Annotated in this window: 37 protein-coding genes and 1 tRNA gene; 13 read left to right on the forward strand and 25 right to left on the reverse strand. The window is 74.8% G+C overall.

The window, feature by feature from the left end; all coding sequences use genetic code 11:
- Positions 1–16: 16 nt before the first annotated feature.
- The 4 genes from J1M41_RS09000 to J1M41_RS09015 are packed head-to-tail and all read right to left on the reverse strand — an operon-like array spanning position 17 to position 3,173.
- Complete coding sequence (locus tag J1M41_RS09000) at positions 17–412, reverse strand: FKBP-type peptidyl-prolyl cis-trans isomerase (protein ID WP_010078659.1); 396 nt, start codon at positions 410–412, stop codon at positions 17–19.
- 49 nt (positions 413–461) lie between these two features.
- Complete coding sequence (locus tag J1M41_RS09005; RefSeq protein WP_134377180.1) at positions 462–1,553, reverse strand: FKBP-type peptidyl-prolyl cis-trans isomerase; 1,092 nt, start codon at positions 1,551–1,553, stop codon at positions 462–464.
- 37 nt (positions 1,554–1,590) lie between these two features.
- Positions 1,591–2,985: a Pup--protein ligase gene (pafA, locus tag J1M41_RS09010; RefSeq protein ID WP_206451606.1), complete on the reverse strand. Its 1,395-nt coding sequence runs from the start codon at positions 2,983–2,985 to the stop codon at positions 1,591–1,593.
- Entirely contained in the window at positions 2,982–3,173 is a 192-nt protein-coding gene (locus J1M41_RS09015) for a ubiquitin-like protein Pup (protein ID WP_017488237.1), read from the reverse strand. The genes pafA and J1M41_RS09015 overlap by 4 nt, the downstream gene beginning before the upstream one ends.
- 124 nt (positions 3,174–3,297) lie before the next feature.
- Between J1M41_RS09015 and J1M41_RS09020 the strand changes: the two genes are divergently transcribed.
- Positions 3,298–3,762: a pyrimidine dimer DNA glycosylase/endonuclease V gene (locus J1M41_RS09020; protein ID WP_036384792.1), complete on the forward strand. Its 465-nt coding sequence runs from the start codon at positions 3,298–3,300 to the stop codon at positions 3,760–3,762.
- A gap of 40 nt (positions 3,763–3,802) precedes the next feature.
- The gene (locus J1M41_RS09025) at positions 3,803–4,396 is read left to right on the forward strand and encodes a cyclodeaminase/cyclohydrolase family protein (protein ID WP_036384793.1); all 594 of its coding nucleotides are present in this window, start codon (positions 3,803–3,805) and stop codon (positions 4,394–4,396) included.
- Between the two features lie 15 nt (positions 4,397–4,411).
- On the opposite strand, the gene dop is transcribed toward J1M41_RS09025, so the two are convergent.
- From dop to J1M41_RS09050, 5 genes are read right to left on the reverse strand one after another with little or no spacing between them, the layout of a single operon-like run.
- Positions 4,412–6,133: a depupylase/deamidase Dop gene (gene dop / locus J1M41_RS09030; RefSeq protein ID WP_041103801.1), complete on the reverse strand. Its 1,722-nt coding sequence runs from the start codon at positions 6,131–6,133 to the stop codon at positions 4,412–4,414.
- Complete coding sequence (gene arc / locus J1M41_RS09035) at positions 6,130–7,884, reverse strand: proteasome ATPase (protein ID WP_098092775.1); 1,755 nt, start codon at positions 7,882–7,884, stop codon at positions 6,130–6,132. The genes dop and arc overlap by 4 nt, the downstream gene beginning before the upstream one ends.
- Entirely contained in the window at positions 7,885–8,949 is a 1,065-nt protein-coding gene (locus J1M41_RS09040) for a tRNA (adenine-N1)-methyltransferase (protein WP_020627227.1), read from the reverse strand.
- A gap of 16 nt (positions 8,950–8,965) precedes the next feature.
- A complete protein-coding gene (locus J1M41_RS09045; protein ID WP_206451607.1) occupies positions 8,966–10,093 on the reverse strand; it encodes a site-2 protease family protein in 1,128 nt (375 codons plus the stop codon).
- Positions 10,090–10,827, reverse strand: coding sequence for an HAD family phosphatase (locus J1M41_RS09050; RefSeq protein WP_206451608.1), 738 nt, complete (start codon positions 10,825–10,827; stop codon positions 10,090–10,092). Before J1M41_RS09050 ends, J1M41_RS09045 begins: the two co-directional genes overlap by 4 nt.
- Before the next feature lie 91 nt (positions 10,828–10,918).
- Here J1M41_RS09050 and J1M41_RS09055 point away from each other — a divergent pair, with 91 nt between their 5' ends.
- Positions 10,919–11,869, forward strand: a complete 951-nt coding sequence (locus tag J1M41_RS09055) for a proteasome assembly chaperone family protein (RefSeq protein ID WP_036315178.1) — start codon at positions 10,919–10,921, stop codon at positions 11,867–11,869.
- A gap of 22 nt (positions 11,870–11,891) precedes the next feature.
- Here J1M41_RS09055 and mshC read toward each other — a convergent pair whose 3' ends face one another.
- The 3 genes from mshC to J1M41_RS09070 form a co-directional block, all read right to left on the reverse strand.
- Entirely contained in the window at positions 11,892–13,160 is a 1,269-nt protein-coding gene (gene mshC / locus J1M41_RS09060) for a cysteine--1-D-myo-inosityl 2-amino-2-deoxy-alpha-D-glucopyranoside ligase (RefSeq protein WP_036315180.1), read from the reverse strand.
- 64 nt (positions 13,161–13,224) lie between these two features.
- Positions 13,225–14,058, reverse strand: a complete 834-nt coding sequence (locus J1M41_RS09065) for an undecaprenyl-diphosphate phosphatase (RefSeq protein ID WP_206451609.1) — start codon at positions 14,056–14,058, stop codon at positions 13,225–13,227.
- Positions 14,059–14,127: 69 nt separating this feature from the next.
- A complete protein-coding gene (locus tag J1M41_RS09070) occupies positions 14,128–14,346 on the reverse strand; it encodes a hypothetical protein (RefSeq protein ID WP_036315190.1) in 219 nt (72 codons plus the stop codon).
- Between the two features lie 93 nt (positions 14,347–14,439).
- On the opposite strand from J1M41_RS09070, the gene J1M41_RS09075 reads away from it, so the two are divergent.
- On the forward strand, positions 14,440–14,679 hold the full coding sequence (locus tag J1M41_RS09075; protein WP_036384809.1) for a DUF5703 family protein: 240 nt from the start codon (positions 14,440–14,442) through the stop codon (positions 14,677–14,679).
- A gap of 51 nt (positions 14,680–14,730) precedes the next feature.
- Here the strand turns inward: J1M41_RS09075 and J1M41_RS09080 are convergent, their stop codons facing one another.
- Positions 14,731–16,056 (reverse strand): M20/M25/M40 family metallo-hydrolase, encoded by a 1,326-nt coding sequence (locus tag J1M41_RS09080; RefSeq protein ID WP_206451610.1) that lies wholly within the window; start codon positions 16,054–16,056, stop codon positions 14,731–14,733.
- 116 nt (positions 16,057–16,172) lie between these two features.
- Between J1M41_RS09080 and J1M41_RS09085 the strand changes: the two genes are divergently transcribed.
- Positions 16,173–16,256 (forward strand) — tRNA-Leu (locus J1M41_RS09085).
- Between the two features lie 124 nt (positions 16,257–16,380).
- Positions 16,381–19,851 (forward strand): 4-alpha-glucanotransferase, encoded by a 3,471-nt coding sequence (gene malQ, locus J1M41_RS09090; RefSeq protein ID WP_208011444.1) that lies wholly within the window; start codon positions 16,381–16,383, stop codon positions 19,849–19,851.
- Positions 19,852–19,915: 64 nt separating this feature from the next.
- Here malQ and J1M41_RS09095 read toward each other — a convergent pair whose 3' ends face one another.
- Genes J1M41_RS09095 through J1M41_RS09105 form a run of 3 tightly spaced genes read right to left on the reverse strand, consistent with a single transcriptional unit; the run spans position 19,916 to position 23,537 of the window.
- A complete protein-coding gene (locus J1M41_RS09095; RefSeq protein ID WP_036336859.1) occupies positions 19,916–20,809 on the reverse strand; it encodes a MaoC/PaaZ C-terminal domain-containing protein in 894 nt (297 codons plus the stop codon).
- Between the two features lie 2 nt (positions 20,810–20,811).
- Positions 20,812–22,161 (reverse strand): 3-oxoacyl-ACP reductase, encoded by a 1,350-nt coding sequence (locus tag J1M41_RS09100; protein ID WP_036336858.1) that lies wholly within the window; start codon positions 22,159–22,161, stop codon positions 20,812–20,814.
- A 32-nt stretch (positions 22,162–22,193) separates the two neighbouring features.
- Entirely contained in the window at positions 22,194–23,537 is a 1,344-nt protein-coding gene (locus J1M41_RS09105) for an acetyl-CoA C-acetyltransferase (protein ID WP_036336857.1), read from the reverse strand.
- A gap of 118 nt (positions 23,538–23,655) precedes the next feature.
- Between J1M41_RS09105 and J1M41_RS09110 the strand changes: the two genes are divergently transcribed.
- Both J1M41_RS09110 and J1M41_RS09115 read left to right on the forward strand, forming a co-directional pair.
- Positions 23,656–24,369, forward strand: a complete 714-nt coding sequence (locus J1M41_RS09110) for a TetR/AcrR family transcriptional regulator (RefSeq protein WP_206451611.1) — start codon at positions 23,656–23,658, stop codon at positions 24,367–24,369.
- Positions 24,366–26,489, forward strand: coding sequence for an acyl-CoA dehydrogenase (locus tag J1M41_RS09115; RefSeq protein WP_206451612.1), 2,124 nt, complete (start codon positions 24,366–24,368; stop codon positions 26,487–26,489). The genes J1M41_RS09110 and J1M41_RS09115 overlap by 4 nt, the downstream gene beginning before the upstream one ends.
- Positions 26,490–26,570: 81 nt before the next feature.
- Here J1M41_RS09115 and glgA read toward each other — a convergent pair whose 3' ends face one another.
- Positions 26,571–27,767, reverse strand: a complete 1,197-nt coding sequence (gene glgA, locus J1M41_RS09120) for a glycogen synthase (RefSeq protein ID WP_206451613.1) — start codon at positions 27,765–27,767, stop codon at positions 26,571–26,573.
- Positions 27,768–27,880: 113 nt separating this feature from the next.
- On the opposite strand from glgA, the gene glgC reads away from it, so the two are divergent.
- Both glgC and pepN read left to right on the forward strand, forming a co-directional pair.
- On the forward strand, positions 27,881–29,125 hold the full coding sequence (gene glgC, locus J1M41_RS09125) for a glucose-1-phosphate adenylyltransferase (RefSeq protein ID WP_060974149.1): 1,245 nt from the start codon (positions 27,881–27,883) through the stop codon (positions 29,123–29,125).
- Between the two features lie 103 nt (positions 29,126–29,228).
- Positions 29,229–31,877 carry an aminopeptidase N gene (pepN, locus tag J1M41_RS09130; RefSeq protein ID WP_206451614.1) on the forward strand — a complete coding sequence of 883 codons (2,649 nt, stop codon included), beginning with the start codon at positions 29,229–29,231 and terminating at the stop codon, positions 31,875–31,877.
- A 79-nt stretch (positions 31,878–31,956) separates the two neighbouring features.
- Here pepN and J1M41_RS09135 read toward each other — a convergent pair whose 3' ends face one another.
- The 6 genes from J1M41_RS09135 to J1M41_RS09160 form a co-directional block, all read right to left on the reverse strand.
- Entirely contained in the window at positions 31,957–32,910 is a 954-nt protein-coding gene (locus J1M41_RS09135; protein ID WP_036383372.1) for a hypothetical protein, read from the reverse strand.
- A 137-nt stretch (positions 32,911–33,047) separates the two neighbouring features.
- Positions 33,048–34,106, reverse strand: a complete 1,059-nt coding sequence (locus tag J1M41_RS09140; RefSeq protein WP_206451615.1) for a biotin/lipoate A/B protein ligase family protein — start codon at positions 34,104–34,106, stop codon at positions 33,048–33,050.
- 103 nt (positions 34,107–34,209) lie between these two features.
- On the reverse strand, positions 34,210–34,467 hold the full coding sequence (locus J1M41_RS09145) for a type B 50S ribosomal protein L31 (RefSeq protein WP_002855042.1): 258 nt from the start codon (positions 34,465–34,467) through the stop codon (positions 34,210–34,212).
- Positions 34,468–34,576: 109 nt separating this feature from the next.
- Positions 34,577–35,419 carry an RNA methyltransferase gene (locus tag J1M41_RS09150; protein WP_206451616.1) on the reverse strand — a complete coding sequence of 281 codons (843 nt, stop codon included), beginning with the start codon at positions 35,417–35,419 and terminating at the stop codon, positions 34,577–34,579.
- On the reverse strand, positions 35,412–36,257 hold the full coding sequence (locus tag J1M41_RS09155; protein WP_036315227.1) for a sulfite exporter TauE/SafE family protein: 846 nt from the start codon (positions 36,255–36,257) through the stop codon (positions 35,412–35,414). Before J1M41_RS09155 ends, J1M41_RS09150 begins: the two co-directional genes overlap by 8 nt.
- Positions 36,254–37,078 (reverse strand): ABC transporter ATP-binding protein, encoded by an 825-nt coding sequence (locus J1M41_RS09160; RefSeq protein WP_052520061.1) that lies wholly within the window; start codon positions 37,076–37,078, stop codon positions 36,254–36,256. The genes J1M41_RS09155 and J1M41_RS09160 overlap by 4 nt, the downstream gene beginning before the upstream one ends.
- Positions 37,079–37,164: 86 nt before the next feature.
- On the opposite strand from J1M41_RS09160, the gene serB reads away from it, so the two are divergent.
- A complete protein-coding gene (serB, locus tag J1M41_RS09165) occupies positions 37,165–38,001 on the forward strand; it encodes a phosphoserine phosphatase SerB (RefSeq protein WP_098092821.1) in 837 nt (278 codons plus the stop codon).
- 73 nt (positions 38,002–38,074) lie between these two features.
- On the opposite strand, the gene J1M41_RS09170 is transcribed toward serB, so the two are convergent.
- A complete protein-coding gene (locus J1M41_RS09170) occupies positions 38,075–38,833 on the reverse strand; it encodes an SDR family oxidoreductase (RefSeq protein ID WP_060974144.1) in 759 nt (252 codons plus the stop codon).
- Positions 38,834–38,870: 37 nt separating this feature from the next.
- Entirely contained in the window at positions 38,871–39,617 is a 747-nt protein-coding gene (locus tag J1M41_RS09175; RefSeq protein WP_002855336.1) for a beta-ketoacyl-ACP reductase, read from the reverse strand.
- Between the two features lie 171 nt (positions 39,618–39,788).
- Between J1M41_RS09175 and J1M41_RS09180 the strand changes: the two genes are divergently transcribed.
- Together J1M41_RS09180 and J1M41_RS09185 are read left to right on the forward strand one after the other, a co-directional pair.
- Entirely contained in the window at positions 39,789–40,256 is a 468-nt protein-coding gene (locus tag J1M41_RS09180; RefSeq protein ID WP_036383362.1) for a DUF3099 domain-containing protein, read from the forward strand.
- Positions 40,253–40,607: hypothetical protein (locus tag J1M41_RS09185; protein ID WP_206451617.1), on the forward strand; the 355-nt coding region annotated here is incomplete at its 3' end. The genes J1M41_RS09180 and J1M41_RS09185, both read left to right, overlap by 4 nt.

A 40,607-nucleotide genomic window follows, 5' to 3' on the forward strand; every position in this document is an offset into this window, starting at 1 on the left:
GTCACGGGGCCCGGGGTCAGTCGACCGAGACGAGGTCGCAGACGAAGATGAGCGTCTCGTTCGGCCCGATCGCGGAGCCGGCGCCGCGGGCGCCGTAGCCCAGGTGCGGCGGGATCTCGAGGCGGCGGCGGCCGCCGACCTTCATGCCGAGCAGGCCCTGGTCCCAGCCGGCGATGACCTGGCCGACGCCGACGGTCAGGGGCAGCGGGGTGCCGCGGTTCCACGAGGCGTCGAACTCCTCGCCGGTGGACCAGGCCACGCCCACGTAGTGGACCTGCACGCGGGAGCCGGCCTCGACGGCCGGGCCGGAGCCCTCGATCAGGTCCTCCACCACGAGCTCGGTGGGCGGGGTCTCGCCCGGGAAGTCGATCTCGGGCTTGGTGCGGTCGTAGTCGCGCTGTCCGAAGGACACGGTGCTCTCCTCTTGGGTTCTCGTGGACGGGGTCAGTTCGCCGACGGGGTCAGTTCGCCGACGGGGTGGCGGACGCCTGGGCGTCCAGGATGTCCACCACGAACAGCAGGGGCTCGTTCTCGCCGATGGCCGGCGGGCTGCCCTGCTCACCGTAGGCCTTCTCGGCCGGGATCGACAGGAGGACGCGCGAGCCCACCTTCTGGCCGGCCAGACCCTCCTTCCAGCCCTCGATGACCCGGTTGAGGGAGAACGTGATGGCCTGGCCCGTCTCCCAGGACGAGTCGAAGACCTCGCCGTCGGACCACGTCACGCCCTCGTACTGCACGGTCACGGTGTCGTCCGCGCCGACCTCGCGGCCCTCGCCCTCGATCAGGGGCTGGACCACCAGCTCCTGGGGCGCCTCGCCGTCGGGCTTCGCGATGCTCGGCCGGCCGCTCTGCTCGTCCACGGTGACGTCGGGCAGGCGCTCGTCCCGCTCGGTCACCTCCTCGCCCTCGGCCTGCTTCGGCAGGATGGCGTCGATCTTGTAGACGAACAGCTGGGCGGGCTGCGTCTGGGTGGAGGGGGAGGCGCTCGGCGACGCGCTCTCGGTCTGCGGGACGGGGACGTCGTACTCGGGGCTGTACGCGGCGACGATCGTGCCGGCACCGCTGCCCACCAGCATCTCGTGGATCTCCGGGTTCATGGACTTGAGCTGGTCGTCCACGGGCACGGCCTCCGGTTCGCCGCTGAAGTTCTCGGCGACCACCTCGCCGCTGGCCGGATCGACGACGGCGATCGACATCTTCAGGACGTCGCCCTCCTGCACCTGATCCCCCTCGCCGGCGGTCAGCACCCGCGTGGTGGGCTGGTCGGTGTCGATCTCCCCGTCGATCTCGACCGTCGGCGCCCCGCCGTCGCCCTCCGTGAAGGTGACACCCGTCAGGGCGTCCGGCTCCCCCTGGCCCTCGCCGACGGCCGCCCGCTCGGGGGCGGCCGACGTGGAGGCCGACGCGGTGTCGCTGTGGGGCTGGTCCGCGCCGTCGTCGCCGGTGGCGCAGGCGGTGGCCAGCACCAGGCCCGCGGCGCCGAGGGACAGCAGCGGCAGCAGGCGGCGACGGCGGCGGGCCGCCGGGGGCTGGGGGGTCTCGAACGAACTCATGCGTGTCACCCTAATGGCGCGTCCTGGACGTCCGCTGTCAGGCGATCCGCCCGAAAAGCCGGTCGACGGCGGCCGACGACGTGTCGAACGGGTCCTTCGTCACGATCGCGTGCAGCGGATGGTCGGTGAGCTTCAGGGTCGTCCAGTCGACGGCGTAGTCCAGGCCGCGCTCCCGGGCACGGGCCACGAAGTCCGCGCGCACACGGGCCCGGGTGGTGGGCGGGGCGGTCTCCACGGCGGACCGGGCGGCGTCCTCGGGCAGCAGGCGCGCGACGGCGCCGCGCCGCAGCAGCAGGCGGAACAGCCCCCGGTCGGGGTCGATGTCGTGGAAGGCCAGGTCCAGCTGGGCGAGACGGGGTGAGCCCCAGTCCAGGTCGTGGCGGGCCCGGTAGTCCTCCAGCAGGCGCAGCTTGATCGCCCAGTCGATGCGGTCCTCGATGCGGGACCGGTCACCGGTGCGGACGGCGTCGAGCACCTCGCCCCACAGGGTGAGGACCTCCCCCACCCGGTCGTGGTGGGCACCCTCCGCGGCGACGAAGGCGCGGGCCCGCTCGAGGTAGTGCTCCTGCAGCTCGAGCGCGGAGGCCTCCCCCTCGCGGAGCGCGATGCGGGCCGTGCCGGTGAGGTCGTGGGAGATCTGCCGCACCGCGCGGGTGGGGTGGGCGACGACGCGGTCCCCGAGCGGGAAGCCCGCCTCGATCATCCGCAGCAGCAGGTCGGTGGCGCCGAAGCGCAGCAGGTGGGTGTGCTCGGAGAGGTTCGTGTCCCCCACGATCACGTGGAGGCGTCGGTACTCGGAGGCGTCCGCGTGCGGCTCGTCCCGCGTGTTGATGATCGGCCGGGACCGCGTGGTGGAGGAGGACACGCCGTCCTGCACGAAGTCGGCGCGCTGGGAGAACGCGAAGTGGGCCGGGCCCTCGCCCTCGGGCCACGTGCCGGCGGGCACGACGCGGCCCGCGCCCACGAGGATCTGCCGGGAGACGAGGAACGGGACGAGCGCCTCGGTGAGCCGCCGGTACTCGGTGCGCCGGCGCAGCAGGTAGTTCTCGTGGGAGCCGTAGGAACTGCCCGAGGAGTCGGCGTTGTTGCGGTAGAGGTGGATCCGGCCGCCGACCCCGTCCGCGGCCATGCGCTCCTCGGCCTGGACCACGAGGTCGTGCAGCAGCAGGTCCCCCGCCCCGTCCGAGGCGATGAGCTCGTCGAGCGTCGAGCACTCGGCGGTCGCGTACTCGGGGTGGGACCCGACGTCGAGATAGAGCCGGGAGCCGTTGGCCACGAACACGTTCGAGGACCTCCCCCACTCGACGACGGGCCGGAAGAGATAGCGGACGACCTCTTCGGGGCTCAGCGGGCGCCCCTGCGGGTTCCAGTGCTGGACGCCGTACTCCGTCTCCAGCCCGAAGATCCGGCGGGCGCGGTCCGCGTCGGTCACTGGCCGCCCTTCTGGACGAAGCCCTTGACGAACTCCTCGGCGTTGGACTCCAGCACCGAGTCGATCTCGTCCAGCAGGCTGTCCAGGCCCTGGTCCTGGGCCGCGGGCTTCACGTGCGCCTGGCCCGCCGCGGCGCCGGTCTCGTCGTCGCCGCCGGACGGGCGTGGGCGGATCTGCTCCTGGGACATGGTGGCCTCCTCGTGCGTCGACGCGGGTCGGTGTGCTCCGTCCGCGTCCACCCATCCTGCCCCACGCGCGGGCCACGTTTCAGCCCCACGTCCCCGGGTTGCCCCACGCTGGCAGGATGGGGGCATGCGCCTGTGGACCCTTCATCCCCGCCACCTCGACCGCCAGGGCCTGACGGGCGCCTGGCGCGAGGCCCTGCTCGCGCAGGCCGTCCTGGCCGGCCGCACGCGCGGATATCGGGACCACCCGCAGCTGCTGAGGTTCCGGGAGCACCCGGACCCGTCCGGCGCCGTCGGTGCGTTCCTCTCCGGCCTCGAGGCCGAGGCCACGGCGCGCGGCTATCGCTTCGACCACTCCCGGATCGACCGGCCGTGCCCCGCCCCCGACGGCGCCGTGCGCATCCCGCCCGCCGGTCTCGCACCGATCCCGGCCACCACGGGCCAGCGCGACCTGGAGTGGCGTCACCTGTGCGCCAAGCTGGCCGCGCGCAGCCCCGCCTGGCTCGAACAGTGGTCGGACACGCCCGTCCCCGACGTGCACCCGCTGTTCACGATCGTCCCGGGGCCGGTCGCGTCCTGGGAGCGCGCCTGAGGGCGGGCCGCGGTCGGGCCCGGTCTGGCACCGTGGGGGCATGATCCGCGACGAGAGCATCGAGAGCTATCTGGGCCGCCTCGCCTCCGGCGAGCCCACCCCCGGTGGCGGCGCGACGGGCGCGCTCGCGGTCGCCGAGGGCGCCGGACTGCTGGCCATGGCGGCCCGGTTCAGCGCAGCCGAGGAGGACGCCCGGGCATCGGAGGGCCTGATCGCGGCGTGCCTCGGCCTCGCCGACGGCGACGAGCGGGGCTTCGGCGCCGTGGCCGAGGCGTTCGGGCTGCCCCGCGACACCCCGGAGGACCGGGCCCGGCGCTCGGCCGCGATCCAGGCCGCCCTGGCCGAGGCCGTCCGGCCACCCCGCGGGATCGTCGATGCCGCCGCGCGTGCACTGGACCTGGCCGAGCGTGTGCTGGACGCGGCGAACCCGAACGTGCTCTCCGACGTCGGTGCGGCGCTCGGCTGCGTCCGGGGCGGCCTCACCGCCGCCGCGGTGACCCTCGAGACCAACCTGGGCCCCCTCCGCGACGAGGGCCTGGAGGGCATCGTGCGCACCGACGTCGACCGGGCGGACCGTCTCGTCGCGCGGGCGGACGCCCTGCTGGGCCGCGTGCGCGCGGCCGTCACGGGCTGAGCGCCCGCCCCCGCCTCAGGCCCGTGCGCCGAACAGCGGCGCCAGCGTGGCCACGAGCGCCTCGTCGTCGGGCCGGGGCGCGGCGGCGTCCTCCCACCAGCCGGGCAGGTCCACGGCGGCGCCGACCAGCGGCTCGGCCAGGTGCAGCCGGTGCACCCGCTCCCCCGCCCCGCGCAGCAGCAGCGTCTCCCACGCGGCGCCGGCCACGCGGTCACCGTGGCGGCCCACGAGGTTGCCGCGGGTCCACGCGCGGGTGGCCCGCGGCGGCGTGGCGACGGCGGCACGGATCTCCGCCTCATCGGCGAGCGTCCGGAGGGCGCCGGCGGCCACGAGGCGGCGGTGCAGGGAGCGGGCCGGGCGGAGGTCGGCGTACTGCAGGTCCACCATCGCGAGGCGGGGGTCGGTCCAGTCCGCGCCCGTGCGGGCCCGCAGGCCCTCGAGGACGCGCAGCTTGGCCGCCCAGTCGGCGCGGTCGCTCAGGGACAGCGGATCCGCGGTGGCGTCGTCGAGGTCGACGGCCCAGGCGTCCAGCACTTCGCGCGTCTGCGGATCCGCCGCCCCGAAGGCGGCGCAGTGGGCGCGGGCCGCGTCCAGGTAGGACCGCAGGATCTGCAGCCCGGTCCAGTGCCGGCGCACGGGGCCGTCCGCGGTGCGTTCGAGCAGGGGCACCGTGGCCCGCAGGCCCGGGTCGTGGCTGATCGTCTGCAACGCGGCCACCGGGTCGTCCAGGGTGAGCCGGGGCGCCGTCCCGGCCTCGGCCATCGCGAGGACGAGCGCGGTCATGCCCATCCGCAGCCACGTGGCGTGCTGGCTCAGCGTCGCGTCGCCGATGATCACGTGGAGTCGGCGGTAGGCCTCGGGGCGGGCGTGCGGCTCGTCCCGCGTGTTGACGATCGGCCGGTGGATCGTGGTCTCCAGGCCCACGGGCTCCTCGAAGTAGTCGGCCCGCTGGGACAGCTGGAAGCCCGGCCGCTCCCCCGCCGGGCCGAGTCCCACGCGGCCCGCGCCCACGAGCACCTGCCGCGCCGCGAAGAACGGCAGCAGGACGGCGGTGAGCTCCTCGAAGTCGAGGGACCGGGCCACGAGGTAGTTCTCGTGCGCGCCGTAGGACTGGCCCTTGCCGTCCACGTTGTTCTTGTAGACCAGCACCTCCGGGGCGCCCTCGGCCTGGCCGATGTGCTCGGCCGCCGCCTGGGCGACCAGGTCCCCGGCGGCGTCCCACACCATGGCGTCCCGCGGGGTGGTCGTCTCCGGCGACGAGTACTCTGGGTGGGCGTGGTCCACGTACCAGCGCGCGCCGTTGGCCAGCACGGTGGACAGCAGCAGGTGCACGGGCTCCCCGTCCGGGCCCACGAGCGCCTCGTCGGTCAGCTGCGAGGGGTGCGCCGCCGAACGCGGCAGCCGCCAGCCGCGGGCGTCCACGAGCGGCGACTCCCCCGTGTAGTCCCACTCCGTGCCGGCCACCGCCGAGCCGGACCGGGTCGCCAGGTCCGCGTACGCGTTCACGAGCTCGACCGAGAGCACGCTGTGGTGCGCCCCCGGGTTGGCCGGCGCGTGGATGCCGAACTCGGTCTCCGTGCCCATCACCCGGTGCACGCCCCAGCCGGCGGCGTCCCGCCCGTTCGGGGGAACGGCCGCGCCGTGGAAAAGCCGGCGCTGGCCCTCGAAGGCGGGGGTCGGGCCGACGTCGACGGCCCGGGCGAAGCCGTCCGCGGCCCCGCGGCCGAACGCGCTCATGCCTCGACCCCCCGGACCATGCGCAGCGAGCGCAGCCGAGGACCGCGCCAGCCGGAGGTGCGCGCCCACTCGGCGGGCGCGACCGTGGCCAGGAGATCCGTCTGGTCCTCCAGCACCGCGGCCACGGCCTCGCGCAGGTGGCCCTCGCGGACGCCGAGCGCGGCCGGGGCCTGGCCGGCGGCCAGGTAGTCGCGCACCGCGTGCCGCTTGGCGCGGTCCACGACGTCGGCCACCACGGCGCCCGAGACGAGGTCGGCCAGGTGCAGGGCGTGGGTCGTGCCGGACACGTCCGTCAGCTCCGCCAGCGCGGTGTCCGCGCCGCGGTCGTAGAGGGCGGCGACCGTCCGGGCGATGAGCGTCGCGCGGGCCGCGTCCGCGGAGCCGGCCGCGACGACGTCGTCGGCGTGCAGGGGCACGTCTACGGTGAGGTGCTTGGCCATGATCTCCGCGGCGCCGTCGGCGTCGGGACGGTCCACGCGGATCTTCACGTCCAGTCGGCCGGGGCGGAGCACGGCCGGGTCGATCATGTCCTCGCGGTTGGAGGCGCCGATGACGATCACGTTCTCGAGGGCCTCGACGCCGTCGATCTCGGTGAGCAGCTGCGGGACGATCGTGGTCTCCACGTCCGAGGAGACGCCGGAGCCGCGCGTGCGGAACAGCGACTCCATCTCGTCGAAGAAGATGACCACGGGGAAGCCGGCGTCGGCCTTCTCGCGGGCCCGGTCGAAGATGACGCGGATCTGCCGCTCGGTCTCGCCCACGTACTTGTTCAGCAGCTCGGGTCCCTTGACGTTGAGGAAGAACGAGCGCTCGCCGTCCGCGCTGCGGGCCGAGAGGGCGTTGGCCACGGCCTTGGCGAGCATGGTCTTGCCGGTGCCGGGCGGGCCGTACAGCATGATCCCCTTGGGGGCGCGCAGGCCGTGCTCGCGGTAGACCTCGGGGTGCAGGAACGGGATCTCGACGGCCTCGCGGATCCGGTCGATCTGCGGGCCGAGGCCGCCGATGTCCTCGAATGTGACGTCCGGGACCTCTTCCAGCAGCACCTCGTCCACCTCGGACAGCTCGACCCGCCGCAGCGCCCATTCGACGCGGGCGTCCACGGTGACGGCGTCCCCGTGGCGCAGGTCGACGCCCTCCAGCGCGGGCGCGCGCCGCACCACGCGCTCCTCGTCCGCCGTGCCGGCCAGGACGAGGCCGCCGTCGGGCAGCGCCTCCTTGACGCGCAGCAGCTGACCCGACCCCGTGCCCGGGGCGACGCCGACGATCGAGCTGGACTCGTCCAGCAGCACCTGGGCGCCGGGGGTGAGGCGGGCGGCGTCGAGCAGCGGGGAGACCGTCACGCGCAGCCGCCGGCCGTTCTGCACGACGTCCGCTCCCCCGCGCACCACGGCGCCGGTCTCCACGCCCTCCTCGGGCTCGCGCGGGGCGTGGACGGCCTCGAGGGTGGCGAAGGTGAACGGCGGATGCGTGACGGCGTCCAGGTTCTCCTTGAGCGTCGTGATCTCGGCGCGCGTGGCCTCGAGCAGCTCGACCATGCGCCGGTTGTTGCGGGCGGCCGTCTGCGTCTGGGCCTCGGCGGCCCGACGGCGTTCGCTCAGGCCGGCGGCGTGCCGCTGGGCGGACTGCAGCTGGTGCCGCAGCCGTTCGGCCTCGGCCTGGGATTGCCGCAGCAGCTCCCGTGCCTCGGCGAGGCGCTGCTCGGCGTGCTCCGTGCCTGATTGCGCGTGGTGGTCCACCGGTGCTCCGTCCACTCAGTCCTGCTCCCCGGTCGGGGTCCTCCCACCGTACGCGTCCACGCCCTGCTCGGCGGCGCGTGACCGCGCGGCCATGAGGCGGGCCTCCTTCGCCGCCTTGCGCGCCTTCTTGTCTGTGATCGGCCGTTCGCCGAGGGCCTCGGGCGTCCACCGGGCCTCGTCGGCCGGCTGCCAGGCCTCGACGTCCTCGGCTCTGAACTCGGAGACCTTGGAGCGCTTCTTCAGGCGCAGCGCCTCCTCGCCCGAGGCCAGGCGGCGGGCCGTGAGGAGGAAGCCGGTGTGCGCGACCATGCGGTGGTCGGGGCGCACGGCGAGCCCGTCCAGGTGCCAGCCGCGCACGAGGGTCTCGTTGGCCTCGACCTGCGTGAAGCGGCCCGAGTCCCGGATGGCCTCGGCCACGCGGGAGAGCTGGGTGGCGGTGGCCACGTAGTTCAGCCACACACCGCCGGGGGCCAGGACCTCGGCGACGGCGTCGAGGCATTCCCAGGGGGCCAGCATGTCCAGGACCACCCGGTCCACGGAGCCCGGCTCGTGGACCTTGGGCATCTCCTCCTGCGCGTCGCCGAGGTGCACCGACCAGGCGGGGTGCTCGGCGCCGAAGAAGGCCTCCACATTGGCCCGGGCGACGTCCGCGAACTCCGGGCGGCGCTCGTAGGAGTGCAGGCGCCCGTGGTCGCCCACGGCGCGCAGCAGGGACATGGACAGGGCGCCGGAGCCCACGCCGGCCTCGACCACGACGGCGCCCGGGAAGATGTCCGCCTGCTGCACGATCTGCGCCGCGTCCTTCGGGTAGACCACCGTGGCGCCGCGGGGCATGGACAGGACGAAGTCGTTCAGCAGGGGGCGCAGCACCTGGTACGGCTGGCCGGCCGAGTTCTCGACCACGACGCCCTCGAAGCCGCCGATCAGGTCGTCGTGCCGCAGCACGCCCTGGTAGCTGTGGAACTCCCCGCCGGGCAGCAGGGTGATCGTGTTGAGGCGGCCCTTCGCGTCCTTGATCTGCACGCGCTGGCCGGCCCGCAGGGGGCCGCGGCGCGCGCTCACGCCGGTGGGTTCGGTCATGGGGGGCTCCTTCGGTTCAGGGACGCCGCGTCGCGTCGACGGCGGCGAGGATCGTCTCGCGGGGCACCACGGAGCGCACGAGGCCGTGCGCGTCGGTCAGCACCCACACGGGGGTCTGGGGGTCGGCCAGGCGGGCGGCCAGGTCGGGACCGGCGGCGGGGACGTCATCGCGGACGAGGACGGCCTCCGGGGCCAGCGCGACGGCGACCGCGGCCAGGGCGGTGGTCGTGCGGCGCGCCGGGGTGAGGCCCGCCGCGGCCGTGTGGTCCAGCACGCCGCGGGGCCGACCGGCCCCGTCCACGGCCACGACGGCGCGGCGGCCGCCGTCCGCCTGGGCCAGGGCCTCGGCGACGCTGAGGTGCTCGGGCAGGGCGATGGCGGGCGCCTCGACCTGCTCGAGCCGCAGGGCCTCCAGCCGGCGGCTCCAGCGCCCGTGGCGCACGGCGTCGTCCGCGCCCCGCCACAGGGTGAGGGCGACCCAGGCCACCAGGAGGACGACGAACAGGTCCGGCGCGCGGCCCGCGAGGGTCGGGGGGCCGAGCACCGCCGCGAGGACGCCCACCGCGACGACGCGCCCGGCCCAGCCGGCCGCCTCGACGCCACGGGCCCGGGAGCCGGTGGCGGCCCAGACGGCGGACTCGACCATGCGGCCGCCGTCGAGCGGGGTGCCCGGCAGCGCGTTGAACGCGGCCAGGAGGAGGTTGGCCCACACCGTGACCTCGAGCAGCAGGGCGGGAACGGACGGGCCGGGCACGGCGCGGGCCGCCAGATGGGCGAGGCCCGCGAGCACGAGGTTCGCGGCGGGGCCGGCCATCGCGGTGAGGACCGTGTCCAGCGGTCGAGCGGACGGGCTGCGGAACTGGGTGTGCCCGCCCCACAGGGTGAGCGCGATCTCCTCGGTGCGCTGGCCGAAGGCGCGGCCGGTGAGGGCGTGGGCGGCCTCGTGGACCAGGACGGAGAGGGCCAGGAGCACGGCGTACCCCAGGGCGACCCCGTAGGCGACGCTGCCGATCGCGGGCAGCGCGCGCTGGATCTGCGGGCCGAACGCGAGGGTGATGACCGCGGCGATCAGGAGCCAGGACCAGGACAGGCGCACCGGCGCGCCGGCGATCGTGCCCAGCCGGACGGAGGCGAGCCCGCTCATCCGGCCCCGTCCGCCCCGGGCCCGCGCGCGGCGGCGATCCGGCGGACCGCGGCGAGGTCGGCCGGCGTGCGGCCGGCGAGCGTCGTCCACTCGACGGTCGCGAGCCCTGCCGGCAGCGGCAGCACGCTGGGCACGCCGACCGTCGGCAGGCCCGCGGCCACGGCCGCGCCGACGCCCACCGGGGAGTCCTCGACCGCCACACAGTCGGCGGCCGTCAGCCCCGGTGTCCGCTCGGCCAGCAGCTGCAGGCCCAGCCGGTACGCCTCCGGGTCGGGCTTGCCCCGGGAGACCATGTCCCCCGAGACGACGACGTCCAGCGTGCCCGCCGGCGCCCGCTCGGCCAGCGCGCGGGCCAGCGGGGCATGGGACATCGTCACGAGGGCGCCCGGCACGCCGGCCTCGGCGAGCGCGACGAGCAGCTCCCGGGCGCCCGGCCGCCACGGCACCCCGCTGACGACCCCCTGGACGACCTCGTCCATCGTCAGGTCGATGATCCGCTGCACGGGCAGGTCCAGCCCGGCCTCCTGCAGACGGCGCGCTCCCTCGTCGAGGGGGCGTCCCACGAGGGAGGCGGCCAGGTCCTCCGACCAGGTGCCGCCGTGCTCGACCACCAGCCGACGCTGGACGGCGTTCCACAGGGGCTCGGTGTCCACGAGGGTGCCGTCCATGTCCCACAGGACGGCGCGCGGCAGGCGGCGGGCACGGTCGTCCGGAAGAGCAAGGTGGAGTGGCATGGAGTGCATCCTATCGAGCGCCGCCGCCGGGGTGTGCGGGGCGGGTCGCGGGCCGTGGCCCCGTCGTCGGGCCGTGTCTAGGCTGGCCGCCATGACCGACGCTACCTCCGAGGACCAGCCGGACGACGTCCTGGGCCCGCTGCGGACCCACCTGACGGCGACCGTGGACGAGCTCGAGGCCGGGCGGCGGGCCCCCACGGTCCTGTTGCTGGCCTTCGAGGGGTGGAACGACGCCGGGGAGGCCGCGACCGGGGCCCTGGGCGCGCTGCGGGAGCAGTGGGACGCGGCGGACGCGGGACGGGTGTGCGACGGCGAGTTCTACGACTACCAGGTCACTCGACCCCTGGTCCGGCGCGACGCCGACGGGCTGGGGACGCTGGACTGGCCGGCGGTCACCCTGCACGAGGCGCTCCTGGACCGTGAGGGTCGGCCCGTCGCGGGCGAGGCTGCCCCGCCGGACGGGGTGCGTGTGCTCCTCGCCGTCGGCGTGGAGCCGAACGTGCGGTGGCGCGCGTTCCTCGAGGAGCTGTTCACGGCGGCCGACGCGCGTGACGTGGACGCCGTCGTGACGCTGGGCGCGCTGCTGGCGGACGTGCCCCACACCCGGCCCCTGCGCGCCCGCCCGACCTCGCCGCTCGTGGACGTGCGGGTGGCCGTCGGCGCGGACCGTCCGGTCTACGAGGGGCCCACCGGGATCATCGGCGTCATCGCGGACGAGGCCGCGCGCCGCGGCCTGCCGAGCCTCTCGCTGTGGGGGACGGTGCCCCACTACGTGGCCCAGGCGCCCTCCCCCAAGACGCTGCTCGGGCTGGTCGAGGCGGTCGAGGACCTGCTGCACGTGAGCGTGTCCACGCGCGGGCTCGAGGACGACGCGAGGGCCTGGCAGCGCGGCGTGGACGAGCTGGCCGCCGAGGACCCCGACGTCGCCGCCTACGTCCGGCAGCTCGAGGAGGCCCAGGACACCCAGCAGCTGCCGGAGGCCTCGGGCGAGTCGATCGCGCGGGAGTTCGAGCGCTATCTGCGCGGGCGCGGCGGACGCTGACGCCCGGCCGCGCCCGGCGGGGTCAGCGCAGGCGCAGACCCAGCAGCGCCGCCACGACGTCGACCACCGGCAGCGGGTCGGCGGCGGCCTCGGCCAGGCCCGGCAGGGTGCCGGCCGCCCATGCGTCGAGGGCCTCCAGCGCGCGGGGGGCGTCGAGGTCGTCCGAGAGCGCCGCGTGCACCGCGTCCAGCACGGCGACGCCGGCGGCGGCATGCGGTCCGTCCAGGGCGGCGCGCCAACGGGCCACCCGCGCCTGGGCGTCGGCCAGCACCTGCTCGGACCACTCCCAGTCCGACCGGTAGTGGTGCGCGAGGATCGCCGCGCGGACGGCCACCGGCTCGACGCCCCGCGCCCGCAGGCGGGAGACGAGTTCGAGGTTGCCGAGGGACTTGGACATCTTCTCGCCGTCCAGGGCCACCATGCCGGTGTGCGCGTAGGTGTGCGCGAGCGGCAGGCCGTCGACGGCGGTGGCGTGCGCGGCGGAGAACTCGTGGTGCGGGAACCGCAGGTCGGAGCCGCCGCCCTGCACCGTGAACGGCGCCGGCAGGTGGGCCCGGGAGATCACGGAGCACTCGATGTGCCAGCCGGGCCGGCCGGAGCCGAGCGACCGCCCGTCCCAGGCAGGCTCGCCCTCGCGGTGCACGCGCCACAGCAGCGGGTCCAGCGGGTCGCGCTTGCCGGGGCGGTCGGGATCGCCTCCCCGCTCCGGGAACACCGCGGCCATCTCGTCCAGGCCCATCGCGGAGACCTGTCCGAGGCGCCAGTCGGTCGCGGACTGGGCCGCGCGGACGTCGAAGTAGACGTCCCCGTCGGGCTCGCCGTCGCCGCCCGGCACGCGGTAGGCCCGGCCCGCCGCCAGCATCGTCTCGACGGCGTCCACCACCAGGCCCACCGCCTCGGTCGCGCCGACGTAGTGGTCCGGGGCGAGCACCTCGAGGGCGGCCATGTCCGCACGGAACAGGTCGGTCTGCTCCTCGGCGAGCGCGCGCCAGTCGACGCCGGTCGCCTCGGCCCGCTCGAGCAGGGGGTCGTCCACGTCGGTCACGTTCTGGACGTAGGCGACCTCGAGACCGGCCGCGCGCCAGTAGCGGTGCAGCAGGTCGAAGGCCACATAGGTGCTCGCGTGGCCGAGATGCGTCGCGTCGTACGGGGTGATCCCGCAGACGTACAGCGAGGCGCGCTGCGCGTCGTTGCCCGGATGCCGAGTCCGTCCCGTGGCGGTGTCGTGCAGCCGCAGCCGGTCGGGGCGGCTCGGCACGGCGGGCGGGGCGGGGGTGCTCCAGGACTTCACGGGACTCCTCAGATCGGGGTGGTTCGGCGGTGCCGGGCCGCCATGCCCGGCGGCGGGAGCGGGCTCAGGCGCTGATGACGCCCGCGCCCAGCAGGGCGAACAGGACGCCGCCCAGGAGGATGCGGTACCAGACGAACGGCAGGTACGAGTTGGTGCTGATGAAGCGCATGAGCCAGGCGACGACCGCGTAGGCCACCACGAAGGCGATCGCGGTCGCGACCAGCGTCTCCCCCATGCCGTACGGGCCCTGCGTGCCGGGATCGGTGAGCGAGGTGTACAGCTTGTACAGGCCGGAGGCGAACACGGCGGGCACCGCCAGCAGGAACGCGTAGCGGGTGGCGGCGGGCCGGGTGTAGCCCATGGCCAGGCCGGCCGCGATGGTGCCGCCGGAGCGCGAGACGCCCGGGATCAGCGCGAGGGCCTGGGCCAGGCCGTAGAGGACGCCGTCCCGCACGGTGAGCTTCTCGAGCGGCTTGGTCTGACGGCCGAGCCGGTCCGCCAGGGCGAGCAGGACGCCGAACACGATGAGCATGGTCGCCGTGATCCACAGCGACCGGAACTCCGTGTCGATCCAGTCCTCCAGCAGCAGGCCCAGGACCGCGATCGGGATCGAGCCCACGATGATCAGCCAGCCCATGCGCGCATCGGGGTCCGAGTGCGGGATCCGCCCCGTGACCGCGGCGCACCACCGGCCGATGATGCGGGTGATGTCGCGCCAGAAGTAGATGAGGACCGCCAGCTCCGTGCCGAGCTGCGTGATGGCCGTGAAGGCCGCCCCCGGGTCGGTCGCGGAGGGCAGGAACTCGCCCACGATGCGGATGTGGGCGGAGGAGGAAATGGGCAGGAACTCCGTGAGGCCCTGCACCAGGCCCAGGATGATGGCTTCGATCCACGTCACGGAGGGTCACTGTACGCCACGGCCCCGGGTGGGAACCCGGGGCCGTGCGATCCGTCACGAGCAGGACGGTCAGTCGTCGTCGTCCTCGTCGTCGAAGAGGTCGAGCGGGGTGACCTCCTCGGTGTCCGCGTACAGGGCGTCCTCGTAGGCCTCGAAGGCGTCGGCCACGGCGAAGAAGGCGGCTTCGACGGCGGGGTCGTCCTCGCCCCGCTTGTTCTGCGCGGCCACGAGGTGTTCGTTCAGGGCGGTGGTGAGGGCCTCGAGGGCCATGCGGGCGTCAGAGCTCATGGGTGAACGGTAACCCGGTGGCCGGTGACGCGGCCAGGGGTGGGCCGTGCGGGACCGGCCGCCGGACCCGACGCCGTCTGCCAGGATGGGCGGGTGCGTGAACAGCTGATGTCCTCGACCCTCGACGCGATCTCCCGCGGACAGAAGTGGGAGTACCTGGTGATGACGGTCGCCGCCCACGAGTCCCTCGCCGACGCCCGGCGGCGCCTCGTGGAGCACGCGGAGTACGGCCAATGGGAGCTGCAGCGCTCCGTGCACTACCGTGACGGGGCGCGCCGCTACTGGATGCGCCGCCGGGTGATGCGCGTGGCCTCGACCCTGCAGACGGTCTGAGGCGCGGGCGCGACGACGGCGCCCCGGCCGTCGTCGCGCCCGCGGCCCGGATCAGCGCGGCTCCAGCATCCGCTCGAGCACCCGGCAGCCGAACTCGAGCGCGTCCACGGGCACCCGCTCGTCGATGCCGTGGAACAGGGACGTGAAGGCCAGGTCGGCGGGCAGGCGCATGGGCGCGAAGCCGTAGCCGGTGATGCCCAGCCGGGAGAGGGACTTGTTGTCCGTGCCCCCGCCGAGCATGAACGGCAGCACCTGGGCCTCGGGGTCCTCCGCCTGCAGCGAGGCGATCATCAGCTCCACCAGGTCCCCGGAGAAGGGGGTCTCCAGGGCGACGTCCCGGTGCTCGGGTGCGATGGTCACGTCGGGACCGGCGAGCTCGGCGATCGTGGCGAGGGCGGACTCCTCCTCCCCGGGGATCAGGCGCACGTCCACGGTGCCGGTGGCCGAGGACGGGATGACGTTGTGCTTGTAGCCGGCGGTCAGCCCCGTCGGGTTGGACGAGGTGCGCAGGGTGCCGGCCACCCAGGAACGGGCCTGCCCGAGCGCGTCGAGCTGCGGCGTCGGGTCCGTCTCGTCGAAGTCCACGCCCATGATCTCGGCCACCTGTTCGAGCAGCGCGCGCGTGGTCTTGGTGTACACGAGCGGCCACTCGTGCCCGCCGATGCGGGTCATGGCGCCGGCCAGCCGGGTGACCGCGTTGTCCGGGTGCGGGGCCGAGCCGTGCCCGGGGGCGCCCTCCGCGGTGAGGTTGAGCCAGGCGAGCCCCTTCTCCGCGGTCTGCACGAGGTAGGCGCGCGAGCCGTGCACCTCGGTGGAGAAGCCCCCCACCTCGGAGATCGCCTCGGTGCACCCGTCGAACACCTCGGGGTGATGGTCCACGACCCAGCGTGCGCCGTAGACGCCGCCGGCCTCCTCGTCGGCGAAGAACGCAACCGTCAGGGGTCGCCGCGGCCGGCGGCCCGTGCGGGCCAGGTGCCGCAGCACCGCGAGCACCATGGCGTCCATGCCCTTCATGTCCACGGCGCCGCGCCCCCAGATCATGCCGTCCTTGAGCTCGGCGCCGAACGGGTCCACGCTCCACTCGTCCGCCTCGGCGGGGACCACGTCCGTGTGCCCGTGGATGACGAGCCCCGGCGCCTCCGGATCCCAGCCCGGCAGGTGCCCGACGACGGAGACCCGGCCCGGCGCCGACTCGAAGAAGCGGGGGGTCATCCCCGCCTCGGTCATGAGCCGGGCGCAGTACTCCGCGGCCTCAGGCTCACCGACGGAGACGTTGCCCCCGCGGTTGGTGGTGTCGATCCGGATGAGGTCGCGGCAGATCTCCACGACGCGGTCCTCGGGGCGCGAGCGGGCGGGGTTCTCGATGTTCTCGACCATGGTTTTGAGCCTAGCCCGAACCCGTGCTATCTTTCTCGAGTTGCCCGGAGCGGGACGGACCGGACAGGACCGGAACGCGGTGGGCGACGGAGCCTCTCCCAGGGCTCCACCGATGAGCGCGAGTGGCGGAATTGGTAGACGCGCAGCGTTGAGGTCGCTGTGTCCGCAAGGACGTGGGGGTTCAAGTCCCCCCTCGCGCACCGCTCGTCGAGCAGCAGGGCCCCGGTCGTCACGACCGGGGCCCTGCGTGTTCCCCGGACCGGCGTCCCCTCTAGAGTGGTGTCTGTGCGACGGCAGGCGCCGTCGGTGGAACCGCACGACGGCATGGAGGACCTGATGGCCCTGGAAGCCCCCGCACTGCTGCACCGGCTCGCGCGAGCCCACGGGGTGCAGCCCGAGTACGTCGGGCAGGACGGCTCGGCCCAGACCGTGCCGGACGAGGCCCTCGTGAAGGTGCTCGCCGCCCTCGGGGTGTCGGTCCGTCCGGACGGGGTCGCCGCTCTGGCCGAGGCGCTGGAGGAGGCGGAGACGGCCCCCTGGCGGGACGTGCTCCCGCCCACCGTGGCCGCCCGGTCCGGCCACCGCCTGTCCGTGCCGTGCCACGTGGCCGCGGGCGAGCCGGTCGTGGCCCGCGTGCGCACGGAGGACGGGCGGACCCTCGAGGTGAGCGTGAGCGAGCCGGTGTCCGAGGTCCGCCTCGTGGACGGCGTCGAACGCGAGCGCGTCCACGTTCAGATCCCCGCCGACCTCGCCCCGGGCTGGCACCGGCTGGAGGTGACCAGCGGCTCCGGCTCCACCGCCTCCGCGGTCCTGGTCTGCGCCCCGACCCGGCTGAGCACGGCGCGTCCCTTCCTCGAGCGCCGCGGCTGGGGCGCGGCCGCGCAGGGCTACTCGGTGACCTCGGCGGACTCGTGGGGCATCGGCGACGCGGCGGACATGGCGTCCCTGGCCGAGATCGTCGCCCGGCACGGTGCCGACTTCCTGCTGCTGCACCCCCTGCACGCGATCGAGCCCGGCCCCCATCCGGCGGACTCCCCCTACTCCCCCGTCTCCCGTCGGTTCCTCTCGGCGCTGGTCGTGCACGTGCCCTCGATCCCCGAGTTCGCCGACCTGCCCGCCGCGGAGCAGGCGGAGCTGCGGTCGGCCGGCGCCCGCGTCCAGGCGGAGCTGGAGCGCACCGGCCGGATCGATCGGGCCGCCGTCGCCGCCGTCCTGTGGCCCGCGCTGCGCCGCGTGCACGAGGTGCCCCGCTCCCCCGAGCGCGAGGCCGCCTACGCACGGTTCCGCGCCGAGGCCGGCCCGGGCCTGGACGACTTCGCCCTCTGGTCCGTCCTGCGGCTGGACGGCGACGGCACCGGACCCGATCTCGCCGACCCGGCCTGGGCGCCGGGCGGGGTCGAGGCGGAGCGGGTCCGCGTCGAACGCGCGACCGACGTCGACCTGCACCGCTGGGTGCAGTGGATCGCCGCCGAGCAGCTCGCCGGCGTGCAGGAGCGGGCCCGGGCGGCCGGCATGCGCATGGGCGTCATGGTGGACCTGGCAGTCGGGGCGACCCGCGAGACCGCGGACGCGTGGATGCTCGGGGACGTGCTGGTGCCGACCATGTCCGTCGGCGCGCCGCCCGAGCTGTTCAACCAGCTGGGCCAGGACTGGTCGCAGCACCCCTGGCATCCGCGCCGCCTGGCCGAGACCGGCTACGCCGCGTTCCGGGACATGCTGCGCACCGTGCTGCGCGGCGCGGGCGGCATCCGGATGGACCACGTCCTGGGGCTGTTCCGCCTGTGGTGGATCCCGGAGGGCGCCGGTGCCACCCAGGGCGCGTACGTCGAATACGACCACGAGGCGATGCTCGCCGTGCTCACGCTCGAGGCCGAGCGGGCCGGCGTCGTCGTGGTGGGCGAGGACCTCGGCACGTTCGAGCCGTGGGTGCAGCGCCGCCTGGCCGAGGCCGGCGTGCTCGGCACGTCGATCCTGTGGTTCGAACAGGAGGACGGCGAGCCCACCCCGCCGGAGCGCTACCGGCGGCTGGCCATGGCGGCGGTGAACACGCACGACCTGCCGCCCACGGCCGGTTACCTCGAGGGCGTCCAGGTGGACCTGCGCGAACGGCTGGGCCTCTACACCGTGGACGTCGCCCAGGAACGCCGCCGGTCGGCGGAGGAGGTGCGCGCGTTCCTCGCCGCCGCGGCCCGGCGCGGGCTGCTCGCCGAGGCGGACGTGGACGTCCCCGACGCCGGCCCCGAGGTGCGCGAACGCCAGATCGTGGCCCTGCACCGCCTGCTCGCGCAGGCGCCCTCGGCCCTGCACAGCGTGGCGCTCGTGGACGCCGTGGGCGAGCGGCGCATCCAGAACCAGCCCGGCACCCTCCAGGACCAGTACCCGAACTGGACTGTGCCGCTCGGCGACGGCGCCGGACGGATGGTCTCCGTCGAGGACCTGGCGGACTCGGCGTCGGCGGCCCGGCTGTTCGACGCCGTGGACGCCGAACTGCGGGCGTCCGTGCCGGTGGGGATCGGGGTCAGCCTGCACACCTCCCCCCTGGCCCAGCCCGGCCGCGGCGACGCCGGCGGCATGAACGTCTACGTGCGGCAGGCCGCCGTGGCCCTGGCCCGCCGGGGCGTGCGGATGATCCTGCTGACCCGGGCGGAGGAGCCGGTGGGAGCGGATGGCGCACGGGTCCGGATGCTGGACGCCGGCGGGCAGGCCCCGCCGGTCACGGTCGTGGACCTCGCCGCCGGGCCGTCCGCTCCCGTGCCCAAGGAGGAGCTGGCGGGACTCGGCGCCGAGTTCACCCGCGCGGCCCTGGACTGGCTCGCCTCGGACGCCGTGCCGGGCGGTCCCGTCCTCGGTGGCGCGGACGCCCCGCCCGTCGCGTTCGTGCACGGCCACTACTGGCTCTCCGGGTCCACCGCCGCGGCGCTGGCGCGGGCGGCGCACGCCCCGTACCTGCAGACCATGCACACCACGGCGGCGGCGAAGATGCTCGAGGACCCCGAGCTGCGCGAGCCGGCCGCGCGGATCGAGGCCGAGCGCGAGGTCGCCGAGCGGGCCGACCTGCTCGTGGTCAACTCCGCCGCCGAGGTCGCCGACCTGCGCGAGCTGCTGGACGTGCCCCGCGCCCGCACCCGGGTGCTGCCCCCCGGGGCCGACCTCGAGACGTTCACGCCGGAGGGCGCCGCGCAGTGGCCGGGCGCCCCGGACGACAACGGAGCCCTGCGGGTTCTGTTCGCCGGCCGCGTGCAGCGGCACAAGGGCCCGCACCTGCTCGTGGCCGCCCTCGGTGTGCTGCGCGAGCGGGCCGGTGGCACGGGCGCCGACCCGGGTGTGCGCCTGCACGTGAACGGGGCCGCCTCGGGGGGCGACGAGCTGGACCTGGCGAGCCTGGCCGCGGAGGAGGGGGTCGCCGACCTGGTGACGTTCTCCGGGCCGGTGCCCGCGCCCGCCCTGGCCGCCCAGTTCCGGGCGGCGGACGTGGTGGCGATGCCGAGCGCGTCGGAGACCTACGGCCTGGTCGCCCTCGAGGCACAGGCCTGCGGCACGCCCGTGCTGGCGCACCGGGTCGGCGGACTGGTCTACGCGGTCCTCGACGGCGTGTCCGGCCGCCACGTGACGGCGGGCACCCCTGAGGCGTGGGCCGATGCCCTGGCCGAGATCCTGGCGGATCGTGACGCCTGGGCCGCGTTGGGGCCCGGCGCCGTGCGTCACGCCGCCGGTCACTCGTGGGAGGCCTACGCGGACGGGCTGCTCGAGGCCGTCGCCGCCGTGCCGCGGCGGTCGCCCGGGCCGGACGCCTGAGCCGCCGCGCTCACCGGCCCGCCGGGACGGGTGGTCCCGGCGGGCCGACGCGTCGGCCCGGCCGTCAGGGCTCGAGCGGAGTGATCTCCCCGGAGAAGTGCGGGCGCCGGCGCCGCGCATCCCAGCCCCACACGCGCGTGCCGCCGTCGGGCCCGGGCGCGTAGCGGACGGCCACGGTGGTCGGCAGCACGACGGGTGCCTCGAAGTCGATGTGCCAGCGGAACCCGGCGCCGGCCGGCTCACGGCCCTCGAGCATCCGGGCGGCCAGGAACATCCCGTGGGCGATCGCGCCCTTCATGCCGAACAGTCGGGCCGAGACGCCCGTCAGGTGGATCGGGTTCCAGTCTCCGGAGACGCCCGCGTACCGGCGTCCGGCCCCCGTCCCGAAGCGCCACTGGGCGGTCGGCGTCGGGGGCACGAAGTCCTCGCGGGCGGGCCGCTCGGGACGCAGGCCGGAGAGGTGGACGCCCTTGGCGAGGTACCGGGAGACGCCCTCCCACAGCAGTGCCTCCTCGCCGTCGTCGCCGGGCCCCTCGACGGTCACGACGACGTCCACGGCGGTGCCTGCGTGGTGCGGGACGAGGCCCACGGCACGCGCGGTGACGCGCAGCGGGGTCTCCGCCGCGACGGGCCGGTGGTGCAGGACGGTGTTGCTCAGGTGCACCAGTCCGGGCAGGGGCAGTGGGAACTCGGGGTCGGCCATCAGCTCCATCGCCGCACCGAACACCTGGGTGTGCACCAGGACCGAGGGCAGGTCCGCCGGATCCGCGGACCCGACGGCCCCGCGCCACGCGGACACGGCCTCGGCCGGGATGCGGTGGCCGGTCACGACCACCTGACGGTCCGGGAGCTCGCGGGGACGGCGCCGACGGACGACGGCGTCCGTGGCGGCCTGCCTGGCGGCCCGGGCGTAGAGCCGGGCGAGGGAGGGCGGGGCGGACAGCTGCGTGGTCTGCATCCTCACGCCCCCAGCTTCGACTGGCCGCAGACCCGCAGCGTGGCCCCGTTGGTGCCGCCTGCGGCGTCCGAGGCGAGCCAGGCCACCGTCTCGGCCACGTCCTGCGGCAGGCCGCCCTGCTGGAGCGAGTTGAGCCTCCGGCCCACCTCGCGCGTGGCGAGCGGGATCTTCGCGGTCATCTCGGTCTCGATGAAGCCCGGGGCCACCGCGTTGATCGTGCCCCCACGGGCCGCGAGGACCGGTGCGGAGGCCGCGGTCAGGCCGATCACCCCGGCCTTGGATGCCGCGTAGTTCGTCTGGCCGCGGTTGCCCGCGATGCCGGAGATGGAGGCCAGGCCCACGATGCGCAGCCCGTGGCCCGCCACGTCCCGGGCGTCCTCGGCGAGGAACGCCTCGTTCATGGCCAGCTGGGCCGTGGTGTTCACAGCGAGGACGGAGTCCCAGCGCGCGGCGTCCATGTTGGCCAGCATCCGGTCCCGGGTGATCCCGGCGTTGTGCACCACCACGTCCATCCGGCCGTGCCGGGTGCGGCAGTGCTCGAGGATGCGCGCGCCGGCGTCCGGCGCCGTGATGTCCAGGGCGAGCGCGGTGCCGCCCACCTCGTTCACGACCTTGGCCAGCGTCTCGCCCGCCGCCGGGACGTCCACGCCGACGACGACGGCCCCGTCGCGGGCCAGCGTCCGGACGATGGCGGCGCCGATGCCGCGGGCGGCGCCCGTGACCACGGCGACCTTGCCGGCCAGGGGGCGCGCCGCGTCGGCGGGGACCGCGCCGTCGGCGGTGGAGACGGGCACGAACTGGCCGGAGACGTACGCCGCGCGACCGGAGAGCAGGAACGCGAGCGCGCCGGCCGCACCGGGGGCAGTGAGCGGCACGCCCTCGCCCAGGACGAGGCCGTTGGCGGTGCCGCCACGGCGCATCTCGTGCGCGATCGAGCGGGTCAGGCCCGTCACGCCCTGGCGGGCGGCGCGCAGGGCCGGGTCCGTGGCGGCCTCGGGGTCCTCGAACACGGTCACCACGCGCGAGGAGGAGCCCAGCGAGCGCAGCGCGCCGCCGATCTCCAGCGCCACCGCGCCGAGGTCCGCGGGCGTGGCGACCCCGTCGAAGCACGCGACGATCGCCGCGTGGCGGGCGCCCTCCCGGGGGGCGTCGGCGACCTCGAGGCCCCACGAGGCCAAGAGGGTGCGGGCGTCCGCGGCTGCGGGGGTCGCGCCCAGGACGAGCACGGAGCCGGGCAGCACGGGGTCGCCGGGGGTGTGCCGGCGCAGCTCGACGGGCTGAGGCAGGCCCAGGGCGCCGGTGAGGCGGCGGCCCAGGGGCGAGGCGACGAAGGTGCCGTAACGGTCGGTCATGGTCGGTCCTCTCGGGTCGGGTCGGTCGGGGCTCAGCGGCCGCGGAGCAGGGCGACGATGCCCTGGCCGCCGGCGGCACAGACGGAGATGAGGCCGAGGGAGCCCTCCCCCTTCTCATGCAGCATCTTGGCCAGCAGGGCGACGATGCGGCCGCCGGTGGCGGCGAAGGGGTGACCGGCCGCCAACGAGGAACCGTGCACGTTGAGCCGGGCGCGGTCCACCGAGCCCAGCGCACCCGGCAGCCCGAGGCGCTCGCGGCAGTACTCCTCGTCCTCCCAGGCGGCGAGCGTGGACAGGACGGTGCCGGCGAACGCCTCGTGGATCTCCACGAAGTCGAGGTCGTCGAGGGTGAGCCCGTGCCGGGCCAGCAGGCGCGGGACGGCGTAGGCGGGGGCCATGAGCAGGCCCTCGTGTCCGTCGACGAAGTCCACGGCGGCGTTCTCCATGTCCACGAACTCGGCGAGCACGGGCAGTCCGCGCTCGGCGGCCCACTCCTCGGAGGAGAGCAGCACCGCGGAGGCGCCGTCGGTGAGCGGGGTGGAGTTGCCGGCCGTCATGGTCGCCTCGTCCCCCAGCTGGCGGCCGAACACGGGCTTCAGGCCGGCCAGCTTCTCCGGCGTGGAGTCGGGGCGGAGGTTGTTGTCGCGGGCCAGGCCATGGAACGGGGTCACCAGATCGTCCATGTACCCGGCGGCGTAGGCAGCGCCGAGGTTCCGGTGGGAGGCCGCGGCGAGCTCGTCCTGGGCCTGACGGGTGATGCCCCACTTGTGGGTGGTTAGGGCCTGGTGCTCGCCCATGGACATGCCGGTGCGCGGCTCGCCCGCGCCGGCCGGCTCGGGCACGAGCTGACCGGGGCGCAGCTGGGCGAGGGCGCGCAGGCGGTCCTTCATGGTCTTGGCGGTGGTGAGCTGCAGCAGCACGCGGCGCGCGCCGTCCGAGAGCGAGACGGGTGCGTCCGAGATCGAGTCCACGCCGCCGCCGATGGCGGAGTCGAGCTGGCCGAGCCGGATCTTGTTGGCGAGGGTGCCCACGGCCTCCATGCCGGTGGCGCAGGCCACCTGGACGTCGGCGGCCGGGGTCGCGGCGGAGAGCGCGGAGCCCAGGACGGCCTCGCGGGTGAGGTTGAAGTTGCGCGGGTGCTTGAGGACGGCGCCGGCGGTGACCTGGCCGAGGCGCTCGCCCTGGAGCCCGAACCGCGCGACGAGTCCGTCGAGCGTGGCCGTGAGCATCTCCTGGTTCCCGACCTCGGCGTAGGCGGTGTTGGCGCGGGCGAAGGGGATGCGGTTGCCGCCCAGGATGACGGCGGGGCGCAGCGCTCCACCGGCGACGGCGGGGCGGGAGGCGGTCTCGGACGCGGGGGTCTCGTGGTGGGTCATGACGGTCCTCTCGACGGCGGGCCCACCGCCGACGCGGCGGGGGCGTTTCCACCCCGGACGATACGGACATCGGCGGGGTGGGTGACTGTGACCCACAGTACCTGATACGCTCGGTTTCGTGAACCCCGTTACGTCCACCGCCCGGGACGGTCGCAGCGTCCGCTGGGACCGGCACCGCGCCGAGCGCCGTCTGGAACTGGTCCGGGCCGCCCGGTCGGCCGTGCACGCCCTGGGCGCACACGCCTCGATGGAGGAGATCGCGTCCCACGCGGGCACCTCCAAGACCGTCTACTACCGCTATTTCGGCGACCGCGAGGGCCTGCGCCTGGCGGTGTCCGAGCGGGTCACCGCCCACATGGAGCGCCGCCTGCTCGAGGTCGCGGACGAACCGGTCTCCGAACCCGAGGCGCTGCGTCGCATGGTCGAGGTGTACCTCACGGTCGCGGCGACGTCGCCCGAGGTGTACGCGTTCGCCGTCGCCCCGCCCCCCGCCGCGGCCGAGGCCCCTGTGCTGGGCCCGTTCCTCGAGCGCGTCTACGCCATGCTCGAGTCGGGCCTGGCGCGCGGGATGGCCGCGCGGGGCCACGCCCCGGCGCCGGCGGACCCGCTCGCCCTGTGGCCGCGCGCCGCCGTCGGCCTCGTCCGGGCCGCCGCCGAGACCTGGCTGCGGACCCCGGCCGCCGGTCGCATCCCGGTCGAGGCGATGGCCCGCGCCATCGCCGACTGGCTGCTCACCGGCCTCATCGGCGCCGCGCCCGGCGCCGCCCTCGAACCCGCGGCGGCGGACGCCGACCGCGCCCGCCCCCACTCACGAACAGGAGCATCGTCATGACCGTCCACGAGAAGCTCGCCCCCCAGTCCTCGACGCCCAGCACCGAGGTTCCCTCCGACGTCGCCGAGATCGCGCCCGAGCGGCCGACGCCCGGCTCCCTCGACGCCGCGGCCCTCGAGGAGGCCCTCCTCGGCCGCTGGGCCGCGGAGCGCCGCGAATCCCGCGAACTGGTCAAGGATCCCGCCCTGTGGCGCGACCCGCTGCTCGGCATGGACGAGCACCGCGCCCGCGTCCTGCGGCAGCTGGGCGTCCTCGTGGAGCGCAACGCGGTCCACCGCGCCTTCCCGCGCGAGTTCGGCGGCGAGGACAACCACGGCGGCAACCTCGCCGCCTTCGGTGACCTCGTGCTCGCCGACCCCTCCCTGCAGATCAAGGCCGGTGTGCAGTGGGGCCTGTTCAGCTCGGCGATCCTGCACCTGGGCACCGCGGAGCACCACCGCCGGTGGCTGCCGGGCGCGATGGACCTGAGCGTCCCGGGCGCATTCGCCATGACCGAGATCGGGCACGGCTCGGACGTCGCCTCGATCGCGACGACCGCCACGTACGACGAGGCGACCCAGGAGTTCGTCATCCACACCCCGTTCAAGGGCGCCTGGAAGGACTACCTCGGCAACGCCGCGCTGCACGGCAGGGCGGCCACGGTCTTCGCGCAGCTGATCACCCGGGGCGTCAACCACGGCGTGCACTGCTTCTACGTCCCCATCCGGGACGAGGAGGGCGCCTTCCTGCCCGGCGTGGGCGGCGAGGACGACGGCCTCAAGGGCGGACTGAACGGCATCGACAACGGCCGTCTGCACTTCACCCAGGTCCGCATCCCGCGCACCAACCTCCTCAACCGCTACGGCGACGTGGCCGAGGACGGTACCTACTCCTCGCCCATCGCCTCCCCCGGGCGTCGCTTCTTCACGATGCTCGGCACGCTCGTCCAGGGCCGCGTCTCCCTGTCCCTCGCCGCCACCACGGCCTCCTTCCTCGGCCTGCACGGTGCGCTGGCCTACGCGGAGCAGCGCCGCCAGTTCAACGCCTCCGACCCGCAGCGGGAGGAGGTGCTGCTGGACTACCAGAACCACCAGCGCCGCCTCATCGACCGCCTGGCCCGCGCCTACGCGGACGCCTTCGCCTCGAACGAGCTCGTCGAGAAGTTCGACGACGTCTTCTCGGGCCGCTCCGACACGGACGTGGACCGGCAGGAGCTCGAGACGCTCGCCGCGGCCGTCAAGCCGCTGACCACGTGGCACGCCCTGGACACCCTGCAGGAGGCCCGCGAGGCGTGCGGCGGCGCCGGATTCCTCGCCGAGAACCGGGTGGCCCAGATGCGTGCCGACCTGGACGTGTACGTCACGTTCGAGGGCGACAACACGGTGCTCCTGCAGCTGGTGGGCAAGCGTCTGCTGACTGACTACTCGAAGGAGTTCGGACGTCTCAATGTGGGCGCCGTCTCCCGCTACGTGGTCCATCAGGCCTCGGACGCCCTCCACCGTGCGGGCCTGCACAAGGTCGTCCAGTCCGTGGCCGACGGTGGGTCCGAGCGCCGCTCCGCGAACTGGTTCAAGGACCCCGCCGTGCAGCATGAGCTGCTCACCGAGCGCGTCCGCGCCAAGACCGCCGACGTCGCCGGCACCCTCTCGGGGGCCCGGGGCAAGGGCCAGGCGGCTCAGGCGGAGGCGTTCAACACGCGCCAGCACGAGCTCATCGAGGCCGCCCGCAACCACGGCGAGCTGCTGCAGTGGGAGGCCTTCACCCGAGCCCTGGACGGCATCACGGATGAGACCACGAAGACCGTCCTGACGTGGCTGCGCGACCTCTTCGCGCTGCGCCTCATCGAGGACGACCTCGGCTGGTTCGTGGCCCACGGCCGCGTCTCGAGCCAGCGCGCCCGGGCCCTGCGCGGCTACGTCAACCGGCTGGCCGAGCGGCTGCGCCCCTTCGCCCTCGAGCTCGTCGAGGCGTTCGGCCTCGAGCCCGAGCACCTGCGCATGGCGGTGGCCACGGACGCCGAGACCCAGCGCCAGGAGGAGGCCCACGCCTGGTTCACGGCCCGCCGGGCCGCCGGCGAGGAGCCGGAGGACGAGAAGGCCGTGCGCGCCCGCGAGAAGGCGGCGCGGGGTCGCCGCGGCTGACCGCGACCGCCCCCCGGACGCACACGGGCCCCCGTCACCTCGCGGTGGCGGGGGCCCGTCTGTGTGGTCGGCCGGGCGGGCTCAGCGCAGCACGGCCTCGTAGACCTCGATCGTGCGCTCGGCGATGGTCTCCCACGAGAAGTGCTCGATCGCGCGGGTCCGGCCGGCCTCACCCATGGCGCGGGCGCGCTCCGGGTCCTCCACGACGCGGGTGAGCGCGGCCGCGAAGTCGGCGGCGAACCCCTCTTCGTCCACGGGCGCCCCCGTGCCGTCGTCGACCTGCTCGAAGGGGACGAGCAGGCCGGTCTCGCCGTCCTGCACGACCTCCGGGATGCCGCCCACGGCGGAGGCGACGACGGCGGTGCCGCACGCCATCGCCTCGAGGTTGACGATGCCCAGCGGCTCATAGACCGAGGGGCAGGCGAACACGGTGGCGGCCGTGAGGATCTCCATCACCTCGTGGCGCGGGATCATCCCCTCGATCACGACGACGCCCTGGCGGGTGCGCCGCAGCTCGGCGATCAGCCCGTTGACCTCGTGCGCCAGCTCCGCGGTGTCCGGGGCGCCCACGCACAGCACGAGCTGGACGTCCTCCGGCAGCCGCAGGGCCGCACGGAGCAGGTGGGGCACGCCCTTCTGGCGCGTGATGCGGCCGACGAACGCGACGGAGGGCTTGTCCGGGTCGATTCCGTACTTCTCCAGTGCGGCGGTGCCGGTCTGCGGGGTCCAGACCTGCGTGTCGATGCCGTTGTGGACCGTGTGCACCTTCGCCGGGTCCACGTCCGGGTAGCAGGCCAGGATGTCCCGGCGCATGCCGTCCGAGACCGCGATGACCGCGTCCGCCCCGAGGTACGCCGTGCGCTCGGCCCAGCTGGACAGGGCGTAGCCGCCGCCGAGCTGCTCCGCCTTCCAGGGGCGCAGCGGCTCGAGGGAGTGCGCGGAGAGGACGTGGGGGGTCTGGTGCAGGAGCTTGCCGAGGTGGCCGGCCAGGTTGGCGTACCAGGTGTGGGAGTGGATGACGTCGGCGCCCTCGAGGTCGCCGAGGATCGTGAGGTCGGTGGCCAGGGTCTGCACGGCCCCGTTGGCGGCGTCGAACCCGGGCGGGTTCGGGTACGTCAGGACGCGGGCCCCGTGGTAGTCCGGGTCGCGCGGCGCGCCGAAGGCGTGCACGCGGACGTCGGCGCGGGAGGCGAGGACGCGGGTCAGCTCGGCGACGTGGACGCCGGCACCGCCGTAGATGGACGGGGGGAACTCTTTGCTCACGATGTCGATGCGCACGCCCCCAACCTAGTTCAGCCCGGCGGGGGTCGATAGTCTGGCGACACGGATGCCCCGCACGCCCCGAGCACGCGTGCGGGTCGCGACGACCCGGCTCACGAGGAGTGACACAGATGGTGCAGAAGAAGGTCCTCTCGGTCGTGCTGGCGGGCGGTGAGGGCAAGCGCCTGATGCCGCTGACGGCCGACCGTGCCAAGCCGGCCGTCCCGTTCGGCGGCACGTACCGCCTCATCGACTTCGCGCTCTCCAACCTGGTCAACAGCCGGTACCGCGAGATCGTGGTGCTGACGCAGTACAAGTCGCACTCGCTGGACCGCCACATCTCCGAGACGTGGCGGATGTCCACGCTCCTGAACAACTACGTTGCCTCCGTGCCGGCGCAGCAGCGCCGGGGCAAGGACTGGTTCACGGGCAGCGCGAACGCCATCTACCAGTCCATGAACCTGATCCACGACGCACGGCCGGACATCGTCGTCGTCATCGGCGCGGACCACGTCTACCACATGGACTTCCAGCAGATGGTGGACCAGCACATCGCCTCGGGCGCCAAGGCGACCGTGGCCGCGGTGCGCCAGCCCCTCGAGCTGGCCTCCTCGTTCGGGGTGATCGAGACGGACCCGCAGGACAGGACGCGGATCTCGGCGTTCGTGGAGAAGCCGGAGACGACCCCCGGCCTGCCGGACGACCCCACGCAGTTCCTGGCCTCGATGGGCAACTACGTGTTCGACACGGACGCCCTCGTGGCGGCGCTGAACCAGGACGAGGAGAACCCCGAGTCGAACAACGACATGGGCGGGGACATCATCCCGCTGTTCGTGGAGCGCGGCGAGGCCGGGGTGTACGACTTCACCTCCAACGAGGTGCCCGGCGGCACGGCCGGCAAGCACTACTGGCGGGACGTCGGCACCCTGGACTCCTACTACGACGCGCACATGGACCTGGTGCAGCCGTGGCCGGAGTTCAACCTCTACAACCGCGAGTGGCCGCTCTACACCCGCCAGTCCGTCTCCCCGCCCGCCAAGCTCGTGCGCTCGTCCACCCGCCGCCCCGGCTCGGCGAACGACTCGATCCTCTCCCAGGGCGTGGTCATCTCCGGCGGCACCGTGGCCCAGTCCGTGCTCTCCACGGACGTGCGCGTGCAGAACGAGGCGTGGGTGGAGCAGTCGGTGCTGCTGGACTCCGTGGTGATCGGCGAGGGGGCCCACGTGCGCAACGCGATCCTGGACAAGAACGTGGTCGTGCCCCCGGGCGCGCGCATCGGCTTCGACCGGGCGGAGGACGAGGCGAACGGCTACACCGTGACAGAATCCGGCCTGACGGTGCTCTCCAAGGGCCAGCCCGTCCCGACGCCGCACTGACGCGGCCACGGGCCGCCGGTCCCGGACCACCGCCGACGCGCGGGCACGCCCCGGTGTGTCCGCGCGTCGCCGTCCCCGCTGGATCCCCGACCGGAGGCTCGCCTTGACCGACACCACCCCCGACCTCGACGCCACCAACGTCACCCGCGCTGAGGCCGCGGAACGCTCCCGCCTGCTCACGGTGCAGGACTACGCCGTGGACGTGGACCTCTCCGACGCCCGGGACGCCGCGACCGACACCTATCCGGTCCGCACCGTGATCCGCTTCGCGTGCGCCGAGCCGGGCGCGCAGACCCACCTGGACTGGATCCACGGGGGCGTGGAGTCGGTGACCCTCAACGGCACGGCGCTGGACGTGGCCGAGGTCGTGGGCGGGGCCCGGGTGCTGCTGCCCGATCTGGCGGCGCAGAACGTGGTCGAGCTGGTCGGCCGGTCCGTGTACTCCCGGTCGGGCGAGGGCCTGCACCGCTTCACGGACCCCGCCGACGGCGAGGTCTACCTCTACACCCAGTACGAGCCCGCCGACGCGCGCCGCGTGTTCCCGGACTTCGAGCAGCCGGACCTCAAGGCCGCCTTCACCTTCTCCCTCACCGGACCCGAGGACTGGGTGCTGGCCTCGAACCGCCCGGAGGCGTCCCGGACACCGGCCGGGGACGGTGTCGTCCGGGTGGAGTTCGCCCCGACGCTCCCCCAGTCCACCTACATCACGACGCTGCTCGCCGGCCCCTATGCGCAGTGGGAGGACGCCTGGGACGGTCACGCGGCCAGCGGCGCGCGGGCCGTGCCGCTGCGGCTGTTCACCCGGCGCACGATGGCCGACGCGTTCGACCCCGAGGCCGTGTTCGACGTGACGAAGCGGGGGCTGACGTTCTTCCACGACCTCTTCGGCGTCGCGTACCCGTGGGGCAAGTACGACCAGGCGTTCGTGCCCGAGTACAACCTCGGCGCCATGGAGAACCCGGGCCTCGTGACCTTCACCGAGGACTTCGTGTTCACCTCGCGGGCCACCGCGGTCCAGTACGAGGGCCGCGCCAACGTGATCCTGCACGAGATGGCGCACATGTGGTTCGGCGACCTCGTGACGATGCACTGGTGGGACGACCTGTGGCTCAAGGAGTCGTTCGCTGACTACATGGGCGCCCTCGGCGTGGACGAGGCCACCGACTTCCGGACCGCGTGGGTGACCTTCGCGTCCCGCCGCAAGGCCTGGGCGTACGTGCAGGACCAGATGCCGACGACGCACCCCATCGTCGCGGACATCGTCGACCTCGAGGCCGCCCGTCAGAACTTCGACGGCATCACCTACGCCAAGGGCGCCTCCGTGCTCAAGCAGCTGGCCGCCTACGTGGGCCGTGACGCGTTCCTCGACGCCGCACACCGCTACTTCGCCGCCCACGCGTGGGGCAACGCCTCCCTCGCCGACTTCATGGCGGTCCTCGAGGCCGCCTCGGGGCGGGACATGCGCGCGTGGGCGGACGCGTGGCTGCACACCTCCGGCGTGCCCCGGCTGCGGGTCGACGTCGACGGCGACGCCCCGGTGCTGCGCCAGGAGGGCGCGGACCCGGTCACGGGCGGGCCGATCCTCCGCCCGCACGTGCTGAAGGTCGGCGTCTTCACGCCCGGGCAGGACGGCGTCCTGCGCCGCACCGCCCAGGTCACCGCCGACGTGCCGGGTGGGGCGGAGGGCGCGGCCGTGCCCCTGCCGGACCTCGAGGTCCCCGGGGGCGTCCGCCTCGTGCTGCCCAACGACGAGGACCTCACCTACGCCGCCGTCGCGCTCGACGCGGGCTCGCTGCGCGCGGCCCTGACGCACCCCATCGCGGACCCGCTCGCGGAGGCCACCGTGTGGGCCGCCCTGCGGTCGATGACCCGCGACGGCGAGCTGCCGGTCGCCCGGTTCCTGGACGCGGTGGCGACGCTGTCCGCGCGGATCGCGACCGTGGGCGTGCACGCGCAGGTGCTGACGCAGGCCGCCGCGGCCGTGGGCCAGTACGCCCGCGCCGAGGACCGGGACGCGCTGCGGGCCCGGCTGGGCGAGGTCCTGGCCGAGCAGACCCGCACGCTCGAGGCCGGCTCCGACCGCCAGCGCACCGCGGCCCGCACGTGGGCGACGCTGGCGCGCGCCGACGTCGGGATGGCCGCGGCCCTCGAGGCCGCCCTGCTCGGCGAGGACGCGGCGACGTCGGCGCCGGGCCTGGCGATCGACGCGGAGCTGCGCTGGCTCGTGCTCCAGGCCCTCGCCGCGACCGGCCGGGCCGGCCAGGACCGCCTGGACGCGGAGCTCGAGGCCGGCCGCACCGCCCAGACGGTCACGTGGCACCGCCTCGCCGCGGCCGCCCGCCCCGAGGCCGAGGTCAAGGCCGCGGCGTGGGAGGCGGTCATGTCCGGCCGCACGGCCACCGGCACGGAGCTGTCCAACGACCTGCTCTCGGCCACGGCGGCCGGCTTCGCGGCGGGCGAGGTCGAGCTCCTCGCCCCCTACGAGTCCGGCTTCTGGCCGCGCCTGACCTCGGTGTGGGCCTCGCGGTCCAACGGGCTGGCCTCGCGCGCGATCGGCGGGCTGTTCCCGGGCCGCCAGGATGCGGTGGCCGGCGGCGTCGACGCGCAGGAGTCGCACCCGACGCTGGCCGCGGCCCAGCGCTGGCTGGACGAGCACCGCGACGCCCCGGGGGCCCTGCGGCGCCTGGTCGTGGAGCACACGGACGCCCTGCGGCGGTCCCTGCGCGTGCAGGCGGTGCAGCCGGCGGGCTGAGCGGTAAGCCCTCCCGCGCAGAGTGGTCACGACACGCCGCCTCCCCTCGGGCGAGGCGGCGTGTCGTGACCATTCCAGCTCAGGGCGCGGCGACGCGGAGCACGCGTTCCCGGCCCACCCGGCGCAGGCCCACGGCGTCGGCGGCGCGCTGGGCGTCCCGGTCGCGCATCCCCACCCGCTCGACGACGACGGGCCGCGTCTCCAGCACGGCCGTCAGTTCGGCGTGGCGCGCCACGTGCGCGGCCCCGCCGTCCGGGTCGAGGGACAGCGCCTGCCGGTCGGCCGCGTGGAGCCAGGCCGCCGACACGTCCTCCACCGGGCGGCGCAGGTGCGCGCCGAGGGAGGCGTCGTCGAGCAGGTCGGAGACGTCGGCGTCCGCGAGGCGGGCCACGAGTGCGGGTGGCCCGGCGACCACCGCGGTCGTGTGCAGCAGGACCACGTGCAGCAGCTCCGGGTCGGCGTCCGCGGCGGGCGCGAGCACGACGCCCGGGTCCTCCCACGCCGTCGGCGCGACGCCGAGTCCCGCGGCCAGCCCGGTCCGCAGCGCGGCGGTCGCGTCGGCGCCCAGCACGTCGGCCGGCGCGACCGTGCCGAGGGCCAGCGGGTGGACGCCGAGCAGCCGGTTCAGGGCGCGGGCCTCGCGGTGCGCCCGGTCCACGAGGGCGGCCAGCTCGGGCGAGGTCTCCCCCACCAGCGGCAGCTCGCGCAACGTTGCGGCACCCACCGGCACCCCGGCCTCGGCCGCGACCGCTGCCAGCGCGTCCCAGTGTCGCGTCTCCTCCTGGGCAGGCGTGCGGCCGCCGCCCGGCTCGTCCGGCCCGGTCACCGTGGCGGCGGCCTCGTCGAGGTCGCGGACCGTGACGAGGTCCCACGTGCCGTCCGCGCTCCAGCCGCGGTCCGTGAGCAGAGGCACGCGGCGGCCGGAGGCCAGCTCCAGCTCGAGGGCGCAGTGGACGTCCACGGTCGACCGTGGGCGCCGCGGGGCGTCGGAGCGGGCGATCAGGCGGACGGGGGCGTCGTCGTCGGGGGTCATGGTCCGATCCTGACAGAGCCGCCCCGCCACACCTCGACGCGTCGGGGGCGGTTTCGGGCGGTATTCACGTCGAATACCACCGCAAACCGCCCCCGGACGGAAGCGTGCCGGACGGTGCCGGGACGCCGTCAGGCGGCTCAGGGCACCCGCGCGGTCCACTCGGGGGTCGTGAACTTGGTGCGGGCCAGCTGCTCGGCCTCCTCACGGGTGGCCTCGTCCAGCTCGACGCGGCGGGCGCCGTAGCGCTCCTCGAAGGTGGTCATCATGGTCTCCCAGATCTCGGCGCGGGAGACGCCGGTCTGGCGGCGGAGCGGGTCCACGCGCTTCTTCGCCGAGGCCACGCCCTTGCCGCGCAGCTTCTCGCGGCCGATGCGCAGCACCTCGAGCATCTTGTCCGCGTCGATGTCGTAGCTCATCGTCACGTGGTGCAGCAGCCCGGCCGTGCCCACCCGCTTCTGCGCGGCGCCGCCGATCTTCCCCTGCTCCGTGGCGATGTCGTTGAGCGGTTGGTAGAACGCGTGCACGCCGAGCCGGGAGAGCGCGTCCATGGTCCACTCGTCCAGGAACGGGTAGGTCTCCGCCGTCTCCAGCCCGTCGACCAGCGACGACGGCACGTGCATCGAGTACGTGACGCAGTTGTCCGCCTCCATGAACATCGCGCCGCCGCCGGAGATCCGCCGCACCACGTTGATGCCGTGCCGCCGCGCCCCCTCGGGGTCCACCTCGTTGGCGAGCGACTGGAAGGCGCCTATCACCACGGCCGGCTCGTTCCACTGCCACAGGCGCAGGGTCGGCTTGCGACGTCCCTCGGCCACCTGCCGGGTGAGCACCTCGTCCAGGGCCACGGTCAGCGCGATCGGCATCGGCTCCGGCCCGATGACCTCCCACTCGTGGTCCCCCCACGTGGTCGCCTTGCCGAGGGCCCGACGCACGGCCGAGGCGACCGCGAAGGCGTCCACGCCGAACAGCTCGGCCTCGGAGCGCAGCCCCCGCTCGACGGCCTCCCGGATGACCCGGTGCTCGGCGTCCGCGGACAGCCCGGCCACCGCCGCGTTGAGGTCCTCGAGCGCCTCGTCCGGCTCGAGGAAGAAGTCGCCGTTGATGCTCGCGGTCGCGATCCGGCCGTCCGCGAGGCTCAGGTCCGCCGCGACCAGCTTGCCGCCGATCACCTTGTATTCACCGTGGAGAGTCCTCATGCCCGTCAGCCTACGGGCGACGCGACGGGCCCCACACCGCCCGGATCGCTCCGGGGGCGCGGGGCCCGTCGTCGTGCTGTGCGTGCGGCTCAGGCCGCCGCGGTCACTTCTTGCCGCCGAAGCCCTTGAAGCGGGCGTTGAAGCGCTCGACGCGGCCGGCGGTGTCCATGATGCGCTGCTTGCCCGTGTAGAACGGGTGCGAGGCGGCCGAGATCTCGACGTCGATCACCGGGTAGGTGTTGCCATCGGTCCACTCCGCGGTCTTGTCGGAGTTCGCGGTGGTGCGGGTGAGGATCTTCTCACCGGAGGCGAGGTCGTTGAAGATGACGTAGCGGTAATCCGGGTGGATCTCAGACTTCATGGTGCATCCTTCGTTTCAGCCGCCTGATTGGGACCAGGGGCGCGAGAGGTGTGGTCAGGGGGTCCGCCGGACGGCGGGCCAGCCGCCCACTCTACCGCACCCGGGCCGGTCAGCGCGCGCGCAGCTCCCACAGCGCGACCGCCGCGGCCGCGGCCACGTTCAGCGAGTCGACGCCGGCGGGCATGGGGATGACGACGTCGGCGTCGGTCTGGGCGAGGGTCTCGGGGCGGACCCCCGGCCCCTCCTGGCCGAGGACGAGGGCCAGGCGCTCGGCGGTCCGCAGCGGCTCGATCTCCGGCGAGTCCAGGCCCACGGCCTGCTCCGTCACCTCGAGGGCGGCCACCGCGTACCCGGCCGCCCGCAGCGCGGGCAGCGACTCGGCGACCGGGCCGAGCAGGCGCGCCCACGGCAGGCGGAACACCGTGCCCATCGAGACGCGGATGGCGCGCCGGTACAGCGGGTCGGCGGCCTGCGGGGTGAGCAGCAGCGCGTCCCAGCCGAGGGCGACGGCGGAGCGCACCACGGCGCCCAGGTTCGTGTGGTCCACGAGGTCCTCGGCGATGAGCACGCGCCGCGCGCCCGCGAGGACGTCGGCGAGCGGCCGGGGTGCGGGGCGGTCCATCGCGGCCAGGGCGCCGCGGTGCAGGTGGAAGCCGGTGAGGGCCTCGAGCACGTCGTCGGGTCCGGTGAAGACCGGGACGTCAGGATGGGCGGCGAGCACGTCCGCGAAGGACCCGCGGTAGCGGTCCCCCAGCAGGAAGGAGCGCGGGGTGTGCCCGGCGTCCAGCGCGCGGCGGACCACCTGGGAGGACTCGGCGAGGAAGACGCCGTGCTCCGCGTCGACGCGACGGCGCAGGGCCGCGTCCGTCATGGTCGTGTAGGGGGCCAGGCGGGGGTCGGCGAGGTCCTCGATCCGCTCCAGGCGCACCTCGCGGGTCCCGACCTCACCCACCCGAGACCTGCCGCATCACCATGACCACCAGCCCGGCCAGGCCCACGATCACGATGGTGACGCGCAGCGCCGTCGGCGAGATGCGCCGGCCGATCCGCGCGCCTACGAGCCCGCCCACGAGCGAGGAGAGCGCGATCAACAGCACGGCCCGCCAGTCGATGCGGTCGAAGGCGAAGACCAGGTAGAACGCCGCGGCGGTGAGGTTGACCACCAGCGACAGCCACGTCTTCACGGCGTTGGCGTGCACGAGGGTGCCGCCCACCAGCAGCACGCCGAAGATCGCCATGAGCATGACGCCCTGGGCGGCCACGAAGTAGCCGCCGTAGATGCCGGTCAGGAACACGAGCGTCCACAGCGTCGGGGTCACGGGGCCCACCGGCACGGGAGAGTCCGCGCCGGGGGTCGGCCCCTGGTCCTCCGCCCGACGCCGGACCCACCGCTGGATGCGCGGCTGCAGCACGACGACCGTCAGGGCCACCACGAGCAGCACCGGCGCGACGTAGCCGAACACGGCCGGGGGCAGCGTGGTGAGCAGGGCGGCGCCGATGACCCCGCCGAGCAGGGACGCGACGGTCAGCTTCGGCAGGAGCGCCCGGGACTGGGCCAGCTCGCGGCGGTACCCGTACGTGCCGGAGAAGCCCGAGGCCACCAGGCCCATCGCGTTGGAGACCTGGGCCGTCACGGGCGGGAACCCGACCGCCACGAGCGTCGGGAAGGTGACGAGCGTGCCCGAGCCGATCACCGAGTTGATCGTGCCGGCCCAGAACCCCGCGAGCAGCACGAGCAGGACCTGCCACAGGTCCATGCCCAGCAGCTGCGCGGTCAGCAGCCCCGTCACCGGGCCACGGCGGTGTACCGACCGCCGGTGCGGGTCACCTTCAGGTCCGTGCCGAACGCCGCGGAGAGGTGCTCCTCGGTGAGCGTCGACTCGATGGGCCCGGCCGCCACGACGCCGCCGTCCCGCAGCAGCAGGGCATGCGTGAAGCCCGGGGGCACCTCCTCGAGGTGGTGCGTGACGAGGACCAGCGCGGGCGCGTCCTCGTCCGTGGCGAGCGCCGTCAGCTGGCGCACGAGGTCCTCCCGCCCGGCGAGGTCCAGGCCCGCGGCGGGCTCGTCCAGCAGGAGCAGCTCGGGATCGGTCATCAGGGCACGGGCGATGAGCACGCGCTTGCGCTCACCGTCGGAGAGGGTGCCGAACGCGCGGTGCGCGAGGCGGGAGAGCCCCCAGGTCGCCACGAGGCCGAGCGCGCGGGCGCGATCCTCCGTCTCGTACCGCTCGCGCCACGTGCCGGTGATCCCGTAGGCGGCGGTGACGACGGCGTCCTGCACGGTCTCGTTCGCGGGCACCTGGGCGGCGAGCTGGGCGGAGGACAGGCCGATGCGCGGGCGCAGCTCGAACACGTCGACGGCGCCGAGCACCTCGTCCAGCACGCCGACGTCGCCGGCGGTCGGGTGCAGGCGGGCCGCGGCCAGCTGGAGCAGCGTGGACTTGCCGGCGCCGTTCGGGCCCATCACGATCCACCGCTGCCCCGCGCGGACCGTCCAGTCCAGGGGGCCGAGGATGTCGGTGGTGCCGCGGCGCACGCGCACGCGGCGCATCTGCAGCACGGCGTCCTCATCCGGGAGGAACCAGTCGTCGGGAGGCGCGGGGGTGGTCATGGGGGCCAGCCTAGTCCGGCCGGCCGGCGCGTCGCCGATGCGACGCACGCCCGGCCGCGCCCGCACCCCCGCCTAGGATGCCGCGCATGAGCACCCTGCGCCGCCTCGTCGTCACCGCCGACCCCGCCCTCCTCGTCACGGACGCGCCCCCGGCCGGCGTGCCCGACGACGCCGAGCGGCTCACCGACGACGGCCTGCTGGGCTGGCGCTTCGCCGCGGACGAGTGGGCGGCGGCCCCGGAGCCGGGCTCCGGGTGGGACGTGCTCACGGTGCCGGCGACGGTCGCCGCCGCGCCGGCGCCCCTCGTGGTGACGGACGTGGACTCCACGCTGATCCGGCAGGAGGTCATCGAGCTGCTCGCCGCCCACGCCGGCCGCGAGGCCGAGGTCGCCGAGGTGACGGAGCGGGCGATGCGCGGTGAGCTCGACTTCGCCGCCTCGCTGCACGCGCGCGTCGAGGCGCTCGCGGGGCTGCCCGTGGGCGTCGTGGCGGACGTGGTGCGGGCCATCCGGCCCACCGACGGAGCCCTCGCGCTGATCGAGGCCATCACCGCGGCCGGCGGCCGGGTGTGCGCGGTCTCCGGCGGCTTCACCCAGGTGCTCGCCCCGCTGGCCGAGGTGTGGGGCGTGCACGCCTACTGCGCCAACGAGCTCGAGGTGCGGGACGGGCACCTGACGGGGAAGGTGCTCGGCGACGTCGTGGACCGCGCGGCGAAGGCCGCCATGCTGCGCGCCTGGGCCGAGGACGCGGGGCTCACCCCCGAGCAGGCCGTCGGCGTGGGCGACGGCGCCAACGACATCGATCTGCTCGAGGCGGCCGGCTGCGGCGTGGCGCTGTGCGCGAAGCCGATCCTCCGGGAGCACGCGGACGTCGTCGTCGACGTGCCCTCCTTCACGCCCCTGCGGTGGCTCCTCGGTCTCTGAGGCGTCCGCTCCCGGAGGTCACGAGGGCCGGATCCCACGGATCCGGCCCTCGTCGTCTGGGGTGTGGTGGGGTTCAGTCCTGCCCGAGGAAGTCCTCGGCGCCGCCCACGAGCTCGGTGTGGCCGACCTCGAGGCCCTCGCGGCCCACGAGGGAGGCGATCTCGGCGGCGAACTCCTCCACGGTGTAGAGCTTGCCGGCGGCCTCGCGGCGGGCCTCGATGGCACCGGGCTCGGCGCGGTCGAGCAGGGTGGCGGTGATGGTGCCCTCGATCATGTCGCCGGAGACCACCACGAAGCCCACGCCCTTCTCGGTGAACGCGGGGATGCGCTCGCGCAGGGCGTCCTCGCCGGCGCGCTTGGAGCGGGCCACGGGCTCGTAGGAGTCCATCGTGGCGACCTCGTCGATGAAGTGCGCCTGGTGGGAGGTCACGAACACGATCTGCCCGCCGGCACCCATGCGCTCGAGCGCGGCGTCGGCCAGCGCGGCCTGGGCGTCACGGTTGAGCTTCAGGGCGTAGTCCTCGCCGAACTGGGACTCCATGCCGCCCGAGGCGTTGAGCACGAGCACGTCGAGTGAGCCGAAGTGCTCCACGGCGGCGTCCAGCAGCGCGGCCCGATCCTCGGCGACGGTCACGTCGCCGCCCACGGCCACGGCGCGGCCGCCGGCGTCCTCGATCCTCTGCACCACCTTGTTCGCGCGCGGCGCCTTCTGGCGGTAGTTCACCACGACGCCCGCGCCGCGGGCGGCCAGCAGCTCGGCGGTGGCGGCTCCGATGCCGCGGGAGGAGCCGGTGACGACGACGCCGCGTCCGGCCAGGTCCTGCTCGGTCATGTTCTGTGCTTCCTGTCTGCTCAGCGGTCGGTGGTCGTCAGTGGCCCATGCCCAGGCCGCCGTCCACGGGGATCACGGCCCCGGAGATGTACGCGGCCTCGTCCGAGGCCAGCCAGCGCACGACGCCGGCCACCTCCTCCGGGGCGGCGAAGCGGCCGGCCGGGATGGACGTCTTGTACTGGGCCTTGAGCTCGTCGTCGAGGGACTGCGTCATCTCGGTGTCGATGTAGCCGGGGGCCACGACGTTCGCGGTCACGCCGCGCGCGCCGAGCTCGCGCGTGATCGAGCGGGCCATCCCGACGAGGCCGGACTTGGAGGCGGCGTAGTTGACCTGGCCGGGCGAGCCGAGCAGGCCCACCACGGAGGAGACCAGGACGATGCGGCCGCGCTTCAGGCGCATCATGCCCTTGGTGGCGCGCTGCACCACGCGGAAGGCGCCGGTGAGGTTCGTGTCGATCACCGAGGTGAAGTCGTCCTCGGACATGCGCAGCAGCAGCTGGTCGTGGGTGATGCCGGCGTTGGCCACGAGCACCTCGACCGGGCCGTGGGCCTCCTCGACCTCGCGGAAGGCCGCGTCCACGGAGGCCGCGTCCGTCACGTCGGCCCGGACCGCGAGGACCCCCTCCGGCCCCTCCCCCGAGCGGGAGGTGATGGCCACCCGGTCGCCGTTCGCGGCGAACGCCCGGGCGATGGCCAGGCCGATGCCGCGATTGCCCCCCGTGACGAGGACGCTGCGGCCGGCGGCCTGCGCGTCCGCTGCGGGCGTGGTGGTCTGATCGGCCATGGGAACACCTTCCGGACGGGACGGGACTAGACTGGAGCACCGGCGCGGCGCCGTCGACGCCGTCCTGCGGGACGCCGCCGAGGGCGGGCGCGCCGGCATGTGAACCACCACTCTACGTCCGCGGCCGCGCGGGGGCCCTCCGCAGGGCGCGACGTGCCAGGAGGATGCGCCATGACCAGCTCCGCCGCCGGCTCCCGAGCCGGCCGTCCCGCCCGCGCCGGGCGCGGGACGACACCGGAGGTCCAGGGGGTCACCACCGCCGCCGCCGGCCGCAGCGCGGACCGGGAGGCGCGCATGAAGGTCTACCTGGTCCAGATGCTGCTCCGCACCGCCTGCTTCGTCGCCGCGCTCTTCACCCACGGCTGGTGGCAGCTCGGGTTCATCCTCGGCGCGGTCGTGCTGCCCTACGTCGCCGTCGTGCGCGTGAACAACACCGGCCCGCAGCAGGCCGGCACCCTGCGCGCCGTGCCCGCCCAGGGACCGGCCCTGGCCCCCCGCCCCGACGACACGGCGGCGCCCGAGCCGGTCGTGCTCACCGGCGACCTCGTGGACGACCCGCGCGACCGTGCGCCCCGGGCGCTGGGCCGAGGGTCCTCGTCCGCCGGCGGTCCCGGCCTGCCCGGACGGGGCGCCGCGTGATCGGGGCGGGCCCGGGCGAGCCGGACATGGACCTGCTGGGCGCCCTCGCGGCCGGCCGCCTCGACCCCGCCGCGGGTGCCTCCGCCACCCGATCCCCGCACGCCGCCGCGGACGGGCCCGAGCGGCCGGTCTGCTCGCGTCGCGGCTGCACCGCGGAGGCCGCCTGGGCCCTGGAGTGGAACAACCCGCGCGTCCACGCCCCGGACCGGGTGAAGACCTGGCTGGCCTGCGCGGACCATCGGCCCTTCCTGGACGACTTCCTGAGCGCCCGCGGCTTCCTGCGGCGCTCCCGCCCACTCGACCCGCCCGCCACGGAGGCGCCCGAGGTCGAGACGCCCGAGACCCCGCAGG

Source organism: Micrococcus sp. KRD096 (assembly GCF_017168495.1).
Lineage (GTDB): Bacteria > Actinomycetota > Actinomycetes > Actinomycetales > Micrococcaceae > Micrococcus > Micrococcus luteus.

What these genes read in the sequence shown, in the direction of transcription:
- J1M41_RS09005 (WP_134377180.1), bottom strand. Translation starts at nt 1,553, where the DNA reads ATGAGTTCGTTCGAGACCCCCCAGCCCCCGGCGGCCCGCCGCCGTCGC.
- J1M41_RS09015 (WP_017488237.1), bottom strand. Translation starts at nt 3,173, where the DNA reads ATGTCCCAGGAGCAGATCCGCCCACGCCCGTCCGGCGGCGACGACGAG.
- J1M41_RS09020 (WP_036384792.1), top strand. Translation starts at nt 3,298, where the DNA reads ATGCGCCTGTGGACCCTTCATCCCCGCCACCTCGACCGCCAGGGCCTG.
- J1M41_RS09025 (WP_036384793.1), top strand. Translation starts at nt 3,803, where the DNA reads ATGATCCGCGACGAGAGCATCGAGAGCTATCTGGGCCGCCTCGCCTCC.
- dop (WP_041103801.1), bottom strand. Translation starts at nt 6,133, where the DNA reads ATGAGCGCGTTCGGCCGCGGGGCCGCGGACGGCTTCGCCCGGGCCGTC.
- J1M41_RS09040 (WP_020627227.1), bottom strand. Translation starts at nt 8,949, where the DNA reads ATGACCGAACCCACCGGCGTGAGCGCGCGCCGCGGCCCCCTGCGGGCC.
- J1M41_RS09045 (WP_206451607.1), bottom strand. Translation starts at nt 10,093, where the DNA reads ATGAGCGGGCTCGCCTCCGTCCGGCTGGGCACGATCGCCGGCGCGCCG.
- J1M41_RS09050 (WP_206451608.1), bottom strand. Translation starts at nt 10,827, where the DNA reads ATGCCACTCCACCTTGCTCTTCCGGACGACCGTGCCCGCCGCCTGCCG.
- J1M41_RS09055 (WP_036315178.1), top strand. Translation starts at nt 10,919, where the DNA reads ATGACCGACGCTACCTCCGAGGACCAGCCGGACGACGTCCTGGGCCCG.
- J1M41_RS09070 (WP_036315190.1), bottom strand. Translation starts at nt 14,346, where the DNA reads ATGAGCTCTGACGCCCGCATGGCCCTCGAGGCCCTCACCACCGCCCTG.
- J1M41_RS09080 (WP_206451610.1), bottom strand. Translation starts at nt 16,056, where the DNA reads ATGGTCGAGAACATCGAGAACCCCGCCCGCTCGCGCCCCGAGGACCGC.
- malQ (WP_208011444.1), top strand. Translation starts at nt 16,381, where the DNA reads ATGGAGGACCTGATGGCCCTGGAAGCCCCCGCACTGCTGCACCGGCTC.
- J1M41_RS09095 (WP_036336859.1), bottom strand. Translation starts at nt 20,809, where the DNA reads ATGCAGACCACGCAGCTGTCCGCCCCGCCCTCCCTCGCCCGGCTCTAC.
- J1M41_RS09100 (WP_036336858.1), bottom strand. Translation starts at nt 22,161, where the DNA reads ATGACCGACCGTTACGGCACCTTCGTCGCCTCGCCCCTGGGCCGCCGC.
- J1M41_RS09105 (WP_036336857.1), bottom strand. Translation starts at nt 23,537, where the DNA reads ATGACCCACCACGAGACCCCCGCGTCCGAGACCGCCTCCCGCCCCGCC.
- J1M41_RS09115 (WP_206451612.1), top strand. Translation starts at nt 24,366, where the DNA reads ATGACCGTCCACGAGAAGCTCGCCCCCCAGTCCTCGACGCCCAGCACC.
- glgC (WP_060974149.1), top strand. Translation starts at nt 27,881, where the DNA reads ATGGTGCAGAAGAAGGTCCTCTCGGTCGTGCTGGCGGGCGGTGAGGGC.
- J1M41_RS09135 (WP_036383372.1), bottom strand. Translation starts at nt 32,910, where the DNA reads ATGACCCCCGACGACGACGCCCCCGTCCGCCTGATCGCCCGCTCCGAC.
- J1M41_RS09140 (WP_206451615.1), bottom strand. Translation starts at nt 34,106, where the DNA reads ATGAGGACTCTCCACGGTGAATACAAGGTGATCGGCGGCAAGCTGGTC.
- J1M41_RS09145 (WP_002855042.1), bottom strand. Translation starts at nt 34,467, where the DNA reads ATGAAGTCTGAGATCCACCCGGATTACCGCTACGTCATCTTCAACGAC.
- J1M41_RS09160 (WP_052520061.1), bottom strand. Translation starts at nt 37,078, where the DNA reads ATGACCACCCCCGCGCCTCCCGACGACTGGTTCCTCCCGGATGAGGAC.
- serB (WP_098092821.1), top strand. Translation starts at nt 37,165, where the DNA reads ATGAGCACCCTGCGCCGCCTCGTCGTCACCGCCGACCCCGCCCTCCTC.
- J1M41_RS09170 (WP_060974144.1), bottom strand. Translation starts at nt 38,833, where the DNA reads ATGACCGAGCAGGACCTGGCCGGACGCGGCGTCGTCGTCACCGGCTCC.
- J1M41_RS09175 (WP_002855336.1), bottom strand. Translation starts at nt 39,617, where the DNA reads ATGGCCGATCAGACCACCACGCCCGCAGCGGACGCGCAGGCCGCCGGC.
- J1M41_RS09180 (WP_036383362.1), top strand. Translation starts at nt 39,789, where the DNA reads ATGACCAGCTCCGCCGCCGGCTCCCGAGCCGGCCGTCCCGCCCGCGCC.